We start from the raw sequence: 54,493 nt of genomic DNA on the forward strand, positions 1-54,493 counted from the left end.
ACTCGCTACACGGAGAAGAGCGTCGACGTGCTGGCCGCGCGTGCCCGTCGCGCGTTCAGCGAGTACTTCCCGCTCTCCACGCTGCGGCCGGGCGACAAGGACGGCCGCGTGTACCGGGTCGTGCGTCACGGCCCGCTCCTGGACGTCTTCGTGCTCGACATGAGGACCTACCGCAACGCCAACTCGCCCGACACCCAGACCACCGACCCGCAGGGCATCCTCGGCGCCGAGCAGCTGGAATGGCTCAAGCGCGAGCTGTCGCGGTCGCGCGCGGTGTGGAAGGTGATCGCCTCCGACATGCCGCTCGGCCTGGTCGTGCCGGACACGACCGAGGGGAAGCCGAACATCGAGGCCGTGGCCCAGGGCGACCCCGGCGCGCCTCTCGGACGCGAGTTGCAGATCGCGGAGCTGCTGCGGTTCGTCAAGCACCGGCGGATCACCGGTACCGTCTGGCTGACCGCCGATGTGCACCACACCTCGGCGCAGCACTACCAGCCGTCGCGGGCCGCCTTCACCGACTTCGAGCCGTTCTGGGAGTTCGTGTCCGGGCCTCTCAACGCCGGAGCCTTCCCGGCGAGCGCGCTGGACGGCACCTTCGGACCGGAGAGGGTTTTCGTGAAGGCACCGACCGCGTCGAACGTCTCGCCCGCGGGCGGCTACCAGTTCTTCGGCGAGGTCGACATCGACGGAGACAACGGCGAGCTCACGGTGCGGCTGCGGGAGCAGGACGGGACCGTGCTGTTCACGAAGGTGCTCCAGCCCGGGCGCGTGGGCCAGTAGGGTCTCGCGGCTCCCGTACCCTCGAACGGGCGGTCCGCGCGCCGGAGTCATCCCCCGGTGCGCGGCCCGCCCGCCCGCCGTGCGGACCGGACCGCCACGGCGTGGCTCAGGTCGATGAGGCGCGGCGTGGTTCGGCTCACCTCGGCCGGCGCGGCCTCGCTCAGCGCGACCCACCTCGGCCCGGCGTGGCGTGGCCCGCCCTGCCTCGTCCGACGCGGCGTGGCCCCGCGCGGCCCGGCGCGGCGGTGATCGCTCAGCGCTGACCGGTTCGGACCGTCCGCAAGTACGCGCAGGTCAGAGCCGATTGTCAGTGGTCACCTCTACGGTTTTTCCATGACGCGATCTTTCCAGGCCGTGGCCTACACGCGACCCTCCGCGCTGGAGTCCGCACCGGGCGGAGGGCGGCTGGGACTTGAGACCTCGCAGGGGGCGACGCCTACGGGGATCCAGGCACACCCGCGCTTCTTCGCGGGCTTCCTGACCTCCCCTCAAGTCGCCGCGGCCGGGCTGCTGGCGGTGGCGGACGTCGCCGCGGCCCGCTACTACCAGCGGCAGCTGAGCGCGTCCCTGGACCCGGTGGTCACGGGCAACGGCGACCGGCTCCGCTTCGAGTCCTTCTCCGGCTGCGGCGGTGTGTACGCGCGCCTGGACGTCCTGACGCCGGGTCTCGACGGCGGCGAGATCGGCCACGGCACGACCAATGTCGACGTCAACAACCGGTTGCGCGAGGCACTTTCCCGCATCGGCACGGACGATCCGCTGCACCTGCGGGTCGGCCCCGACGACATGACGGTGACCACGCTGGACGGCCCTGTCGTCGAGAAGAAGGTGCCGTTGCCGGACCGCTGGTTGCGGGGGTTCGCCGAGGCCCAGGTGACGGCGGCCGGTTTCGACCTGCGGGCCGAGCTGCCGGCGGCCGAGGCAGTGCGTTTCCTGCGCTCGCTGCCGCGCGGCACCGCGCGTGGCGCTTCGCGTGGAGCCCAGTGGGTGGTGCCGGCGGGACGCGGCCTGCGGCCCACGACCCGCCCGGTGCCCGGGGCGGTGTGCCTGCCCGGCCCGGAGCGCCTGATCGCCCTCCAGCGGGTCCTGCGCCACGCGTCGGCGCTGCGGGTGTACGGCCCGCCGGTGACCGGTGACACCAGCGCCGCGGCCTGGGAGGTCGTCCTGCCCGGGATGCGGCTCACGCTGACGCTGTCGCCCGACTCCGCTCGTGGGTTCTCCGGGGAGGGCGGGGTGCTGGACGCCCTCGCGACCGACGAGGCCGCTGAGGACGCGGAGTTGATCGCCGTGCTGCTGGCCTGGGAGCCGCGCGTCGACGTGGGAGATCTGGCCGCCGCCTCCGGCCTGCCTGCCGAGCGGGTGCGCGCCGCGCTGATCCGCCTCGGCACCTCGGGCCGCGTGGGGTACGACACGGCGGAGGCGGCGTACTTCCACCGCGAACTGCCTTACGCCGCCGAGCGGGTGGAGCGTCACAATCCGAGGCTGCGGTCGGCGCGGGCCCTGGTCGCCGCGGGCGCGGTCGCCCTGGACGGCTCGCTCGGCACGGTGACCGCCGAGGACGGCCACGTCCACCGGGTGCGCGACGACGCGGGGAGGCTGAGCTGCTCCTGCCTGTGGTGGGCCAGGTACCGAGGAGGACGCGGACCGTGCAAGCACGCGCTGGCGGTGCGCGTGGTGCGGCGGAAAAGCGCGACGGAGCAGCGGGAGACGCGGATCGAGGGGGGTGTGCGATGAGTCGCGAGGCACTGGTCACAGCGGTACGGGCGGGGCAGACGATCGAGGTCACCGGCCTCTTGGACGGGATGACGGATGCCGAACGGCGAGCGTGCCTGCCCGCGTTGAAGGAGCTGCGCACGGAGTTGCGGGGCGTTCCGTGGAGCGCCCCGTCCCGCAAGGCCTATCCCGCGCTGCACGCGGCCGGCGCGGCGTGTCACACGGGGGCCGCGGGGGCGGCCACCTGGATCGCGGCGGCCGACATGCGCTGGTCCCAGGCCTCCCCCGGCGTGCTCCTGCACGTCCTGGGCGACCGTGAACCCGAATGGCTCGGCGACGTGGCTCACCGGCTCGCGCAGCGGCCGGTCGCCTCCCGGGTGCCGTACGCGTTGACGGCGGGCCTGGTGCGGCTCTCGGGCTGCGAGATCCCGACGACCGACGCCCATGTGACGGGCTGGTTCGAGCACATCGGGAGCGCGTGGCACCACGGGGACACCGTGGTCGAGCGCCTCCGCCGGGAGCCGCACCTGCCGGTCATGGTCGCCGCGCTCTTCGAGTCCCTGGAGGTGACCGGCCGGGTCGGCTGGCTGTTCGGTGACGGTCCGGACAGTTGGTACAGCGCACTCGCCCGGCTCACCCGGGAAGGCGCCCTCGACCGCAAGTTCATGGTGGACGCCTGCGTGGCCAGGCTGCTGCGCGGTGGCACGGCCGCCGACCAGCGTTTGTTCCTGCGGCTGTTGACCTGCCTCGACCTGACGCGGGACGAGGAGCGGGAGCGGTCGGCGGACTGGACGGCACTGGCCCGTGACGCGGCGTCGCCGGTGGCTTGGCACGCCCAGTCCGTACTGGCTTCCCTCGTCCTGGACGGCGAGCCGGCGCTCCGGCAGCTCGCCGAAATGACCTCCGGGGTGCTGTTCCGGCCGGAGAAGAAGCTCGTCCGGGCCCAGCTCATCCTGTTGGGCAAGGTGCTCAAGCGCGATCCGTCGAGCGCGCCCGATCTCCTGCCGGCGGTGGCGCAGGCGTTCGGCCACCAGGACACGGAGGTGCAGGAGCGCGCGCTCAAGCTGGTGGAGCGGCATTTCGCCCGGCTCGACGGTTCGGACGGGGCCCGGGAGCGGATCGCCGAGCTGGCGGCGGAGTTGAGTCCCGGGCCCCGCGCCCGGGCGGAGCGGCTGCTGGGCCCCGGTGTGGTGGATTCCTCGCCGGTGGTCCGCGCGGAGGTGCTGCCGCCGGTGCCGGAGCGCTCACGGCTCGCGCCGGCGCCGGGATCGGCGGTGGAGGTGGCCGAGGAGGTCGGAGCCCTGCTGGCGTCGGATGGCGACGTCGCCACGTTCGAGCGCGCGTTGGACGGTCTGGTCCGGCATGCCCACGACGACCGGGAGGCACTGCTGGAGGCCCTGCACCCAGCTGTCGCACGGCGCTGGTGGCTGGACGCCGACGTCTCCGACACACATGTGGACCGGCACTTCCGGGAATCGCCCTACGGCTTGGAGGTCGTCCTCGCGACGTTGCTCGGACGGGTGCGGACGGCCACGCTCCACGCGACGGTGCAGCAGAGGCCGGGCGGGGGCGACTGCCCGCACCGCGCCCTGTCCCGCGCCTTCGACGCGCGTCTGTGGGAGGTGGCCCATCGGATCCGTACCGATCCGCTGCCGTTCCTGCTGGCCACCCCGAGCTGGTCGACGGGGCTGCTGGAGCCGGACGAACTGGTTGCACGTCTGGCCGAGTACCGGCGGCTCGACGCCCGGCCGGGGGCGGCGGACTTCGCCCAGGCGCTGCTGCGTGTCCGGCGGGGCGGCGACGGGGCGCCGGCGACCGCGGCGGCACGGGCACGGGCGCTCGGCACACCCGAGGGGTACCGGCTGGCCCAGTGGCTCACCGCGCAGGGCCCGCGTCTCCCGCTGAGCCGTCGTCGGACCGTGGGCGCCCGCATCCTGCTGGAGATGGGCGAACTCGACGAGATACAGGGGCAGTTCCCGCCGGAGTTCCGGCGGCTCGGACATCCGCAGTCCGTCTTCAAGAACCGCACGTACTGCCCGCACTGGGACCGGGCGGAGCGGCAGCACTGGTCGGCGGTGCTGCCCGGCCGAAGGGAGATGGTGGCGGCCCGCGTGCTCGGCGACCTCGCCTCGGCCGCCGTGGACGACAGCCGGAAGGAGGCGGCGATCCTGCCCCTGCTCGCCGAGGCCGACGGCGAGGCGGGTGAGGCCCTGCATCTGTGCGTGGCATACGGGCTGGCGGCGCGGGACCCGGAGGACCGGCTGTGCGCCGTGGACGCCCTGCTGGTCCTGGCGGCGCGCGGTCAGCTCGACGCGGCGCGGCTCGGCGCCGATCTCGGCCAGTTGGTGCGCCGCGGTTGTGCCAAGCCGCTGCGGCTCGCCGAGTCGATACGCACCGCGGCGGCGACCGGCGCGTACGCCACCGTGTGGTCGGTGCTCCGTGACGCGCTGCCGATCCTGCTGGCCGACCTCGCGACGGACGGTACGGGCGGCAGTGCCACCCGCGGGCTCGGGGACCTGCTGGCGGTCGCCGCGGACTGCGCCGAGCGGTCGGGGGCGCGCGGCGATCTGGCACATCTCGCCCGGACCGCCGGGCGGCGCGGCTCGTCGCGGCTGGTCACCGAGGCCCGCCGCCTACGGATCGCGCTGACCCAGGAGGCAGCCGCCTGACGTAGCAGCGCCCCGTCGGCGGCATGACCCGGGTGGGACGCACCGTCTCCGACGCGTCTCGTGACCAGCGCGGAACACGAGCGGTCCGGGCCGGGCAAAGGACCCTTAAAAAGAACTGCAAAAGGGACAGAAGGACACTTAACCGATCAGTCACAAAGCGTTCGTGATCACGCAACACCGTTCCTTCACAGTGACTGTATGACTCCTGACATGTCTGATGTGACCCGTGCGAAGCACGGGCGCCCCATACACCACTGGCGGCGGGACGTCGTCGAACTCGCCGCGCTGTTCACGGCCGTGGCCGTCGCCGACGCCGTCGCCAACCTGATCGGGCACGGGCCCGACGGCCCCGCCCTGCTCGTGATCTCGGCGATGATCCTGGCCGCCACGGCCGGCTTCCACATCTGGTGGGCACGGCGCCACGGCCACGCCCCGCCGGCGGACGATACCGGCGCCCGGCCCGGCGCCCACGGGCGACGGGCCGGGCGCTCCGATGAGCCCACCGCGGCCCCGCAGGCCGCCGCCGGGGAGACCGTGCTGTGGCGGATGCGCACGACGGTGCAGGACGCGCCGGGTTCGCTGGCGGCGCTGTGCACGGCGCTGGCCGGGCAGCGGGTCGACATCCTGAGCCTGCAGACGCATCCGCTGGCGAAGGGCACGGTGGACGAGTTCCTGCTGCGGGCCCCTGCGGACCTGGACGCCGCCGAGATCACCCGGGCCGTGTCCCGGGCGGGCGGTGCCGGGACGTGGATCGAGCGCGCCGACGCCCACGACCTGGTGGACGCTCCGACCCGGGTGCTCGGCCTGGCCACTCGCACAGCGCTCGACGCCGCCGAACTCCCCCTCGCTCTACGGCAGTTGCTCGGCCGCTGCACCATCCGGTCGCTGCCCGGCAAGTCGCCGGTCTCCGGACGGGTGGAGGAGGGCGCGCCCGTGGAGGGCGCGCTGGAGGACACCGTCATGCGACTGCGGGCCCCGGAGGGCGGTGTGATCACGGTGGAGCGGCCGTACCTGCCGTTCACGCCGACCGAGTTCGCGCGGGCTAGGGCGTTGGTGGAGCTGGACGCGCGGCTCGGTCCGCGCATTCCGCGCAGCCAGGATGTGCTGACACTGCCCGAGGGCAACGCCATCACCGTGCGGCGGGCCGACGGGTCCGACGTCGAGGCGGCCAAGGCGATGCACGAGCGCTGCTCCGCGCGGACGCTGAGCATGCGCTACCACGGCCCGGTGGGCGACGCGGACCGCTACCTCAGCCACCTGCTCAGTCCGCGCTTCGGTCGCACCCTGGCAGTACAGACGGCGTCGGGCCGCATCGTCGGGCTCGGACACCTTCTCTGGGACGGTGACGAGACGGAGATCGCGCTGCTCGTCGAGGACGAGTGGCAGCGGCGCGGCATCGGCAGCGAGTTGCTCGGCCGGCTGGTGGCCCTGGCCGTCGAGGCCGGCTGCGAGAGCGTGTACGTCGTGACGCAGGCATCCAACACCGGCATGGTCGCCGCCATGCGCGGCCTCGGTCTCCCCCTCGACTACCAGATCGAGGAGGGCACCCTGGTCATCACGGCCCGCCTGGAGCCGGCCGGCCCGGCGCGGCTGCCGCAGGGCGAAGAGCGGCGCGGGGAACGCGTCGCACGCGACTGACGGCGTCCCGGACGGACACCTCGCCGTCCGGCCCCCCGTGGGTCCGGACGGCGAGGTCGAGCCGGGCGTCCGCCGTCACTCGGACCGGCCCGGCTCCTCCCCCGCTCCCCCCGGCGTCCCGCTGCCCTACGCCACGGGCACCGCGTTCCCCAAGGCCGCGTCCAGGTCGGCCCAGAGGTCGTCGACGTCCTCCAGACCGACCGACATCCGCAGCAGCCGGTCGCTGACGCCGGCGTCGTGGCGGTCCTGCTCGGGCACGATGCGGTGGCTGATCGAGGCCGGGTGCTGGATCAGGCTGTCCACGCTGCCGAGGCTCACGGCCGGGGTGACCAGACGGACCCCGGCGATCACGTCGTGCGGGTCCCCGTGGACCTCGAACGCGATCATGGCGCCGCCGATGCGCGGGTAGTGGACACGGGCGACGCGCGGATCGGCGGCGAGACGCCGGGCGAGTTCGGCGGCGTTCGAGGACGCGGCCCGCACCCGCACGGGAAGCGTGGACAGGCCGCGCAGCAGCAGATATCCGGCCAGCGGATGCAGGACGCCACCGGTCGCGAACCTCACCTGGCGCAGCCGTCGGGCGAACTCCTCGTCGCAGGCCACCACGCCGGCCATCACGTCGCCGTGTCCGCCGAGGTACTTGGTCGCGCTGTGCAGGATCAGGCGCGCGCCCTGTTCGGCGGGGCGCTGCAGCACGGGCGTGGCGAACGTGTTGTCCGCGAGCAACGGCACGGACCCGCAGGCGTGGGCGACGGCCCTGAGGTCCACCTCGGCGAGCGTCGGGTTGGCCGGCGACTCGACCATCACCAGACCGGTGTCCGGGCGCAGAGCGTCGGCGATGCCCGCCGGATCGACCCAAGTGACCTCGCTGCCCAGCAGGCCCGCCGTCAGCAGGTGGTCGCTGCATCCGTACAGCGGGCGTACGGCGACGACGTGCCGCAGACCCATCGCGTTCCTGACCAGCAGGACGGCGCTCAGCGCGGCCATGCCACTGGCGAAGGCGACCGCGCTCTCGGTGCCTTCGAGCCGGGCGAGCGCGGTCTCGAATCGGGCGACGGTCGGATTGCCGAGCCGTGCGTAGACGGGCGGGCCGTCCGGTTCGGCGCCGTCCGCGGCGAACGCGTCGATGCGGGCGGCCTCGCCCCGGCTGTCGTACGAGGGGTAGGTCGTCGACAGATCGATCGGCGCGGCGTGAAGTCCCAGGGCGGCGAGATCGTCCCGCCCGGCGTGCACGGCCTCGGTGGCGAGTGCCCGGACCAGGGGTGCGGCGGACACCTGACGCGTTCCGTTCAGGTCGTCCTGGGCATCGCGAGCGCCAAATGCGTCATATGCGTCGTACACAACGGAGTCCATGCGGCGAAGCCTGAACACCGAACGGTCCGTGAGCGCCAGAACCCGTGTTACGTTCGCGCCATGGCCGATTCCGTCGTACTCGATCCGGTGGATCTTCATCTGCTGCGGCTGTTGCAGAACGACGCCCGGACGACGTACCGCGACCTCGCCGCACAGGTCGGCGTCGCGCCCTCGACGTGCCTGGACCGGGTGACCCGGCTGCGCCGTGCGGGGGTGATTCTCGGCCATCAGCTGCGGCTGGACCCGGCGAAGCTGGGCAGGGGCCTCGAAGCCTTGTTGTCCGTGCAGGTCAGGCCGCATCGACGGGAGCTGGTGGGGCCCTTCGTGGACCGGATAAGGGTGCTTCCGGAGTCCCGCACGGTCTTCCATCTCACCGGGCCCGACGACTATCTCGTCCATGTCGCGGTGGCGGACATGGCGGATCTGCAGCGCCTGGTGCTGGACGAGTTCACCTCGCAGCGCGAAGTGGCGCGGGTCGAGACCCGGTTGATCTTCCAGCAGTGGGACTGCGGTCCGCTGCTGCCTCCCCGTCGGGACGCGCACACGGGCCAGCCGTCCGCGGAACCGTCCCTGCGGTCCGGCAGGGCTCCGGTGCCCGAGCAGCCCACCAGACCGGCGGCGGGGGCGGGCTGATCCGGCACAAGAGCCGGATACCGGGCTGACGCGACGCCCGTCCTCATATGAGGATGTCCGCATGTCACAGACGAAGAGCCCGCTGCCCCGCGAGGTCGCCGACACCTATGTCGACGAACTCATCGCCCTCGACCCGGTCCTCGGAACGTACCTCGGTGTGAAGGAGAGTCACAGCAAGCTCCCCGACACTTCGCCCGCCGGCCAGGAGGCGGTCGCGGAGCTCGCACGGACGACACTCGCACGGCTCGACGACGCCGAGCGGCTGCCCGGGGCGGACAGTGACATGGAGCGCCGGTGTGCCCGGCTGCTGCGCGAGCGGCTCACCGCCCAACTCGCCGTCCACGACGCCGGCGAGGGCCTGCGCGCGGTCGGCAACCTGCACACGGCGCCGCACGGCGTGCGCGAGGTCTTCACCCTGACCCCGGCCGACACGGAGGAGGACTGGGCGATCATCGCCGAGCGGCTGCGTGCCGTGCCGGCCGCCCTGGCGGGATACCGCGAGTCCCTCGCCCTCGGCCTGGACCGCAAGCTGTACGCGGGCCCGCGCCCGACAGCGACCTTCATCGGGCAGCTGACCGAGTGGTCGGACACCGACGGGCAGGGCCTCGGCTGGTTCGAGGACTTCGCGTCGGCGGGCCCGGACGCGCTGCGGCAGGAGCTCGACACGGCCGCGCGCGCCGCCACCGAGGCGATCGTCGCGCTGCGGGACTGGATGCGCGACGTGTACGCGCCCACGATCGAGGGCGCGCCCGACACCGTGGGCCGTGAGCGGTACGCGCGGCTGGCCCGCTACTTCAACGGCATGGATCTCGACCTGGACGAGGCGTACGCCTACGGCTGGTCCGAGTACGACCGGCTGCTCGGCGAGATGAGGTCCGAGGCCGAGAAGATCCTGCCCGGCGCGGCGACCCCCTGGGTGGCGCTCGCGCACCTCGACGAGCACGGTAGGCACATCGAAGGCGTCGACGAGGTGCGGACCTGGCTCCAGGGCCTCATGGACGAGGCGATCGAGGCCCTGGACGGCACGCACTTCGAACTCGCCGAGCCGGTACGGAAGGTGGAGTCCCGCATCGCACCGCCCGGTGGCGCGGCGGCACCGTACTACACCGCGCCGTCGCAGGACTTCTCGCGCCCCGGACGGACGTGGCTGCCGACCATGGGGCAGACCCGCTTCCCCGTCTACGACCTGGTCTCGACCTGGTACCACGAGGGGGTGCCCGGCCATCACCTCCAGCTCGCCCAGTGGGTGTACGTGGTCGACGACCTCTCCCGCTATCAGGCCACCGTCGGCCAGGTCAGCGCCAACTGCGAGGGCTGGGCGCTCTACGCGGAGCGGCTGATGGACGAGCTGGGCTTCCTCACGGATGCCGAGCAGCGGCTCGGGTACCTCGACGCGCAGATGATGCGCGCCGCCCGGGTCATCGTCGACATCGGCATGCACCTGGAGCTGGAGATCCCGGCCGACTCGCCCTTCCACCCCGGCGAGCGGTGGACCCCCGACCTGGCACAGGAGTTCTTCGACGCGCACAGCAGCCGCCCGGCCGACTTCGTGGAGAGCGAGCTGACCCGCTACCTCACCATCCCCGGCCAGGCCATCGGCTACAAGCTCGGCGAGCGTGCGTGGCTGCTGGGCCGGGAGAACGCGAAGAGGCGCCACGGCGACGCGTTCGACGCGAAGGCCTGGCACATGGCGGCCCTGTCCCAGGGGTCGCTGGGCCTGGACGACCTGGTGGACGAGCTGTCCCGGCTCTGAGCTGCGCGGACGGAGCGGCCGGGACCGGTACCCGCCCGGCCGCTCAGTTCGTCAGCCGGCGCAGTTGCACCAGGCCGAGCCATGTCTCGGGGCCCGGCTCCGCGTAGGCGGCGCGCACCGCGTACCGGCCGGGTTCGAGAGCGACCCGCAGATGGTCGGTGCGTTCCGAGGCGGTGCCGGGCCACGCCGCATCGAAGAGGACCACCGGCCCCGGCACCTTCCACTGCACCTCCGGCTCCCAGGCGGCCCCGGCCAGCGCGGCGGGTACGCCGGAGAGCAGTTCCTGCTCGGACTCGGCGGCGCACCACCGTACGAAGGTGCCGTACTCGGGGAGGTATGCCGTGGAGGCGGGCTGGTCGCCGAGGACGAGGGCCCTGGTGTCCCCGACCGGCACGAGGCCGATGAACCCTTCCACGTCACATGCCCGGTCGTAGTCGGAGGACATGTCGTCGCCGTCCGCCCCCGACCAGAACGGCAGCACGACCTCCGGGATCGCTATGAGGGGTCCGCCGCCCGACTCCACCCAGTCGACCGCACCTGGGTCCGCGTATCTGGCCATGCGCAGAAGCTACACGCCCGGGACCGCAGGGGTGTTCGGTGTCCCCCACCCTGTCCGATACGAGCGGATCAGCAGCCGCAGTCGTCCGTGCCGACCGGTGCGGTCAGCGGGTCCGCGGCGCGCCGCTCCCGGCCCTCCCAGGTCTCGAACTCGAAGCCCTCACGGGCCCAGTACTCGAAGCCGCCGAGCATCTCCTTGACCTGGAAGCCGAGTTGGGCGAGGGCGAGAGCCGCGCGGGTGGCGCCGTTGCAGCCGGGGCCCCAGCAGTAGGTCACGACCGGAACCGACTTGTCGAGGATCTGCTCGGCCTGTCCGGGGATGAGCGCGGTGGGCAGGTGGACGGCGCCGGGGATGTGGCCCTGGTCCCACGACTCGGTGGAACGGGAGTCGAGGACGACGAAGCCGGGGTCGCCGCCGTCGGCGAGGGCGGCGGCGACGTCGGACACGTCGGCGTGGAAGGCGAGGCTCGCGCCGAAGTAGGCGGCGGCAGCGGCCGGGGACGCGGGCGCGACCCGCAGGACGGGGTTCGGGCCCGCCGACCCCGTCGTGGTCCCCGCGGTCGTGGTGCCGACGGTCGTGGTGCCGACGGTCGTGGTGCCGGCATCGGGCTGCGTCGTCGCCACGGTGCCGGTCGTGCCGGCGGCGGTGACGGTGGTGCTGGTGGCGGCGGTCGCGGTCATGGTCTGGCCTTCCCTCCCGGGTCCCGCCGGCCGGCGCCGGTGCGCGCACCCTCCGCGCATCCGGCGGCCCCGGTGCTTCCTGCGCACCCGGCCGGGCGGAACGTTCTGACGAGAAATCTACGGTCGGTGATCCACTTCCTGAAGTGACGATCCACGGCCTCTGCCTTGATCAGCCGGGGATTCGCCTGCTATCCATCGCACATGACCGCGTATTCCCCGGACGCCACCGACTGGCGCATCCTCGATGTCCTCCAGCGGGAGGGCCGGGCCAGTTTCGCCGAGCTCGCCCGCGCCGTCTCGATGTCCGCGAGCGCCGTCACCGAGCGGGTGCGCCGCCTGGAGGAAGCGGGTGTCATCCGGGGCTATGCGGCCGTCGTCGATCCGGAGAGCCTCGGCCTGCCCATCCTCGCGTTCGTCCGGCTCAGGTACCCCCATGGCAACTACAAGCCGTTCCACGACCTCGTCGCGGCGACCCCCGAGATCCTTGAGGCGCATCACGTCACCGGCGACGACTGCTTCGTCATCAAGGTCGCCGCACGCTCGATGAGCCATCTGGAGGAGGTGTCGGGCAGGATCGGCGCCCTGGGCTCGGTGACGACCAGCGTCGTCTACTCCTCCCCGCTCCCCCGGCGGCCCCTCGGCCACTGAGTCCGCCGCCCCGTGCGGCCGGGTCGCACGACGTCCGGCGGCCGGCGCGCCTGATACCCGGCGGCCGGGGCACGGAGGCCTGCGAGGGGCGGGTCGAGCGGCACGCGGCCCCCGTCGGTGGCGGCGGACCGCCGAGCGCCGTGTCGGCGGTGCGCCGTCTCAGTCGACGGCGCCCCTCTGCCGTACGACCGAGCCCGTCCTCCCCTTCACCACTTCCAGCTGGGCGTGGACGCGCCGCCGCAGATCGGCGACATGGCTGACGATGCCGACGCTGCGATCGCGCTCCCGCAACGAATCGAGGACGTCGAGGACCTCGTCGAGGGTCTGGTCGTCGAGACTGCCGAAGCCCTCGTCGATGAACAGGGTGTCGAGCCGCACGCCCCCCGCCTCGTCGGTGACGACGTCCGCGAGGCCGAGGGCCAGCGCCAGCGAGGCGAAGAACGTCTCGCCGCCGGACAGCGTCGCCGTGTCCCGCTCACGTCCGGTCCAGGCGTCGACGACGTGCAGGCCGAGTCCGCTGCGGCCACGGCCGGCACGGTCGGCGGAGTGCACGAGCGTGTAGCGCCCGGAGGACATGCGGTGCAGGCGCGCCGTCGCCGCGGCGGCCACCTGTTCCAGGCGCGCGGCGAGGACGTACGACTCCAGGCGCATCTTGCGTTCGTTGTCCGCCGACGTGCCCGCCGCGAGTCCGGCCATGCGGGCGACGCGGTCGTACTCCTCGCGCAGCGGGGCCAGCCGGCGTACGCCTCTGTCGGCGCGCACGGACAGTGCGTCGAGCCCGGCGCAGCGCCGGGCGGCGGCGTCCCGCGCGGAGGCCGCGTCCCGCAGGCGACCGGCGGCGGACTCGGCGGCCCGCTCCGCGGCGGCAAGGTCGGCGGGCGGCCGCTGGGCGGCGTGCGCCGTGTCGGCCTCGGCGAGCACCGCGCGCACGGCCGCCTCCTCCGACTGCCAGGCGTCGAGCCTTCGTTGCAGTTCCCGGTGGGCGGCGTCGTCGAGCAGCGCGGCCGCGGCCGCCCGCGGGGTGTCGAACCCGGCGCGGAACGCCGCGTCGGCGAGCCGGGCGTCGGCCTCCTTGAGGCGCTGGGCGGTGTCCTCGGCGGCGCGGACGGCGTCCGCGGCCTCCGTCAGCAGCGTGACCTGCCGCTCCAGCTGCGCGGCGCGCGCGGACACGCTGCCCGCGTCGCCGCGTGCCTGCGTCAACTCCTCGTCGAGACCGGCCTTCTCGCGGTCCAGCGCCTCGCGGAGGGAGGCACGCGAGGCGACGCGGCGGGCGGCTTCCTGCTGGGCGTCCGTCCGCCGCCGGTACTCGCGCTCCGCCTGCTCCCGCGCCTCACGCGCCGCGTGCAGTCCGGAGGCGGCGGAGCGGGCCTCGGTGTGCCGGTGCTCCAGCTCCTCGGTCTCCTGGACGAGACGCGCGGTGGGAGTGTCGCCCGCCTCGGCGGTCGCGGCGGCCAGCGCCTCGCGCACGACGCCGAGCCGTCGCTCCGCTTCGGCGCGCTCCTCGTCGGCGCTCTGGAATCCGGCGAGGGCCCGTTCCTCGGTCTCGCGGTCGACGTGTCCGTCGATCTTCTGTGCCGGTGCCGGGTGTTCGGTGCCGCCGCAGACGGCGCAGGGCTCACCGTCGACGAGGCCCGCGGCGAGTTCCGCGGCGATGCCCCTGAGCCGCTGTTCCTTGAGGTCGAGCCAGTGGGCGCGCGCTTCGGTGGCCCGCTCGCGCGCGGCGAGGGCCCGCTCGTGCGCAGCGTCCGTGTCGCGTGCGAACTGGTCCCTCTGACGGGCCGCGTCGAGCCGTCTGAGGGCGGGTTCGCGCTGGACGGCGAGCTGCTCGGCGCGTGTCGCCGCCTCCTGCGCGGTCTCGATGTCCGACTCGATGCCGGCGCGGGTGTCCTCCCATGCGGCGAGCCAGGCCTCGGCCTCCTGGAGGACGTCCTCGTCGGCGCGCTCCTGGCGGTCCAAGGAGGTGCGCTCCGTGGTCAGTTCGGCCAGGCGCCGTTCGGCCCGGCGGGCGGATTCCAGGCCGCCGAGCTCCTCGGCCGCCTTGCGGGCGGCGGTGGCGAGTCCGGGCGCCCCGGCGTCGGCGAACGTCTGCGGCAGACCGGCACGCGCGCGTGCCTCCTCGGCCGCCGCGCGCCGGTGCTCGGTCCCGGCGAGGTCGTGCAGGTCGAGCGCCGGAGCCACCGCCTCGGCCTTGCGGGCGCGCTGCATGCGCGCCTGGGCCTCCTGGTGGGCGTCGGCGCGCTCCTCCAGGCGCGTGGCACGCTCCCGAGCCGCCGTGAACCGGCGCTGGAGCCGGTCCACTTCACGTACGTCGTCGAGTGCGCGGTCCGCGGCGGCATGCGCGGATTCGGCGGCGGTGCGTGCGCAGTGAGCGATCGTGAGGCGCTCGCGGGCGGTGCTGCGGGCGACGGCGGCCCAGGCGAGGACGGACTCCGCGAGGCCCGGTTCGCCGGGCTTCAGCTCGGGCAGGGCGATCTCGACGCCGCTCCCGGCCTCCTGCTGCATGCGGTGCGCGTCGGCCAGCAATTCCGCGTCCCCGGCCCGCACTTCGGTCTCGGTGGTGCGGCGTCGCTCGGCGAGGCGCTTTTCGACCTCGGCGAAGCGGTGGGTGTCGAAGAGACGCCCGAGCAGCTTTCCGCGGGCCTCGGCGTCGGCCCGCAGGAAGCGCGCGAAGTCGCCCTGGGGCAGCAGCACGACCTGGCAGAACTGCTCGCGGCTCATGCCGAGCAGCTGGGTGATCTCCTCACCGATCTCCTGGTGGGAGCGGCTGAGGTCCTTCCAGGAGCCCGCCGATGCGTCGTACTCGCGCAGCCGGCTCTGGGCCTTCTCGGTGGTCGTGCCCGTGCCGCGCTTCTTGGGCCGCTCCCAGGGCGGCTGCCGGGTGATCTCCAGCCGGCGTCCGGCGACGGTGAGGTCGAGGCGGATCTCGGTGCGGCTGCCGGGTGCCGCGTGGTCGCTGCGCAGACCGAGGCCCTGCCCCGTCTGACGGGCGCCCGGCACCGCGCCGTACAGCGCGTAGCAGACGGAGTCCAGGACGGAGGTCTTGCCCGCGCCGGTCGGTCCGTGGAGCAGGAAGAGTCCGGCGGCGGACAGCTCGTCGAAGTCGACCGTCTGGGGTGCGCCGAAGGGTCCGAACGCGGTGATGTCGAGGCGGTGCAGTCTCACCGGGCGACCTCCCGCACGGCCTCGTCGGCGCGGACGGCGTCGAAGGCGTCGCGCAGCACGGTCTGCTCGTGCGGGTCGGGGCCCGCACCGCGTACATGGGCCACGAAGTCCTCCGCGATCTGCTCCTCGCTGCGGCCCGCCAGCCGTCGGGCGTAGGAGGTGTCGGGTTCCTCGGGGGCGCGCTCCGGGTCGAAGGCGAGGCTGAGGGTGTGCGGGAAGCGCTCGGACAGCCGGGCCATGGGATCGGCCGGGCGGACCGGGTCGGTCAGCGTCGCCTCGACCCACGCCTCCTCGTGGCGCGCCAGCTCCGGATCGGCGAGGAGGTCGTCCAGGAGGCCCCGGACGCGGGCGAGGGTGCGGGGCACGGGGCAGTCGATCCGCTCCGCTTCGAGGGAGCCGTCGGCACCGAGGTCGACCAGCCACATGGTCTTGCGGTGGTCGGCCTCCGAGAAGGAGTACGGAAGCGGGGAGCCCGAGTAGCGCACGCGATCGGTGATGGTCTGGCTGCCGTGCAGGTGCCCGAGCGCGGTGTAGTCGACGCCGTCGAAGACTCCGGCGGGCACGGAGGCGACGCCGCCGACGGTGATGTCCCGCTCGCTGTCGCTGGGCTCGCCGCCGGTGACGAAGGCGTGGGCGAGGACCACGGAGCGGGTGCCGGGCGGGCGGGCGGCGAGGTCGGCGCGGACCCGCTCCATCGCGGCGGCCAGCACCGTCTCGTGTCCCGGCTTGTCCACTCCGAACTCGTCCTTCACCAGGGCCGGTTCGAGGTACGGCAGGCCGTAGAAGGCCACGTCACCGTGCTGGTCGGCGAGGACGACGGGGGTGCCGCACGCCGAGGGCTCGGTCCGCAGGTGGATGCCGGCCCGGCCGATGAGTCCGGCGCCGACTCCGAGCCGGCGGGCCGAGTCGTGGTTCCCGGAGATCATCACCGTGGGCACGCCGAGGTCGGCCAGCCGGTGCAGGGCGTCGTCGAAGAGCTCGACGGCGGCGAGGGGCGGCACCGCCCGGTCGTACACGTCCCCCGACACGACCACCGCGTCGACGCCGCGCTCGCGCGCGGTCGTGACCAGGTGGGCGATGAACTCGGCCTGGGCGCCGAGCATGTTCACCCGGTGGAACGCCCGGCCGAGATGCCAGTCGGAAGTGTGCAGGAGCCTCATGATCCCCGAGACTAACGGGCGGGTCGGACATCACGGGCGGCTACTCCCGTATCCCCCGTCCGCCGCATCGGCGGCGGGGTGTCCGCTCGGCCCGTCACGCGTCCCCGTACGCCTCTCCCCCGAGTTCGAGTTCCGCCGCCCCGGACGTCGCGTCCGCCAGCCAGGCGCGGAAGGTCTCCACGTCGGCGTCCGGCAGCCCGATCTCGATCGTGACCACCTCGCCGTACCGCACGTCACGCACCTCGCGCCCGGCCGAGCGCAGGTCGTTCTGCACCTTGCCGGCCCGCTGGTGGTCCACGGTCACGGTGGCGAGCCGGAACCTGCGGCGGGTGACGGTCCCGAGCGCGTCCAGGGCCTCCCCCACCGAGCCGCCGTAGGCCCTGATGAGTCCGCCCGCGCCCAGCTTGACCCCGCCGTAGTAGCGGGTGACGACGGCCACGACGTACCGCATGTCGCGGCGCAGCAGCATCTGGAGCATGGGGACGCCGGCGGTGCCTCCCGGTTCGCCGTCGTCGCTCGCCTTCTGCACGGCCGCGTCGGCACCGATCACGTAGGCGTAGCAGTTGTGCGTGGCGTCGGCGTGCTCCTTGCGGACCGCGGCGACGAAGTCCTGTGCCTCCCGCTCGGTGGCGGCCGGGGCGAGGGCGCACAGGAAGCGGGAGCGATTGATCTCGGTCTCGTGCACGCCCGCGCGGGCCACTGTGCGGTACTCGTCCTGCATCGGGCCAGCGTATGCGCTGCACGCGCGCGTGCCGTACGCCGCCTCCCGTCCCGCACGCCCTCTCCCGCCTCCGGGCCCGGCGGCCCTTGGTGACCGCTGCGCCGGGTGTCGGCAGTGTCACGTCCGCGGGGCTCGCACCCCCGCCCCCCGCGGGCTCACGACCGCGACTTCCTCCGTGGCACCGTCACGACTTCTTCCCCCTCGGCACCGTCACGTCGGTGAGCAGCGCCACGGAGGGCGCGAGCTCCTGCCAGCTCCCGCCGTGCCAGGCGAGGACGGCGACGGCCGAGGTCGGGAACTTCGTGTGCACCTGGTCCAGCGCGTCGTCCAGGCCGTCCCCGGCGAGGTCGAGGACCAGGTCCTCCAGCCCGGGGTTGTGCCCGATCAGCAGCAACGTCCTGACGCGCTCGGGGACTTCCCGGACGGCCGCCAGCAGCTCGGATGCGTCCGCGCCGTACAGTCGCCGGTCGAACCGTACGGGAGGCGGGGTGCCCCACTGTTCGGCGGCCAGTTCCCAGGTCTGGCGGGCGCGGACGGCGGTGGAGCACAGCGCGAGGTCGGGCAGCCAGTCGGCGCCCGCGAGCGCCCGTCCGGCGGCCGGGGCGTCACGACGGCCGCGCGGCGCGAGCGGCCGCTCGTGGTCGGGCACGCCCGCGGGCCAGGCGGACTTGGCGTGCCGCAGGACCACGAGCCGCCGCAACGGCCCGGCAGCCGCACGCGGTGTCACGACGCCGCTCCGATGTCCCTGGTGAGTTCGAGTCCGAGGAGCCGGTCCGCGTAGGCGTACGTCTCGAAGCGGGCCCCCTCCGGTACGTCGGACTCCTCCACCCACCGCAGGACGTCGAGGACGCCGGGAACGTCCAGATCGTCCTCCCACGCGGTGCGCAGTCGCTGCCGTACCTCCTCGGGCACGGGCCGGGAGGGCCTGGTCGCCCAGGCGGCGACCGCGGCCCGCCAGCGCGCGAGCGTGTCCTCGGCATCGGCCAGGGCGGCCGCGTCGAGGCGCAGGGGGTCGTCCCTGCGGTGCTGGAGCAGGGCGAGGCGCAGGACGGTCGGGTCGGGGGCACCGGTGTCGGCGCCGGGGCCCGCCCCCGCACCGAGGCCGGGTCCACCGCCCGGTTCCACCGGAGCGACGCCCACGCGCACGTCACCGGCGGCCGCATCGTCCGCGGTCCCGCCGGGCGACGCCGCGGCGTCCGTCGCCGCGCTCCCGGGCGTGAGGACCTGCAGGGTGTGGGTCGCGCCGAGGCCGCCCGCGGCCTCGCGGTGGTCCTCGAACGGCCGGATACCGAGCGCCGCCGCACTCGCCCGCAGCGCGTCCGGGTCCGCCACGGAGCCGGACGTCGCCCAGACGGGGGTCCCGCCGAGTTCCAGAGCACGGACGAGGACGTCGGCGACGAGGAGCACCCGCAGACCGGTGGTGTCGAACCCCGGCGGGCGCGCGTGGACGCGGACCAGGCTGCGGCGGGCCGGGACGGCGTCGGTGGGCTCGCCCGAGCGGGCGTCGATGATACGGAGCACGAGGTGAGCGTAGGCGCGCCGGCAGCCGGACGCAGGGAGATGGAGCCCATTCCGGACAGGCGTTCGCGCTTCACGATGCATGTCCGGTGCGCCGGACCCGTGTCCGGGCCATGCCGGAGTCCACGCACCGGGCCGGCCGCCGCGCGCGTCAGGCGTCGGGCGGCGCGCGGTTCGGCGATCACCAGGTTCGGCGATCGCCCGGCCCGACGGTCGTCGCCCGCTTCGGCGATCGCCGGCTTCGGGCACCGGGCAACCGGCGCGGCGGACGCACCGCCTCGCGTTCGGGCTGCCGTCGACTTCGGCGGCGCATCACACGGCGTTCATGGGGAGGCCACGCATGTGCCCCGGAAACCTGAATGAGTGGTTCCGCTCAAGGATGCCGCGCGGCGAGGCCGCACGCACCGACACCGCCGACACCGGGCACCGCCGACACCGCCGATCGTGAGAACCACCGGAGACCGAAGGGCCGACCCCATGACGGGCACCGAACCCGCCGCCACGCTGAACCGCCGCCGCCTGCTGCTCGCCTCCGGCGCCGCCGTCGCCGCCGGAGCCGCCGGGACGACCGGGGCGTTCCTGCCAGGCCGACGCCGCCGCCCCGCGACGGCGGACGCCCCCGCCCATCCGGTAACGCGGGTTCCGGCTCCGCGGGACCCGGCCGGGCGGCAGTCCCGAGCGGTCCGGCGTCCCGCGCCCTACGGCACGACGACGCTGGAGACGACGGCACGGCTCGGCGGAGCTCCGGGCTCCGGCTCGTACCGGCGGCTCGTACCGGGTCCGGGCTGGCCCCTCACCGTGCGGGCGGAGCTCGCCGCGGCCGGCAACGGGCGCCAGGACCGGCGTACGCCACTGGCCTGCTTCGTCCAGTTCACCGACCTGCACCTCACCGATGTGCAGAACCCGCTGCGCACGGAGTTCCTGCGGTCGCGCGGGGCCTCCGCGTGGCGGGCGCAGGAGGCGCTCACGGTGGCGGGCGCGGTGGCGTTGGTGGAGCAGGTGAACGCCCTCGGGGCGGGCCCGCACACGGGGCTGCCGCCCGCGTTCGTCATGACGACGGGCGACAACGTCGACAACAACTCGGTGATCGAGCTGGAGTGGTTCCTCACGCTGATGAGCGGCGGCCGGATCACCCCGAACAGCGGTGATCCGGCGGCCTACGAAGGCGTCCAGAACTCCGGGCTGCCGCTCTACTGGCACCCGGACGACGCCGCTCTGCGCGACCTGGACAAACGGCGGGGGCTCCCTCTCGTCCCCGGGTTCCTGGAGGCCGCCACCCGGACGGTGTCCAGTCCCGGCCTGCGCGTCCCCTGGTACTCCACGGTCGGCAACCACGACGACCTGCCCGGCGGTTGCCTCTCGCCGGGGCTCCACGACATCGCCGTCGGCTCCCGCAAGCTGCTGTCGGTCCCGGACTCGGACGCCGCCGCCTACGCGCGGGCGCTGCGCACCGGTGACGACCCGCGGAGCGCGGTGCTCACGTCGGTCCTGCGCAGGCACGCGGCCTCGGCACGTACCGTGACGCCCGACGAGCGGCGCCGGCCGTTCACCCCGCACGACTATCTGGCGGCACATCTCGACCCCGCGCACGCCGGTGCCGGTCCCCGCGGCCACGGATACACCGAGGACCATCTCGACGGCGAGCGGATGTACTACAGCTTCCGGATCGCCGCGAACGTGGTCGGCGTGAGCATCGACACGACGTACCGCGGCGGCCACTACGAGGGCTCCCTCGGCAGCGAGCAACTGCGCTGGCTCGAACGCACCCTGGCGGCGCACAGTTCCCGGTCGTACGACGCCGACGGACGGCTCGTCCGCCGTCCCGGGGCCGACGACGCGCACGTCCTGGTCTTCAGCCACCACCACAGCGCCGGCATGACCCGCCGCCCGGACGCCGCCCCGACCGACGAGCCGCGCCACGACGGTGCGGAAGTGGTCGCCCTGCTGAGCCGGTTCCCGAACGTGGTGGCCTGGATCAACGGCCACAGCCACGTCAACCGGATCACCCCGCACGGGCACGCGACGCCGGCGCGTTCCTTCTGGGAGGTCAACACCGCCTCCCACGTGGACTATCCGCACCACGCGCGCCTCGTCGAACTGGCCGACAACGGCGACGGAACGGTCTCCCTGTTCACCACACTCGTCGAATCCGCCGCCCCGCACCGCACCGCCCCCGCCTTCGACGACCTGTCGGCGGTGGGCCTCGCCTCCCTCTACCGGGAACTGGCGTACAACGCGCCAGGCCTCGCCGCGGGCATGTCGGGCGGCGTGCAGGAGGGCTGGGCGGGCGGAGCCGGTGACCGCAACACGGAGCTGCTGCTGGGAATCAGCCGGTGACGTCCGCTGTTTCCCCGCTGAGCGCCTCGACAGGGGCGTTCAGCGTGACGAGCTCCGACGACAGAGACCCCTAGGAGGCCGAGCATGTACGGCGACCCGGCAACGATCCGGAAGATCCTCACCGAGCTGGGCGACACCTGGGCGATCGTCGGCCTCTCGTCGAACGAGCGGCGCGCCGCGCACGGCGTCGCCGACGTCCTCCAGCGCTACGGCAAGCGCATCGTCCCCGTGCATCCGAAGGCCGAGACCGTCCACGGGCAGAAGGGCTACGCCTCCCTCGACGACATCCCGTTCGAGGTCGATGTCGTCGACGTCTTCGTCAACAGCGACCTCGCGGGTCCCGTCGCCGACGAGGCGGCGGCCATCGGCGCCAAGGCCGTCTGGTTCCAGCTCGGTGTCGTCGACGAGTCCGCGTACGACCGGACCCGCGCCGCCGGCCTCGACATGGTCATGGACCGCTGCCCGGCCATCGAGATCCCGCGCCTCGGCTGACCCCGCCCCGGCTCGGGACGAACACGGTGCCGGGCGCCCGGAGTGCGCCGGGAATTGTGGTTGACGGCGCGACCGCGGCACCGGTTTCCTGCTGCGGTGTCCACTCTTCGTATCAAGCAGCCGGACGACGACGCCCGTCTCGAGGACTGGCGGTACGTCCACAACGTGATCGTGCCGGCCGCCACCATGTCCCTGGACGACGCGCGGGAGCGTGCCCGGCGCTACCGCCTCGAAGTCGCCTACCTCGGTGACGTCCTGGTGGGGTGCACGACCGTGCGCCCGCCCACCGACGACTCCGCCACGGCCACGGTCATCGCCCGTGTGCTCGCCGAGCACCGCGGTCGTGGCTACGGCGAGGAGCTCTACTCACGCGGCCTCCGGGAGGCACGCGGGCTGGGCGCACAGGTGATCGAGACGGTCGTGCTCGCGGCCAACGACGACGGCCTCCGCTTCGCCCTCAAGCACGGTTTCGTCGAGGTGGAGCGCTATGTGCTGCCCGGCGAGAGTGCCGAGTGGATCGATCTGCGACTGGCCTGACAGGTCCCGGCGGGCAGCCCGGCGGACGCCGGGCGCGTCACCGGCCCCGGGCGAGGAACGCCGCGACGGTTTCGCTGAAGCCGCGCGGGTCGTCGAGCCACGGATAATGGCCCGCGCCCGGGCGCACGCTCAACTCTGCCCGCGGGAAAAGGTCCGCGACGGTCGCGGCGACGCGCGGGAGGGGACCGCTGTCGAGTTCGCCCGCCACGAGCAGTACCCGCGCGTCCCAGGCGGCGACGGCGGCCCTGGTCTCGGCGGGACGGAAGGCGCCGGGTGCCGCGAACAGCTCCGCGGCCTCCTCGTTGGTCTGCTCGACCTCGGTCGCCGCATGCGTCCGGGCGGTCGCGTCCCAGCTCCCGTAGAAGAAGGGCGTGGCGGCGTCCCAGTCGGCGTCGCTCGCGGTGCCGGCCCAGATCCGTTCGTAGGCGGGGTGCCCGGCCTCGAACCAGGGTTCGGCCTTGCGCAGCGCGGCCGCCTCCAGACGGTGTTCCACGGTGAAGTCGACGCCGAGGGCGCGCGCCCGCCCGGCGACCAGCGTCAGGGTGCGGACCCGTGCGGGACGTCCGGCGGCGTACTGGAGGGCCAGGTCGCCGCCCGCGGAGTGCGCGAGCAGATCCACCCCGTCCAGGCGGAGATGAGCGCGGAGCGCCTCGACGTCGTCGGCCTGCCGGTCGCAGCGGTAGGTCGCCGGATCGGCGGGGGTGCCGGAGTCGCCCGTTCCGCGAAGGTCGAGCAGGATCAGCCGGCGGTGCCGCGACAGTCCTCCGAGGTCGCCCAGGTAGGAGGAGGCCCGCATCGGGCCGCCGGGCAGGCAGAGCAGCGGTTCGCCCTCGCCCAGGACGCGGTAGGCGAGGCGGGTTCCGTCGGGAGCGGTGAAGGCCGGCATGCCGCCATCCTTGTGAGCGAGCGCCGTCCGTGGCAATCCGTTTCCCGTGCATTGCCGTGCATCGCCGCGGACCGCCGGGTACGGCGGCCCATTGCTGCGGACCACCGCGCACGCCCCTCGCCTCTGGTTCCCCCCGCCGTACGTCTGCGGTCGCTTCCATCGGAGGGACGAAGGTGAAGGCGGGATGACGGAACTGCTGACAGGCATGCCGGCACCGGGGCGGGCTGGGCCGGGCGGCGGGAAGCCGTGCCGCGAGAGGTGGTCAGTCGTGCGGCGGACGGTCGCTGATGCGGTGGTCGGCCAGGTTCAGGGCCTCGTCGACCACCCGGCGCAGATGACCGTCGCCGAGCGAGTAGATCACCCGGCGCCCCTCCTTCCGGGTGTTCACGAGTCCGGCGAGCCGGAGGCGGGCCAGATGCTGGCTCACGGCCGGACGCGCGGCCCCGCACGTCTCCGTGAGCGTGGTGACGTCGGCCTCGCCGCCGGTCAGTGCGTGCAGCAGCGCGAGGCGCGTGCGGTCGCCCAGGAGGGCCAGCAGCTCGGCGGCGAGAGCGAACTGTTCCTCGCCGGGAGTACGCGGGTGCGCATCATGCGCAGGTGATAGGTGCATGCGTGCGCTCATACGCACATAATGGCGTCATGGACACCGACACGTCCACTCCCGCGCAACGGAAGGGGACTCCCGTGAGCGACCACCGCTACTCGGACGAGGACCACGGACACGAACACGAGCACGGTCACCCTCACGACCGCGCACACAGCCACGCCCCCTCCCACGGCGCCGGGCCCGGGCAGGGCCACGACGGGCACCGTCACGCGCACACCCTGGGCAGCCGTCTGCGGCACCTGATCACGCCGCACTCGCACGCGACCGCCGACAAGGTCGACTCCGCGCTGGAGGCGTCGGCGCGCGGCATGCGCGCGCTCTGGGTGTCGCTCGTGGTCCTGGGCGTGACGGCCCTGGCCCAGGCGGTCGTCGTCGTGATGTCGGGGTCGGTGGCGCTGCTCGGCGACACGGCGCACAACGCGGCGGACGCGCTGACGGCCGTGCCGCTGGGGATCGCCTTCGTCCTGGGCCGCCGTGCCGCGACGCGGCGCTTCACGTACGGCTACGGGCGGGCGGAGGACCTCGCGGGCATCGTGATCGTGCTGACGATCACGGCGTCCGCGGCCTTCGCGGCCTGGACGGCGATCGACCGGCTGCTGGACCCGCAGCCCGTGCGGCACGTCCCGGTCGTCGCGGCGGCAGCCGTGATCGGCTTCCTCGGCAACGAGTGGGTCGCTCGCCACCGTATCCGCGTGGGCCGTGAGATCGGCTCCGCCGCCCTGGTCGCGGACGGGCTGCACGCGCGGACGGACGGCTTCACCTCGCTCGCCGTGCTGGTGGGTGCGGGGGGTGCGGCACTCGGCCTGCAACTGGCCGATCCGCTGGTCGGGTTGGCGATCACAGCGGCGATCCTGCTGGTGTTGCGCGATGCCGCCCGGGAGGTGTTCAGGCGGCTGATGGACGCCGTGGACCCGGAGTTGGTGGACCGCGCCGAGCGGGCGCTGTGCGAGGTGCCGGGCGTGCACGGGGTGGGCGAGCTGCGGCTGCGCTGGATCGGGCACCGGCTGCGCGCCGAGGTCGCGGTGGTCGTCGACGGCGAGGCGAGCGTCCGCGAGGCGCACCGTATCGCGGTCGAGGCCGAACACGCCCTGCTGCACGCGGTGCCGAGGCTGACCGCCGCGCTGGTGCACGCCGACCCGGCGACCGCCCCCGGGGAGACGGACCCGCACCTGGCGCTGGCGCACCACGCGGCGGCCTGACCGCCGCGCACTCGACGGCCGGGCGCCCCCGCGGGCACGGGCCCGGCCGCCTCGCCGAACCGCGGGTCAGGCGACTCCGAGCCCCTCCAGCACCGCCGCGTTCGGCAGCTCGGCGAACATCTTGCCCGGCACCAGCAGCTTGCCCCGCCGCCGCCCGCTGCCGACCAGTACATAGGGCAGTTCGACGACGGCCGCGTCCACGAGCAGCGGCCAGCCGGCGGGGAGCCCCAGCGGTGTGATGCCGCCGTACTCCATGCCGGTCTCCCCGGTCGCCGTGTCCATCGGCGCGAACGAGGCCTTGCGGGACCCGAGTTGACGCCGCACGACTCCGTTCACGTCCACGCGGGTGGCGGAGAGGACGACGCACGCGGCGAGCGTGGTCTCGCCGCCCCGCTTGCCCGCGACGACCACGCAGTTGGCGGACTGGTCGAGCAGCTCGGCTCCGTAGTGCTCGACGAACGTGGCGGTGTCGGCCCAGTCGGGCTCGGTGTCGACGTAGACGATCTGGTCGACGGGGGTGCCGCCCCGCCACTCGCGTACGGCGTCGGCGACCGGGCGGATCAGTTCGTCGAGGCAGTCGGGGGCGGGCGTGGCGGCGTCGAAGCGTCCGATGGGTGCGCGCATGACGGCACGCTAACAGCCCTGCCGACGGGGCCGTCCGGACGCCTCGGCACGCGAACGGCACGGCCCGCGGGACGGCTGGGTGCACGAGGAGCAGGCCCCTCGGGACGCCTCGACGCACGAGAGGGACAGGGCCTGCGCGACGCCTCAGTGCACGAGGGGGACGGACACCGCCATGACCATCTCGACCGGCACGTCACCGTCGTTGCCGTACCGGTGCGGGGTGTTGGCCTCGAAGGACGCGCTGGCGCCGGCGGGGACGAGATGCTCGACCCCGTCGACGGTGAGGGTCAGTTCGCCCTCGGTGACGTGGACGAGTTCGACCGTGCCCGTCGGGTGCGGGTCCGAGGGGCTGCCCTCGCCCGGCATCAGCCGCCAGTCCCACATCTCCAGCGGACCGGGGGCCTCGGTGCCCGCGAGGAGCCGGTTGTAGCTGCCCGCTTCGGTGTGCCACAGCCGTACGGCCTGCTCGGCGGGGACGATACGGACCTTCGGCCCCTGCTCGTAGTCGAGCAGGGTGGTGATGCTGACACCGAGGGCGTCGCCGATCTTGACGACGGTGCCCAGGCTGGGGTTGGTCCTGGCCTGCTCGATCTGGATGAGCATGCCGCGGCTGACCCCGGCGCGCGCGGCGAGCGCGTCCAGGGTGAAGCCGCGCTCGGTGCGCCAGCGCTTCACGTTGCGCCCCAGGGACTGGGTCAGCAGGTCGAGGTCCGACACATTCCGTCCAATATTCTGGATGACAGAGTTCAATCAGGTGAACTATCGTGTGGTGCACCCGATCGTTCACCGAACTGTACTGCGAGGGGCCCGATGACGGCACTGCCAGCACTCTTCGCCCTGGCGACCAGCCTCCTGTGGGGCCTGGCCGACTTCGGCGGTGGGCTGCTCACCCGCCGCATGCCGGCCCTCACGGTGGTCGTCGTCTCCCAGTCGATCGCCGCCGTGGTCCTGGGCGCGACCGTCGTGGCCACCGGCGGCTGGAGCGCGGCGGGACCGCAGCTGTGGTTCGCGTTCGCCGCGGGTCTGGTCGGCCCGGTCGCGCTGCTCTCCTTCTACAAGGCCCTCGCCCTGGGTCCGATGGGTGTGGTCTCCCCGCTCGGCTCCCTCGCCGTGGCCGTCCCGATCACCGTGGGACTCGTCCTCGGGGAGCGTCCCGGGCCGACCCAGTTCGTGGGGATCGCGATCGCCGTCGCGGGCGTGATCCTCGCGGGCGGCCCCCAGTTGCGGGGCGCTCCCGTGCAGCGGCAGGCGATCCTGCTCTCGCTGCTCGCGGCGCTCGGCTTCGGCACGGTCTTCGCCCTGATCGCGGAGGCGTCGTCGTCGGTCACCGGACTCTTCCTCGCCCTCTTCGTGCAGCGCGTGACCAACGTGGCCGCGGGCGGCGTGGCGCTGCTCGTCACCGTCGGGCGCGGCGCCCGGGCGCTCCCCGAGGGCGGCCTCCCCTGGCGTACCCTGCCCGCGCTCGCCTTCGTCGGACTCGCCGACGTCGCGGCCAACGGCACGTACTCCGTCGCCGCCCAGCACGGCCCGGTCACGGTGGTCGCCGTCCTGGCCTCGCTGTATCCGGTGGTCACGGCACTGGCGGCACGCGGCTTCCTCAGCGAACGGCTCCGCGGAGTGCAGGCCGCGGGCGCCGGCCTCGCCCTCGTCGGCACCGTACTGCTGGCGACGGGCTGACGCCGCGTCCGACAGGAAGCTCGGAAGGCCCAGGCCGCACGGCCGGCACCGCTTCAGGACTCCGCGCGCACGTCCCCGGTGGCGCCCTCGGCGTCGAGGTCGAGTTCCGCGAGCCGGGCCGCGGACTCTTCGTCGAGCCCGGAGAGGGCCAGCAGCTGCTCCGGCGTCACGCCGTCGGGAATCGGTACGGGCGCCGGGGTCCGCAACGGCGGCTGCCAGCCGGCCACCGGGTCCCAGCGCCGCACGACGCGCGCCGGAGCGCCCGCCACCACGGCGTGGTCCGGCACCTGACCGCGCACCACCGCACCGGCCGCCACCACGACGTTCCGCCCGATGCGGGCGCCCGGCAGGATCACCGCGCCGGTCCCGATCCAGCAACCGGGCCCGATCTCCACGGGTTCCATCCGCGGCCACTGCTTGCCGATCGGCTCGTGCGGATCGTCGTACGAGTGGTTGGTGGAGGTGACGTACACGTACGGCCCGAAGTAGCAGTCGCTGCCGATCGTCACGGTCGTGTCGGCGATGACGTGGCTGCCGCGGCCCAGGACGACACCGTCGCCGATGCGCAGGATGGGGTCGGGTCCGAGGTCCAGGTCGGGCATCAACCCGGCTGTCAGCGTGACCTGTTCGGCGACGATGCAGTGCGAGCCGAGGTGGATCCAGGGTTCGCCGAAGACCGTGCCGAGCGGGAACGCGAGTCTGGTACCTGTTCCCATCGACCCGAAGCGGAAGCTCCCGGGGTGCTCGGCCGAGACGGCTCCCGTGCGCTGCACCCAAGCCCAGCCCGCGTGGACGGCGCGCTGAGCGAGGCGCCGCCGCCATGATGAGAACGTGTTCTTGCTCTTGGGCACCCGCTCACCGTACTCAGGGCGGGCCGCGCCGATGAGCTCGTGCGGCTGTGATCTTCACCCCACCGGAGCAGCAGGCGATGACATACGGTGCCGGTGTACCGACGCGACGAGAAGACGGTGGGGCGGCGATGGCGCAGCAGGCGTTGATCATGGGGATCGGCGGCAAGGACCCGAAGGTGGACCAGGATGCCTTCGCGGCGCCCACCTCAGTGATCATCGGGGACGTCACCCTGCACGCGGGTGCGAGCGCCTGGTACGGCGCGGTGCTGCGCGCCGACTGCGGTCCCATCGTCATCGGTGCCGACAGCAACGTGCAGGACAACTGCAGTCTTCACGTGGACCCGGGCTTCCCCGTCACGATCGGCGAGCGGGTCTCCGTCGGGCACAACGCGGTGGTGCACGGCGCCACCGTCGAGGACGACTGCCTGATCGGCATGGGCGCCACGGTGCTGAACGGCGCGGTGATCGGCGCCGGTTCGCTGGTGGCCGCGCAGGCGTTGGTCCCGCAGGGCATGCAGGTACCCCCGGGCTCTCTCGTCGCGGGCGTGCCCGCCAAGGTGAAGCGGCAGCTGACCGCCGAGGAGCGCGAGGGCATCTCGCTGAACGGCACGCTGTACGTCGAGCTGGCCAAGGCCCACCGGGCCGCGCACGAGGAGAACTGAGCCCCGCCCCTCAGGCTCCGCCCGGCCTCCCGGTCGCTGCCGCCGTCGACGACGGTGCGGCCGGAACCGAGCAGCACGGCACAGGACGGCCGGGCGCACGGCCTGCCCGGCCGCGCCCGAAGGCGACGGCTCGGACGCGTGCCGTCCGGTTCAGTCGCCGGCGGGCGCCGCGACCGGCTCCGCGCCGGTCTCGGCCCGCTCGACGGAGGCCCGCTTCGCCTTGCGCTTGACGATCAGCATCGAGGCGAGGCCGACGAGCACCGCCGCGACGAGGCCCAGCCACGAGAAGCGCTTCAGCCAGGACTCGGCGACGACACCGACGTAGTAGATGACCGCGGTGGTGCCGCCGGCCCAGACGATGCCGCCGAGCACGTTGGCGATCAGGAACTTCCAGTACGGCATCCGCAGCACGCCCGCGAGGGGGCCGGCGAAGATCCTCAGCAGGGCGATGAACCGGCCGAAGAAGACGGCCCACATGCCCCACTTCTGGAAGGAGCGCTCGGCCGTGGCGACGTGGCCCTCACTGAAGTGCCGCGGGAACTTGGCCCCTAGCCAGGCCAGGAGCGGACGCCCGCCCTTGCGGCCGATGGCGTATCCGATGGAGTCGCCGACGATGGCGCCCAGGCTGGCGCAGGCGCCCAGGACGACCGGGTTGATGCCCTCGTGCTGGGAGGAGAGCAACGCCGCCGAGACCAGGATGATCTCGCCGGGCAACGGGATGCCCAGACTCTCCAAGCCGATGACCAGGCCCACGAGCGCATAGATGCTGACTGCGGGCACCGTCTCGAGCCAGTCCTGGACGTGCAACGCCGGTACCTCCCGTTTGACTGTGCCTGGTCCGGGCACATGCGCCGCACGTGATCACCCGGGGTGCACTTCCCCCGGAGTACACGCCGGGAAGCCTACCTGGTCGGTCTCGCCCGACGGAGGCCCCGAGGGTGCCGCGGAGCTCACACCGCACCCTCGCTGAGCAACCAAAGGTTGCACGTCGCGAAGGAGCGCTCTAGAGTGACACGCAACTAAAGGTTGCGCATGGAGGTCGGCGGGATGGAGTACGGCAGCATCGAGCGGGAGATCTACGTCGAGGCCACCCCCGAGGTGGTCTACGAGGTGGTCAGCAGGCCCGAGCATCTGCGGGAGTGGTGGCCGGACGAGGCGGAGCTCGAACCGGTTCCCGGCGGCACCGGAGTCATCACGTTCGGCGACGCGGCCACCCCCGAGGCGAAGGCCGTGCCGCTCACGGTGGTGGAGGCCGACCCGCCGCGACGGTTCTCCTTCCGGTGGGTGTACGACGAGGGCGTGACCGCGTCGGCGTCCAACTCCCTCCTGGTCACCTTCGACCTGGTCCCGTCCGGCGCGGGCACGCTGCTGCGCTTCACCGAGTCCGGGTTCCGCGAGAAGGGCTGGGAGGCGGCCGTCCTGGAGGAGCAGTACCGCGACCACGTGTCCGGATGGGACCACTTCCTGCCGCGCCTCGTCTCCTACGTCGCCCGGCTGGTGTCGGCGTCATGAGCGTCACCGTCGACGACGACCTCTGGTCGGCGGTCGGGGACCCCATACGGCGCCGGATGCTCGACCTGCTGCTGAGCGGCGGCGGCGGTACCGCCACCACGTTGAGCGAGCGGCTGCCGGTCACACGGCAGGCGGTGGCCAAACACCTCGGCGTGCTGGACCGGGTCGGTCTGGTCCACGTCACGCCGTCCGGACGCGAGCGCCTGTATCAGGTCGATGAGGCGCAGCTCGCCCGCGCCGTGGCGCAGTTGTCGTCGGTCGGAGCCGCGTGGGACGCCCGGCTCCAGCGCATCAAGCGGATCGCCGAAGCGATCCAGCGCGACAAGGACAGCTGACCGCCCGCGCCCGCGCACGGGCGCCCTCACAGGAAAGAGGTTTCGAGATGGTGGACATCCTGCACAGGATCGGCGTCACGGCGGCGCCCGACGACGTCTACGCGGCACTGACCACGATCGACGGGCTGTCGAAGTGGTGGACCGAGGACACGGAGGGCGACAGCGAGGTCGGGGGCGTCATCCGGTTCCGCTTCGTGCCCGGCGGGTTCGACATGAAGGTCCTGGAGGCCCGGCCCGCCGAGCGCGTGCTCTGGGAGGTCGTCGACGGCCCCGAGGAGTGGATCGGCACGCAGGTCACGTTCGAGCTCAAGCAGGAGGACGGCTTCACGATCGTGCTGTTCCGGCACGAGGGCTGGAAGGAGCCGGTGGAGTTCATGTACCACTGCAGCACCAAGTGGGCGATCTTCCTGATGAGCCTGAAGAAGCTGGTCGAGACCGGCAAGGGTGATCCCGCGCCGCACGACGTCACGATCAGCAACTGGCACTAGCACCCGTCGGCCGACCGTGGACCCAGGAGCCTTCGGCGGCACGGCAGGGCCCCGGCCGGGGCGTACGTCCCGGCCGGGGCCCTGCCGACAGGCGGCTCAGCCGTTCGGACGCAGCGTCCAGACGACGGTCATCTCGCCCGTGACGGCGCCGTCAGCGCGCTGGATGGCGATGGCGACCGGGAACTCGGGACGCCGGCCGGCGTCGAGTTCGGCGACGACGTCGGCGGCGGGCCGGCCGAGGGTCGCGGTGGCCGTGACGGGCCCCATCGCGAGCTTCTTGTAGGCGATCTCGGCGCTCACCGCGAGCGGCACGGCGCGCGAGAGCTGGTCCCCGAACGCGGCGAGGACGATCGCTCCGCTCGCCGACTCCCCCAGCGTGAACATCGCTCCGGCGTGCGGCCCGCCCACGTGGTTGTGGTAGTCGCTCTGGTCCGGCAGCGCCACCACGGCCTTGTCCGGACCGGTCTCCACGAACTCGAGGTTCAGGGTCCGGGCCATCGGCACGGTGGCGGCGAGCATCTCGCCGATCGTCATCTGGTCTGCGCTCATACCGGCACGTTACCCGTGAGTAGCAATCCTTGGCCAGCGCGCGCCGATCATCGCCGTATCGTTACGCCCCATGTGGCCAGGAGAGCAGCCGCCCGCGAGCGGACAGAATCCCCAACAGCCCACCGGGGGCGGACAGTCGAACCCTCAGCCGTACACCGGAGCGGGAGGACCGGGCCCCCGGCCGGACACCGGAGCCGGGCAGCCGAACCCGTACCGGCAGCCGGGGTACCAGCAGCCCCATCCCTATCACCAGGCACCGGCCCCTTGGAACGCCCCGACGGTCACCGCGGACTCCGCGTCGCCGCCCGCGGGCCGCGGCGACGGCAGGCGGACGAAGGTCGTCGCCATGGTCTCGGCCGCGGCGGTCGTCGTCGCCGCCGGAGTGACCGCCTTCGTCCTGCTCGGACCGGGCAAGGAGGACGGGGCAGGACCCGAGCCGACCGGGTCGCCGTCCGCGCCGTCGAGCCCGGCGAGCGATCCGCGGGGCACCCGCGGCGCCGAGAAGCCGACCGTCGCCGGATGGAAGACCGTGGTGAACCCCAAGCGCGGCATCGCCTTCGATGTCCCGCCGCAGTGGGGGCTGAAGTCGACGGACTGGGTCACCTACGTCTCCGAGGACGACGACCCCCGGGACGAGCCGCTCGCCGCCGTCGCGGCCCCCGCGCTCCTGAAGGAGAAGTGGTGCGGCTCCGACGACGACAAGGACGGCACCGAGGACTACACGATGCTCGCGGGCGCCGGAACCAAGCGGAACAACGGGGCGAAGAGCCCCGAGGAGGCGGCCCGCGACGACGCCGCGGCATGGGTCTACGGCGCCTACACCCAGCCCGACAGGAAACTGGTGACGTCCGGCACCGTGGAGCCGTACACGACGAAGTCCGGCATCGCGGGCAGTCTGGCCTCTGCGTCGTCATCGGGTGTGGAGAAATCGAAAAAGTGCGCCGGCGACGGGAAGGCGACCGTCTTCTCCTTCAAGGACCCCTCGAACGACATCGTCTCGTGGGAGTTCTTCGGGGCGAAGGGGGTGTCCGAGGAGGTCTCGGACACGACGGTGCGGAAAATCGTCTCCACCGTTCGGCTCTACGACGTCCCCCCGGCGTCCTGACGCGTTGCCCGAGTCACTGATCCGGTACACGTCTGACGAAACGCGGTGACCCAAACATGTCACGGGCGGCACTAGGGTTACTGCCCATGTGGCCAGGACAGCAGCCGCCCGGGGGCGAGCAGAACCCGCAGGACCAGAACCCGTACCAGCAGCCGGGGTACCAGCAGCCGAATCCGTACCAGCAGCCCGGCTACCAGCAGACCGGGTACCAGCAGCCCAACCAGTACGGGCAGCCGCAGTGGGGTTCCCCGTCGGAGCCTCCCGGCGCGCCTCAGCCGGCGGGGGGCAGTGGCGGTGGCGGCGGCAACAAGACGAAGATCACCGCGATCGTCGCGGCCTCGGCCGTGGTGATCGCGGCCGGAGTCACCGGCTTCCTGGTCCTGGGCGGCGGCAACGACGACGACAAGGCGGACGGCAAGCCGTCCACGTCGCCCAAGAAGTCCGCCTCGACGTCGGCGAGCCCGAGCGGCGACGACAACCCGCGCGGCGGCGACGAGGAGAAGGCGACCATCGCGGGCTGGAAGGTCGTCGTGAACCCCAAGTGGGGCACCGCCTTCGACGTCCCGGCGGACTGGGAGGTCAAGACTCCCGGCACCTTCATCGGCTTCGAGGACGACAAGAAGGGTGACGGCTCCGCGCTGATCGGCATGTCCGCACCCGCGTTCCTCAAGGAGAAGTGGTGCACGTCCGACGACGACAAGGACGGGTACGAGAGCGACACCGCCCTGGCCGCGGCGGGCACCAAGGGCCAGAGCGGCGCCAAGAACACCGACGACGTCGCGCGCAACGACTCGGCGTGGTGGGTCTTCGGCGGCTACACCGACCAGAAGGACGCCTCGAAGAAGCTGCTGAAGATCGGCAAGCCGAAGGCGTACACGACGAAGTCCGGTGTCGAGGGCAGCGTCGCGACCACGTACTCGTCCGGTGTGCCCAAGAAGGGCAAGTGCGACTCCAACGGCAAGGCGACCACCTTCGCCTTCAAGAACTCGGCGGGCGACTTCGTCTCCTGGACCTTCTACGGTGCCAAGGGTGTCGGCGAAGAGGTGTCGGACGCGACCGTGCAGAAGATCCTCAGCACGGTACGACTGCACGGTGACCCCACGGGCTCCTGAACCCCGAGGGACGGTCCGGGCCCGCCGGACCGCGGCGACCGTCCTTGAGCGACCGTCCTGACGCGGCGGCCGCGACAGCCGTCCGGCCACGGGGCCGCCGCCCCGCCCGAGCCCGCATTTCCGCTTCCTTCCCGGCCGCCGCGCACCCGCGCGGCGGCCGGGCGGCGACTCGGCGATGTCCGGCAGCGGCCCAATCGGTTTGGCAAGCAGTGGCTTCTGCGGCGATAGTCAGCCGGTGAACACTGCCGCCGACTCCCCGCGCCACCTGCGCCGTCCCTCCTGGGCGGGCCGGAACTACGCCCTCCTGACCGCCGCCGCGGTCGTCACCAACCTGGGCAGCCAGGGCGCGCTGATCGCCTCCGCCTTCGCGGTTCTCGAAGCGGGCGGCGACGGCGGCGACGTGGGCCTGGTGGCGGCGGCCCGGACCCTGCCGCTGGTGCTCTTCCTGCTGATCGGCGGTGCGGTCGCGGACCGGCTGCCGCGGCATCGGGTGATGGTCGCGGCCAACGCCCTCAACTGCGCGTCCCAGGCCGTGTTCGCCGCCCTGGTGATCAGCGGTGACGCGCGGCTGTGGCACATGATGCTGCTGTCCGCGCTCGGCGGCACCGGGCAGGCGTTCTTCAACCCCGCGGCGGAGGGCATGCTGATGTCCTCGGTCGCCGGGGAGCAGGCGAGCCGCGCCTTCGCGATGTTCCGGATGGCGATGCAGGGCGCGGGGCTGGGCGGCGCGGCCCTCGGCGGCGCGCTGGTGGCCGTGCTCGGGCCGGGCTGGGTGCTCGCCGTGGACGCGCTGGCGTTCGCGCTCGCCGGAGCGCTGCGCTCGTTCCTCGACGTCAGTCACATTCCGCCGCGCGAGCCCGGCGGCGGGCTGATCGCCGACCTCCGCGACGGCTGGCGCGAGTTCGTCGGCCGGCCCTGGCTGTGGACGATCGTCGCTCAGTTCTCCGTCGTCGTCGCGGTCGTCGGCGCCGCGGACGCCGTGTACGGACCGCTGGTCGCCCAGGACAGCCTCGGCGGCCCGGGGCCGTGGGGCCTGGCCCTCGGCGCGTTCGGCGCCGGGACCGTCGGCGGTGCGCTGCTCATGACCCGCTGGAAACCTCGTCGGCTGCTGCTCGCGGGCACCCTCTGCGTCTTCCCGCTGGCCCTTCCCGCCGCCGCGCTCGCGGTCCCCGTGCCGGTGGGCCCGCTGTGCGCGGTGATGTTCGCCAGCGGTCTGGCGATCGAGGTGTTCGGCGTGTCCTGGATGACCGCGCTGCACCAGGAGATCCCCGAGGACAAGCTCTCGCGCGTCTCCGCGTACGACTGGTTCGGGTCGATCGCCATGGTCCCGCTGGCCACTGCGCTGGCGGGCCCCGTGGAACAGGCCGTCGGGCGCACGACCGCCCTGTGGGGCTGCTCCGCGCTGGTCGTGCTGGTCACGGCGGCGGTGCTGTGCGTGTCCGACGTGCGGAACCTGACGCGGCGGACGAGGGAGCTTGCGCACGGTGTGCCGGGGCGCGGGGCCGGGACGACACCCGGTGAGACGGCCGTGGCGGACGGCCTGACCAAGGCCGCGGCCCTGGCCGGCGGTTCCCCCACGGCGACGGCCGGCGGGGCCGGGTCAGCCGATGCCGAAGGCTCCGGCGGGCGGCTCGGGTGAGGGGACCGCGTCCTCGTCCCGGACGGGTTCGGCGGCGCCGGTGAACTCCCGCAGTGCGGGGCCGTGTTCCACGCGCGCGGGGAAGGCGTCGGCGGCCGTCCGCCGGGCGAGGGCGGCCGTGTCGAGGGGGCGGTGGGAGGCCACGAGCACGGCGTTGCCGAAGCGGCGGCCGCGCAGCACACCGGGTTCGGCGATGAGAGCCAGCTCCTCGAACACCGCGGAGAACGTGGCGAGCTGGGAGCGCAGGAAGCCGAAGGGCGCGGCGTCGGCGAGGTTGGCCAGATAGACACCGTCGGCGCGCAGCACCCGCTCGGCGGCGCGCGCGTACGCCAGCGTGGTCAGGTGCGCCGGTACGCGTGAGCCGCCGAAGACGTCCGCGATCAGGATGTCCGCGGAGTCGGGCACCGCCGCTTCGAGCCAGGCCCGGGCGTCGGCGCCGTGCAGGGCGACATCGGCGCCCTCGGGCACCGGCAGGTACTCGCCGACCATGGAGAGCAGTGCGCGGTCGGCGTCCACCACGTCCTGCCGGGAACCGGGCCGTGTCGCGGCGACGTAGCGGGGCAGGGTGAGCGCCCCGCCGCCGAGGTGCAGGACGTCCAGCGCACGGCCGGGCGCCGCCACCGTGTCCAGCACGTGCCCGAGTCGGCGCGTGTACTCGAACTCCAGGTGTGTCGGCTCGTCGAGATCGACGTAGGACTGCGGTGCGCCGTCCACCGTCAGCAGCCACGCCCGTTCCCGGTCGATGTCGGGCATCAGCTTCGCGGTGCCGTGATCCACGGCACGCGTCACGGGTATGGGCTCGTCCACGCGTCCATTGTGCCGTGGCGACCGGCGACGGAGGCACGCGCCCGTGGGAGGGCGCGGTATTCGGCCCGGCGGGTCGTGTGCCGGGACGTCCGGGAGCCGTTCGGCTCAGGCCCGCCAGACCTCGGCGATCCGTGCTGCGCCGGGGCCTGCGCTCGTCCGGCCTCGGCCGCCGCGGCTCTGGCTGCGGGGTCCACAGGGTTGCGTCCGAAGGACCGCCGCGCGGCGCTCGGGGAGACGACGGCGACCTGTGCGCCGTCCTCGGTCAGCCTGCGGCCCTGTTCGGCGGCGGACACCAGGGGGCCGCCGCCCCTCGCGATCGGGGCGAGCACGACGACGCGGCCGTACCCGGCGGCGAGGTGGGCGTTGGCGGCCGGTGAGTGGGTGCCGCCGTCCATCCAGCGCCGTCCGTCGACGGTGACCGGCGGCCACGCCCCGGGCACCGCACAGCTCACGGCCATGGCTTCCGCGAGCGGCACTCCGCTGTCCTTGTCGAAGACGCGCAGCTCGCCGGTCGCCGTGTCGACGGCGGGCATCCGCAGCGCCCGCTCGGGCCGGTCGTGCGAGACGAGCCGGCTCTCGATCGCGGAGCGCCGGGCCGCCTCGTCGGCGGTGCCCGCCGCGAGCGCCATCCTGCCGATCTTCCGGCCGCACTCCTCGGGGGTGCGGGAGGTGAGCGTCGCCCAGGCGTACCGCAGGTAGGCACTCGCGGGCAGGCGTGCCGCGACCTCGCCGCTCCGGGGGCCGAGTCGGCGCCGGTTCAGCTCCAGCGGGGTGAGTGCTCCGGAGGCCGGCTGGGCGCCGACGGACGCGCCCGCCGGCGTACCGATCACCACGTCGGCGTCGCTCAGGTCGACGCCTTCCTCCGCGAGGCCGTGAAGCATTCCGGCGAGCCGGCCGATCCCCCCGCTGCCCCCGCCGCCGAGCACAAGTGCCTTGTCCGCTACGGCGCTTCTCCCCCTCGACGACACTGCCACGACAGCGTCCGCGATCAGTCTCGCGCACGGCACCCACGGCGCGACGAGCGGGTGTCCGCCCTTCTCAGGGGCGGACACCCGCCGTCCCGGCGGCGGTCAGCCGACCGAGGTCACCGTGCCCGCGCCGACCGTCCGGCCGCCCTCACGGATCGCGAAGCCGAGGCCGGGCTCCAGCGGCACGTCGCGGCCGAGGTCCACCGTCATGGTGACGGTGTCGCCGGGCCGGGCCACCGCCGTCGCGCCGAGGTCGACGTCGCCGACCACGTCCGCCGTGCGGATGTAGAACTGCGGCCGGTACCCGGTGGAGACGGGGGTCGTGCGCCCGCCCTCGCGTGCCGACAGCACGTACACCTGCGCCGTGAAGCGCCGGCTGGGCACGACGCTCCCGGGCGCGGCGACGATGTGCCCGCGCCGGACCGCGTCGCGGGGCACCCCGCGCAGCAGCAGCGCGACGTTGTCGCCGGCCTGGGCCTCCTCCATGGGCTTGCCGAAGGTCTCCAGGCCGGTGACCACCGTGTCGACCGCCGCGCCGAGCACGTCGACACGGTCTCCGACACGGATCGTTCCGCGCTCCACGGCACCGGTGACGACCGTGCCGCGGCCGGTGATGGTGAGCACGTTCTCGACCGGCAGCAGGAACGGCGCGTCGAGGTACCGCTCGGGCATCGGCACATAGGTGTCCACCGCGTCGAGCAGGGCGTCGATCGCCGCCGTCCATCGCGGGTCCCCCTCCAGGGCCTTGAGGCCGGAGACCCGTACCACGGGTACGGAGTCGCCCCCGTAGCCGTGCGCGGAGAGCAGTTCGCGGACCTCCAGCTCCACCAGGTCGGTGAGCTCCTCGTCGCCCGCGTCGGCCTTGTTGAGGGCGACGACGATGTGGTCGACGCCCACCTGACGGGCGAGCAGCACGTGCTCGGCGGTCTGCGGCATGATCCCGTCCAGCGCGGAGACGACGAGGATCGCCCCGTCGAGCTGGGCCGCGCCCGTGACCATGTTCTTGACGTAGTCGGCGTGGCCCGGCATGTCCACGTGGGCGTAGTGCCGGGTGTCGGTCTCGTACTCGACGTGCGCGATGTTGATGGTGATGCCGCGCGCGGCCTCCTCCGGCGCCCGGTCGATCCGGTCGAACGGTACGAAGGTGCCGGAGCCGCGCTCGGCGAGCACCTTGGTGATGGCGGCGGTCAGGGTGGTCTTGCCGTGGTCGACGTGCCCCATGGTGCCGATGTTCAGGTGCGGTTTGGTGCGCACGTAAGCCGTCTTGGGCATGGCTGTACCTCGAAGCCTCTTCAGTGTCAGCGGAACTGAGTGATGGCCCCGGCGCGAACGGCCGGGACGGGGACCCCAAGGACTCGCCGACCCTCCCCCTGCGGGGTCCGCCGGACGATCCGGGAAGGGTCAGCTTCGGGCGCCGTCTACGGCTGCCACGACGATCGGGACGGCAGCCTTCGGCGCATCCGCGACTGCGGATGCTGCCAGGAGGAAGGCGTACCGGAACATGGGGAGATCATCTCCGACGCGTCCGTCCGCGTCGAATGGTTTTCGGTGCCGGGGTGACGGGCGGTACGGCTGGTGCCCCGGCGGGTGTCAGGGGCCGATGTTCTTGAGCGCCTCGCGCACGGACAGCGGAGCGAGACTGCCTCGCTCGCGGGCGACGAAGTCCCGTACCGCCCCGGGGTCCGTCTTCGCGTACTCGCGCAGACTCCAGCCGATCGCCTTGCGGATGAAGAAGTCGGGGTGCCCGGCCCGGCGGGCGCAGTACGCGAAGAGTCGCGCGGTGTCGGTGGCCTCCTTGTAGCGCAACTGGTGGAGCAGCGCCGTACGCGCGACCCACAGGTCGTCGTCCTCGATCCAGGCGTCCATGTCGGCCTTCAACTCCGGGTCGGCGGCGACCAGTCCGCCCACCACGTGCGCGGCGAGCGCGTCGACGGTGTCCCACCACGGGACGGTGCTGACGAGCTGCCGGGCCACCGGCAGGAATCCCGACGACAGCCGCTTGACGTGACGGCGCAGGAAGTCGACGGCGAAGTAGTGGTATTCGCGTTCCGGCAGCTCCCAGCAGCGCAGGGCGAGCGCGGTGCAGTCCGATTCGTCGGGGCGTGCCGTGCCCGCCAGCACGGTCCGCGACAGGACGCGGCGGCCTGGCGTCGTCAGACCGAGGAAGGGGGCGACGTCCTTCATGTACACGCGCATCGACGCGGCCCGGTCGGGGTCGGCCGCCGCGGAGTAGGTGGCGGTGAGGCGCGGCAGCACGGCGTCCGCGAAAGCGCTGCTCGGCGGCGCGAACCGTGCACCTGACGTTCCGGAAGCTGTGACGCCCATGAGACGAACCATACGGCGATCACACACATTCGTCGGTTAGTGTCACCGGATGCTCGATGCCACCACCCGCTCTGGGGGCACCGCCACGGCCACTCCCCGGCCCGCCGCCACGGAGCTCGCCCTCACCACTGAATCCACCGCAGCCACGCCCGCGGCACTGATCGCCGGGCGTACCCGGCCGGCCGGCCGGTGCGGCAGAGTGCTGCTGTCGCCCTGGTCGCGCTTCTCGCTCCTCGTGGCGCTGCTCGCGGCGGCCGCGTCGACCGTTCTGCTGTTCGAACCACAGCGTCTGCTGGCCGACGGCTGGCCACCTCACCTCGGCGGCGCGGCGGCTGCCGCCGCGTTCGCCGTGGCGTACGGGCTGTGCACGGTCGCCTTCGTGCCCCGTCCGCTGCTCAATCTCGCGGCGGGCGCCCTCTTCGGCTCCCAACTGGGCCTGGGCACGGCGCTCGCAGGCACGGTCCTGGGTGCCGGGGTCGCCTTCGGGCTGGGCCGGGTGCTCGGGCAGGACGCGCTGCGTCCGCTGCTGCGCGGGCGCTGGCTGAAGGCCGCGGACGGTCAGCTGAGCAGACACGGGTTCCGCTCGATGATGGTGGCCCGGCTGTTCCCCGGGGTGCCGTTCTGGGCCGCCAACTACTGCGCGGCCGTCTCCCGCATGGGCTGGCTGCCTTTCCTGCTCGCCACCGCCCTCGGTTCGATCCCGAACACGGCCGCCTACGCCGTCGCCGGCGCGCGGGCCTCGACGCCGACATCGCCCGCGTTCCTGATCGCCATGGGCTGCATCGCGGTGCCGGGTCTCGTGGGCGCGGTGGTGGCGTGGCGCAAGCGGCACCATCTGCGCGCCACCTGACCGCACGACCGTACGCGGGCGTTCGCGTCCGCCCGCGCGGCAGCCGGGCCACGGCGGTGCCTGCCGCGTACGGGCAGTTCGCACCGGCCGGGCGGGAGCAGCTCAGGCGGCCTGCCGAGGCCCGCAGCGCACTACAGCGCTTCGATCACCATCGCGTTCGCGAGACCGCCCGCCTCGCACATCGTCTGGAGCCCGTAGCGGGCACCGCGGGTCCTCATCGCGTGGACGAGCGTGGTCGTCAGACGCGTACCGCTCGCGCCGAGCGGGTGGCCGAGTGCGATGGCGCCGCCGTGCACGTTGACCTTGGACAGGTCGGCGCCCGTCTCCTGCTGCCAGGCGAGGACGACGGCCGCGAAGGCCTCGTTCACCTCGAAGAGGTCGATGTCGCCGAGGGACAGTCCGGCCGAGCGCAGCACCTTCTCGGTGGCCGGGATGACGCCGGTGAGCATCAGCAGGGGGTCCGAGCCGGTGACGGCGAAGCTGTGCAGCCGGGCGAGGGGGCGCAGGCCGAGGCGGGCCGCGGTCTCGCTCGACATGATGAGCACGGCCGACGCGCCGTCGTTGACGGGGCTCGCGTTGCCCGCGGTGACGGCCCAGTCGATCTGCGGGAAGCGCTCGCCGAAAGCGGGGTCGTAGTACGCGGGCTTCAGCCCGGCGAGTATCTCGGTGGTGCTGCCCGGCCGGACGGACTCGTCGCGTGTCACGCCCTCCAGGGGGGCGACCTCCGCGTCGAACAGTCCGCCGTCCCAGGCCGCGCCCGCCTTCTGGTGCGAGCCCACCGCGAAGGCGTCCATCTGCTCGCGCGAAATGCCCCACTTGGCGGCGATGAGTTCGGCGCTGATGCCCTGGGGGACCAGGCCCTCCGGGAAGCGTGCGGCGACTCCGGGCCCGAAGGGGTCCTTGCCCGCCGGCACGTTGGACCACATCGGGACACGGCTCATCGACTCCACACCGCAGGCCACGGCGATGTCGTACGCGCCCGACATGACGCCCTGCGCGGCGAAGTGCACGGCCTGCTGCGACGAGCCGCACTGGCGGTCCACGGTGGTCGCGGGCACGGTCTCGGGGAATCCGGCGGAGAGCACGGCGTACCGGGTGGTGTTCATGGCCTGCTCGCCGACCTGGTCGACGGTGCCTCCGATGACGTCGTCGATGAGCGCCGGGTCGACTCCCGAGCGTTCGACGAGGGTCCGCAGTGTGTGGGCGAGGAGCTCCACCGGGTGGATGTGGGCGAGGGAGCCGTTGGGCTTGCCCTTGCCGACGGGAGTGCGTACGGCTTCGACGATGACGGCGTCACGCATGTTCGATCTCCAGACTCACTGAGTTCGTTTTCCAAACCCGCTAAGTGACTCAAGAGTAGCTTAGTGGGTTGGACAATCCAACCCACCCGGTAGACTGATGCCATGAAGGACGCGCGCCCCTGCTCGATCGCCGACACCCTGGCCCTGGTCGGCGAGAAGTACTCCCTGCTCGTACTGCGCGAGGTGTCATTGGGCGCCCGGCGGTTCGACCAGCTGGTCCGCAACATCGGCGCCCCGCGCGACGTGCTGACGGCACGCCTCAAGCGCCTCGTCGACGCCGGCGTCCTGGAGAAGGTCGAGTACAGCGACCGCCCCAAGCGGTACGAGTACCGGCCCACGCCGTCCGGCCTGGAGCTGGTGCCGGTCCTGATGACGCTGATGGCCTGGGGCGACCGCCATCTGCACGCGGACGGTGACCGCCCCATGGTGATCGAGCACGTCTGCGGCCACGAACTGGTCCCCCAGGTCGTGTGCGCCGAGTGCCGCGAGGATGTGCACCAGCACGACCTGACGGCCCACCCGCAGGCGCCGGGCTGGACGGTGACGGGGCCCGCGGTGGCTTAGGTCCCACCACTGCTCCGCGGAGCCGGCAGGGGCCGGGGGAGTCAGCGCTCGCCTGACCGCTTCGGCCCGTCCGGGCGGCCCGCCACCTGCCGGCCTAGTGGGTCCCCTTGTAGACGTCGAGCCACCCGCACATGCCGAACCGGCCTTGCGCTGAAGGCTGTTCGGCCCGGACGGCGGCGTCGGCGAGGTGCGACGCGTCGCCGCGCTCCAGCCGGTCGAGCTGGTCCCCCGTCGCCGCGGCCGCCGCCTCGGCACCCCGCCGCCACCGCTCGCGCCACTCCGCGAGGCGGGGTCGCACCAGCCGCGCCGCGGCCCGGTGGAAGGCGGCGAGCGGCTCGGGCCCGTCCGCGTCGCGCAGCGCCCGGTAGCCGTCGAGGGCCAGGTCCCGCCGGGCACGGGCGAAGCGGGCCTGCTCCTCCTCCGACGCGTCCACCGGGATCACCGTGGCCGCCGCGTACGTCTCGGGATCGGTCAGGTGCTCCGGGGGCAGTGTGAGGACCGCGTCGCCCGCCTCCGGCAGGCCGCTGTTCTGCATGAGGACCGTGATGCGCAGGTCGCCCTCGTCGACCAGCCGGTGGATCGTGCCGGGAGTGAACCACGCGACGGTGCCGGGCGCGAGCGGCGTGACCTCGTAGCCGGAGGTGGTGAGCGTCTGCACCGCCCCACGCCCTCCGGTGACGACGTACGCCTCCGAACACGTCAGGTGCACATGGGGAGTTCCCCCGCGAACGCCGTCGGCGGCGGGCCAGTCGTACACGCGGAGGTGCGAGACGGCGACGGCTCCGGGCAGCCCCGTGAAGCCGGCGGTCGCGGCGCTCACCAGGGGTGCTCTTCCAGGTACTTGGCCGCCTCGGCGGGCCCCCAGACACCGTCCGCCACCACCACCCGGTAGCGCCGGGTGAGGGTGTCCCCGGGCGCGAGCTCCAGTTCGTCGAAGAAGGCGAGCGAGGGGGCGACGGCCGCGAAGGGCTCGTTGCGGACGAACCAGTGGGCCGGATGCCCGCCGCGGGCCCCGGCGTGATCGTTCTCCGGGGCGTGCGCGAAGACGAGCGTGGCGTGCCCGTCGGCACCGTCGTGCTCCCCCGAGTACGCGATCCAGGGTGCCTGCCGCCCCATCAGCGCGGGCCCTTCGGCGTCAGGACCGACGATCCGCCCGCCGCGGAAGGCGCGCGGCCCGCGCCAGAACAGGCCGGTGTAGCCCGCCATCTCCCGCCCGGCGGTGGTCGGACTGCCGAAGCGCAGCGGCTCGGTGCGGCGATTGGTGACCGCGGTGGTCCAGGTCAGGGCCCAGGAGCCCGTCTCCGGGTCGATGTCGTGCACCTCTATGCGCCGCTCCTCGTCGGCCCACAGCTCGCCGTCGTACGGATGCCATGTGAGGCGCTCCGCGATCACCGCGCGGCCCCCGCCCGAAGCCACCTCGTCGAACGCAACGTGCGCCATCGACCCGACGCGCTCCGGGAGTTCGCGATAGCCCTGCCCGTGGACGTAGGTGTTGCCGCCCCACAGGTTCTGGCCGGAGAGGTGCGAGGCCGTCATCTGCAGGCCCTTGTGCCAACGGTGGTCGTTGGGCCGGTAGTCCGTGACGACGTCACCGGCCAGCGTCCGCAGCGGATGCAGGTACGGCTTCGGGGCCTCCCAGGCGGCCTCGGGCCGGTAGACGTAACTCAGCAGCTCGACCCCCGTGGTGGCGTCACTGATCGTGATGCGGTCGCCGTGCGCATGGACGACGCGCGGGCCGTCGGCCGGTGCTCCGGTCATGCCGATACCTCCTGCCCGACGCCGGGCGTGGTCTCCCCTGTCGTCCCGCCTGTTCCGGACGGATCCGGCGCCTCGCGCGGGCCCGGGGCCGCGTGCGCGCCGGGCGCGGCCGGTGCCCAGCCCGGGGCGCCGCCGTGCAGGGCCGTGTAGTAGGGGTCGCCCGGGCCGATCTCCCCGGCCCGGACGGTCGTGTCCGTGAACGCGGACTTGTACAGCGCGCTGATCAGTTCCAGGCTGGTCCGCCCGTCGGCACCGCTGCTGCGCGGCCGTTCACCGGCGCGCATGCTCGCGACCAGGAGCCGCAACTGCGCGAGGTGCGAGCTGGGCACGTCCTCACCGAAGTCCCGCCAGCGCGCCGCCTCCGTCTCCGGTACGTCCGGCGCCGGCGTGATGCGCCAGTTGTCGTTCCGGTGTCCGTACAGGTGGGTGAGCTCCACGGTGGCCCGTTCGCAGTCGACACGGATGCGGCTCACCTCGTCCGGACTCAGCACGCTGTTCACGACGGTGGCCAGCGCCCCGCTCTCGAACCGCACGAGGGCGGTCGAGACGTCCTCGGTCTCGATGTCGTGCACCAGGCGTCCGGCCATGGCACGCACCTCGGTCCACGGCCCCAGCAGATCGAGCAGCAGATCCATCTGGTGGATGCCGTGCCCCATCGCGGGACCGCCGCCCTCCGTGGCCCAGCGTCCGCGCCAGGGCACGGCGTAGTAGTCGGCGTTGCGGTACCAGGTGGTCTGGCAGTGCGCGACGAGGGGCCGCCCGAGGGCGCCCTCGGAGATCAGCCGCCTGACGTGCCGGGCGCCGGATCCGAACCGGTGCTGGAAGACGATCGAGGCGTACGGACCGTGGCCCTCGCTCTCCGCCGCCTCGACGGCGTCGAAGTCGGCGAGTGTCGGGACGGGCGGCTTCTCGCACCACACCCAGGCACCGGCGCGCAGCGCCGCGACGGTCTGCTCACGGTGCAGGGTCGGCGGGGTGCACACGGCGACCAGGTCGGGTCGCTGTTCCTCCAGCATCCGGTCCAGATCGGTGTAGGCGTGCGGGATCCCCGCCGCGGCGCAGAAGTCCCGCACGGCCTCCTCGGCGATGTCGACCGCGGCGACGACTTCCGTCTCGCCCTCCTCGGCGAGCCGGGCGAGCGCGGGGTGGTGGCTCCCGCGCGCTATGGCGCCCGCGCCGACGACGGCCGCCCTGATGCGGCGGCCCGCGAAGGGGTCGACCGCCGGGCGGCCCGGGAAGGTCTCGGTTGCGATGCGGGGTGTGGGCATGGACCTGATCAGCACTCCATCGGACGCGACGCCGGACGTTGGCCAACGCTTGTCGGCAGCGGGTGGAGCCAGGCCGGAGCAAGCGCTTTCCCTCGTGCCGCAACGTATGCGGCACCGCGGCGGCCGGTCAACACCTCGACCGAGCACCGGACAAGACCCGCACAGCCGCGGCCGAAGCCCGCCGACGGCCCCTCGCGCCCGCCGCTGCGAAGCCCCTGTGGCCGGTCTGTCACCCGCGGGCGCTACGCTGCCCTCATCGCCCGTGATCACCACACAAGCGTCACGGCGCGCCCATCGCCCCTTCCACGATCAGCACTTGGACCACGTAACTTCATGTCTTGGTTTGAATCCCTCATCCTCGGACTCGTCCAGGGGCTGACCGAATTCCTTCCCGTCTCCTCCAGCGCGCATCTGCGGCTGACGGCGGCCTTCGCCGGCTGGAAGGACCCGGGCGCGGCGTTCACCGCGATCACCCAGCTCGGCACGGAAGCGGCGGTGCTGATCTACTTCCGCAAGGACGTCGGCCGCATCCTCTCGGCCTGGTCCCGCTCGCTCACGAACAAGGCGATGCGCCGGGACCACGACGCACAGATGGGCTGGCTGGTGATCGTCGGCTCGATCCCGATCGGCGTGCTCGGCGTGACGTTGAAGGACCAGATCGAGGGACCGTTCCGCGATCTCCGCGTCACCGCCACGATGTTGATCGTGGTGGGTGTGGTCATAGGCGTCGCCGACCGGCTCGCCGCACGCGACGAAACGGGCGGCAGGCACCGGGCGGCCAAGCAGCGCAAGACACTTCAGGACCTGAACGCCAAGGACGGTCTGCTGTACGGCGTCTGCCAGGCGATGGCCCTGGTCCCCGGCGTCTCCCGGTCCGGCGCGACCATCAGCGGCGGCCTGTTCATGGGCTACACCCGGGAGGCGGCGGCCCGTTACTCCTTCCTCCTCGCGATGCCGGCCGTGCTCGCCTCCGGCACCTTCGAGCTCAAGGACGCCACCGAGGGCGGCCATGTCTCCTGGGGCCCGACGATCTTCGCGACGGTCATCGCCTTCACCGTCGGCTACGCCGTCATCGCCTGGTTCATGAAGTTCATCTCGCACAAGAGCTTCATGCCGTTCGTCTGGTACCGGATCGCGCTCGGCATCGTCATCATCGCGCTGGTGACGACGGGCGCGCTGAGCCCGCACGCGGCCGAGTCCGCGGGCTGAGCCGACGGCCCGCCGCGCAGCCGGGACGCCGTCCCGTGGGTGATGACGTACGGTTCACCGCCCCGCAGCACGGCTCCCGACCGTCGGCCGTGACGAAGCGCATACGGGATGAGTAGCGGTCCGGTAGCGCAGTGTCAGTCCTTGCCCCTAGGCTTGTGCGCATGTCCCCCGATTCCACACCCTCTGGTTCCGTGCGGTCTGCGGCCGCGTTAAACGAGCAGATCCGCGCCCTGTGGACCCGCGCAGGCGGTTCCCTGTCCGCCCAGGAGCGCGCGGAGTACGAGCTGCTCGTCGTGCGGTGGGCGGAGGCGATCCGGGGCGAGGTCGTCGAAGCCGCCTGACCGGCCCGGGCACAGCCGGCCGCACACCGCCCGCGGAGCCCTGGACGCGACCGGGGCACTCTGCCGGAGCCCACGCCCCATGAGCCCCTCCGAGGGCCGCCCGCGTGGAGGCGTCCTCCGAAGACGGTCCGCCCCTCCCGACACCGCTCGTGGAATCCGGGCCGGCCGCTGCCGACCGTCCCTCGTCCGGGGCCCTGGTGGCCCGGAACACGACGGCCCAGCACCCTCTGACCGGCAGCTCGACGCCGGGCCGGACCGCATCCGCGGTTCGGCGGCCCCGCGCCCGTCGTCCGCGCCCGTCACCTTCCTCCGGACACCCGGAGCACCGCGCCTGTCGTGTACGACGCCTCGGGGGACATCAACCACGCGATGGCGGCGGCGATTTCGTCGGCCTCGCCCACGCGGCGCAGCGGGATCGACGCGGCGGCCCGGTCGGCGCGGCCGGGGTCCCCCATCGTCGCGTGCATCTCCGTGTCGATCATCCCGGGCGCGACCGCGTTGACGCGGATGCCGTCGGGACCCAGCTCCTTGGCCAGCCCCGTCGTCAGCGCGTCGACGGCCGCCTTGGTGGCCGCGTAGTGCACGAACTCTCCGGGGCTGCCCAACGTGGCGGCGGCCGAGGACACGTTGACGATGACACCGCTCCCCCAGGCGGCCATCGTGCGGGCGGCGCGGCGCGAACAGAGCAGCGTGCCCAGCAGGTTGACCTCCACCACCCTGCGCAGATCGGCGGCGTCGGCGTCCGCGAGTCTGCCCAGCGGACCGGTCACCCCGGCGTTGTTCACCAGGCCCGTGACCGGCCCGAGCCGCTCCGCCGCCGTCTCGAAGAGCCGGTCCACGTCGTCCTCGTCGGACGTGTCCACGCGGGCGGTCACACAACGCGCTCCGGCCGCGCGAACGGCGGTCGCGGTCCACTCGGCGGCCTCGCCGTCACTGACGTATCCCACCACCACGTCGTGCCCGTCCGCCGCGAGGCGCCTGCACGTGGCGGCTCCGATCCCCCGACTGCCACCCGTGACGATCGTGACCGGACGTGTCATAAGAGCCTCCTGGCGCCAGGAATCGGTCACCTTCGACCGCATGCGGATCACCTACGATCCCAGACGGGCGGACGCCCCTGCCGGGACGGGAGCGTCCCGGCGCCGGGGCGAGCGGCCCCCTCCGGCGGGCCCCGGCGGCACCGGCCGCGGCCAGGGGTCACCGCGCGACCTCGAAGCGGCCACCGAATGTCGCCGCACGCCCCTTGGCGTGGCACGCCCCGTGGCCAACACTGAGCCGATGACGCAGCGTGTGGAGCTCGCCGCCGTGATGGACAGGCTCGCCGTGGACGGACTCGTCACCGAGTACGCCGTGGCCGTGGACGACGGCGACTGGGAGGCGTACCGAGGGTTGTTCACGGCGGACGGACGCGCGGACTACCGCTCGGCGGGCGGCATCGAGGGAGACGCGGCGCACATCGCGGAGTGGCTCGCCCGGAGCATGCAGTTGTTCCCCATGCGCCAGCACCTGATCGTGAACCGCCGGGTTCGGTTCGGGATCCTCGATCAGGACACCGGCGACACGGCCCGGGTGCAGGCGGACTACATCAATCCCATGCGGTTCGCGACACCGGACGGCACCTCGTCGGGACAGGACGGAGGTTCCACCGCGCCCGACTTCGTGTGCGGCGGCCGGTACGCCTTCGGTCTGGTGCGTACGGACGACGGCTGGCGGCTGCGGGAGGTGGTCGTCCAGGAGAAGTGGCGGCGCACCCCGGCGCCGGCGTCCTCGTGAACCCCTGAGGTCCCCCCGTGGCCTCCCGGGCCCCGGCCCCCACCGGCCGCTGAACTCCTGACGGCACCGACGGCCTGCAGAGTCCCCGACGTCCGTCGCGGCTTCCCGAACACCTGAGGTCACCGCGGGAACACGGCCCGTTCGAGGCCCTCTGTCGGAGATCGCCGAGGGCGCGCACACTGGAAGGACCACCTGGGGAGGGAGGCGCCGTATGCAGAGGCCGGACGGTGGGCCCGGTCGGTTCGGGCTGTGGCTCGGCTCTCCATGGCGGCGCGGGGTCCTCGCCGCACTGGCGGGCGCCCTGCCCGTGTTCGCCTTCCCCGCCCCGTCCTGGTGGTGGTTCGCATACGTCGCCCTGGTGCCGTGGATCCTGCTGGTCCGCTCGGCACCGACCGGGAAGCGGGCCGCCTACGACGGCTGGCTCGGCGGGCTCGGCTTCATGCTGGCCGTGCACCACTGGCTGCTGCCCAGCCTGCACGTGTTCACGGTGCTGATAGCGGCGCTGCTCGGGCTGCTGTGGGCCCCCTGGGCCCGGCTCGTGCGGCGGTTCCTGGCGGGGACACCCTCCGCGGGCCATGTCGCCGCCGCGCTGATCGTGCTGCCCTCGGGCTGGCTGATGGTCGAACTCGCCCGCTCCTGGCAGGGATTGGGCGGCCCGTGGGGTCTGCTCGGGTCGAGCCAGTGGGAAGTGGCGCCCGCGCTGCGGCTCGCCTCGGTCGGCGGTGTGTGGCTGCTCAGCTTCCTGGTGGTGGCGGTCAACGTCGCCGTCGCCGTCCTGATCGCGGTGCGCCGGTCCCGTGTGCCCGCCGTGGCCGGGCTGGTGGCGACCGCGGCCGTGACGTCGGCGGCGTGGGTGTGGTCACCGCGCCCGGACGTCGACGGCGGGGTCAGGATCGCGGTCGTGCAGCCGGGCGTCGTGGACGGCATCGGGAGCGGATCCGAGCGGTTCGCACGTGAGGAGGCCCTCACCCGCACGCTCGCCGGGAAGGACGTCGACCTCGTCGTGTGGGGCGAGAGCAGTGTGGGCTTCGACCTGGCGGACCGTCCCGACCTCGCGGACCGGATCGCCGCGCTGTCCCGGCTGACGGGCGCCGACATCCTGGTCAACGTCGACGCCCGCCGCTCCGATCGGCCGGGCATCTACAAGAGCTCGGTCCTGGTGGGCCCGCAGGGTCCGACCGGTGACCGCTACGACAAGATGCGGCTCGTCCCGTTCGGCGAGTACGTGCCCGCGCGTTCCCTGCTCGGCTGGGCGACCTCGGTGGGCAAGGCCGCGGGCGAGGACCGCCGGCGCGGCAGCGAGCAGGTGGTGATGAACGTGGGGCACGGGCTGCGCGTCGGCCCGATGGTCTGCTTCGAGTCCGCGTTCCCCGACATGAGCCGGCACCTCGCCCAGGACGGCGCCGGGGTGCTCCTCGCGCAGTCGTCGACGTCGACGTTCCAGCACAGCTGGGCGCCCGAGCAGCATGCCTCGCTGGCCGCGCTGCGGGCCGCCGAGACGGGACGCCCGATGGTGCACGCGACCCTGACAGGCGTCTCCGCGGTCTACGGCCCGAGCGGCGAGCGCATCGGCTCCTGGCTCGGCACGGGCTCGCACGCGGCGACGGTGTACGAGGTCCCGCTGGCCCGCGGGGTCACGCCGTACGTCCGGTTCGGCGACTGGCCGGTGTACGGGGCCCTGCTGGTGCTGGCGGCGCTGTGCGCGACGGAGGGCGTCCGCGCGGTCAGGCTGCGGCGATCCGTTCCTCGACCTCACGTACCACTCGCTCGCACAGTTCGTGGGTGGCCAGCGCGTCACGGGCGCTGAGCACCTTGCCGGCGTGTACGGCGTCGAGGAAGGCGAGGACCACCTGCTCGATGCCGCGTTGCCGGGCCACGGGGACCCAGTCCCCGCGCCGCCGCACGGTGGGCTGGCCCTTGTGGTCGATCACCTCGGCGAGGTTGACCACCTGGCGCTTGGTGTCCTGGCCCGAGACCTCGAGGATCTCCTCGTTCGATCCGCTGAGGCGGTTCATCACGCCCAGGGCGGTGAATCCGTCGCCGGCGAGTTGCAGCACGACGTGGTGCAGCAGCCCGTCCGCGACCCGGGCCCGCACGGTGACGTCGTCGACCGGCCCCGGCGCCAGGAACCGCAGCGTGTCCACGACGTGGATGAAGTCGTCGAGGACCATCGTGCGCGGCTCCTCGGGCAGTCCTATGCGGTTCTTCTGCATCAGGATCAGCTCCCGCGGGTGGTCGGCGCACTGCGCGTACCCGGGTGCGTAGCGCCGGTTGAAGCCGACGGCGAGGCTGACGTTGCGCTCCTCCGCCAGCCGGACCAGCCGCTCCGAGTCGGCGAGCCGGTACGCGAGGGGCTTGTCGACGTACGTCGGTACGCCGGCCTCCAGCAGTCGCGTGACGATCTCCGGGTGCGCGACGGTGGCGGCGTGCACGAACGCCGCGTCGAGGCCCTGTGCCAGCAGGTCCGCCAGGTCGGTGTGGCGCTGCTCCTGCGGCAGGTGCAGGCCGTCGGCCACCCGGTGGAGCGTCTCGGGCGTGCGCGTGTGCAGGTGCAGTTCGACCCCCGGCTGCGCTCCGAGCACCGGCAGGTAGGCCTTCTGCGCGATGTCGCCGAGTCCTATGCAGCCGACCTTCACTGAGCTCTCCTCGCGTTCAGGTGCCGGCTCCGGTGACCGGCTCGGGCCCGGCCGGACGGGTGGCCGGCGCGGCCTCGACGGAAGCATACGGCGGCTGCGGCGGTCGCCAGTCGGCGATGCCGTCGAAGCCCCGCAGCAGGAGCGCGGGCCCGGCCTTGGACAGCGCCGCGAGAGCCGCGTTGCGTACGGCGATGCCGGCGCGGCTGGTCATCATGTCGACCCGTGCCACCTGGACGGCCTTGCGGGCGACGGCGGCGGTGCGCGGCGCCCGTACCGCGGAGTACGCGGCGAGGTCGACGGCGTCCGGGCCGGCGTGATGGGCGAGGACGATCGCGTCCTCGATGGCCTGGTTGCCGCCCTGCCCGAGGGTCGGCGGCATCGCGTGCGCTGCGTCGCCGAGGAGGACCGTCCGGCCGCGGTGGAAGGCCGGCAGCGGTTCGGCGATGTGGTGGACGTCGTGACGCAGCACGTGCGCGGGATCGGCGGCGGCGATCAGGTCGGGGATCGGGTGGTGCCAGTCGCCGAACCGGCGCAGGAGTTCCTGCCTCTCGTCGGCGGCGCGCTGCCCGGCGGGGGCGAGAGCGGCGCCGTACGCGTAGATCCTGCCGTCCTTGAGTGGTTGGGTGCCCCAGATGCGGCCCCTCCCCCAGGTCTCGTGGGCGTCGAAGGCCTGGCGCGGTGCCGGGCTCACGATCCGCCAGGTGGTGAAGCCGGAGTAGACGGGCCCGGGATGCGCGGGGAAGAGCACCCGCCGCACACCGGAGTGGATGCCGTCGGCGCCGACGACCAGTTCGGCCTCCAGGCCGCCGTCCGCGGTGGCGACCAGGGCGGGGCGTGCGGTGTCGCCCGGGTCGGCGAGCATCGCCTCGGCGGCCGTCCGGACGGTGTCCGCGGGGAGCCGGGCGACGAGCCGTGCGACGAGCTCGGCGCGGTGCACGACCACGAGCGGGCCGCCGAAGCGCTCGGCGAGGGCGGAGGCGCTCGTGCGGGACACCCAGCGCCCTTGCGGGGTGCGCATTCCGCCGTCACCCTGCCAGGCGGCGAGTCCCCTGATCTCGTCCCCCATGCCGATCACGTCGAGCGCGCGGAGGGCGTTGGGTGCCAGGGAGATGCCCGCGCCGACCGGCGTGAGCGAGCGGGAGCGCTCCAGGACGGTGACCTGCCAGCCGCGCAGGCGCAGGGCCACGGCCGCGGTGAGGCCGCCGATGCCGCCTCCGACGACGACGACGCGGGGCCGGCCGGGCGGTTCCGTCGTGGCGTCCTTGGTGGCGGCCCGGGCGTCGGTGGGCTGCGCCACGGTTCGTGCCGCCACGGTTCCTGCCGCCACCGGCCGTGCCGGAACCTCGGGCATCTCGGTCATGGCTCCTCCTGACCCTCAGGGGTCACCACCCGACTGCGGTGACCGCGCACACCAGGCCACTACACCTGTAGTTAGCCGACCTCTCGACCGTACTACAGATGTAGTGATCCCGATAGATTGGCCCCATGCCCGTACGCAACACCGGCGCCGATCGCGCCGAACTGATCGCCGACACCGCGCTGGACCTGCTCGCCGAGCGCGGGATGCGCGGTCTGACCCACCGCGCGGTCGACGAGGCCGCCGGGCTCCCTCAGGGCTCGACCTCGAACCAGGCACGCACCCGGCTGGCCCTGCTGGAGGCCGCCGTACGGCGGCTCGCCGAGCGTGAGGCGCAGGTGCTCACGCCCGACGAGATGCCGGACCCGCGTGGCGGGCCCGATGCCCTGGCCGACGGACTCGCTCTCGCCCTGCACCGCTACCTGACCCGTCATCGTCAACTGCTCGTCGCCCGCTACGAGCTGGCGCTGGAGGCGACCCGACGCCCCGAGCTGCGGGAGTTCTTCGACGTGACCGGCCGGCGCTTCCGGGACCCGCTGATCGCGCTGGTCACGGCCGCCGGGTCGAGCGCCCCGGACCGGCACGTGCTGTCCCTGGTCGCCTGGTGCGACGGGATGATGTTCTCGTGCGTGGCCGGCTCGTTCCACGACGCGGTGCCGGGGATCGAGGAGCTGCGCGCGAGCTTCCGCGAACTGTTGCGGGGAATGCTGGCACCCTGATCCCGGGCCGCCCGGCGAGCCGTGCGCAGACGGTCGGTTTTCCGGCGGCCACGGCCATCGGAGGAACGGAAGGATCACCCATGTGGGGCAACCTGCGCTTGTCCGCTCCCCAAATCGGCCGGGACACAGCAGAGTTGCGCGAGTGCATCGAACGACGACCACCGCAACGCTCCTGGTCGCCGCGGCCGTCACCGCCCTCTCGGGCTGTGTGACGGTCCAGCGGCCGCCCTCCCCCGGCCCGCCGCCCGCGCCGCCCCGGCCCGCCGCGCCGCGTCCGGACGGAAAGGGCGAACCGCAGATCGTACAAGCACCCGCGAAGGAGGCGCTGGAGCTCATCGGGCCGTCCCGGAAGCCTTCGAAGCGTGCCCCGGCACCTCACCGGGCCAGTCCCCCGCCGGCCGCCACGGCACCGGCGGCTCCGCCGCACCGTGACCGGCCGGCCCCTCAGCCCGCGCCGCACCGGCCCGACACGCACCCCGTCGAGCCGCCCGTCCCGACCGGCCTGCCACGAGGCTCGGACGTGTGCGCCCTGGGCAGGAAGTACGGCGGCTGGAGGGCGGACAGCCCGGAGGCGATCATCTGCAAGAAGGCGTACGGCCCCTGAGGGATCGCGGTCGGTGCCGTGCCCGTCCCGAGGCGGGCACGGTGTCATCGGTCGCTGTGGACAGGCCGGCCGAACCGGAGGCCGTGCGCGTCCCAGGGGCCTCCGGAGCGGGGTCGGACCCTTGCTAGGGACGCTTTCTCGGCGGTCCCAGCGTCTCGCCTCCCGGACCGCCGAGACGGTCCGGGAGGCTGTCTCCGTCCGGGATGCCGCCGTGGGCGAGTCTCGTCTCCAGGCGGGCGATCGCCGCGCGGATCCCGTCGCCGTAGCTGTCGTCACCGAGGGCGCCGACCGCGCCGCGTGCTCTGCGCAGGTGGCTGCGGGCGACCTCGCCGTGGCCGAGCTTCACATAGTCGGCGGCGAGATTCAGGTGGAGGGACGGGTAGAAGGCGCGAACCGCGAGCGACTGGTGATGCT

Annotated in this window: 54 protein-coding genes (2 of these 54 running past the window's edge); 27 read left to right on the forward strand and 27 right to left on the reverse strand. The window is 73.2% G+C overall.

Translation table 11 applies throughout. The annotated features are described in order from the left end of the window. From ACZ4IF_RS23745 to ACZ4IF_RS23760, 4 genes are all read left to right on the forward strand, one after another. Positions 1–780, forward strand: partial view of an alkaline phosphatase D family protein gene (locus ACZ4IF_RS23745; RefSeq protein WP_467565800.1) — the 3' portion only. Its footprint begins 816 nt before the window's first position; 780 of the gene's 1,596 nt are visible here — the last part of the coding sequence; its start codon lies off the left edge, out of view; the stop codon is at positions 778–780. A gap of 333 nt (positions 781–1,113) precedes the next feature. Next, positions 1,114–2,514 (forward strand): SWIM zinc finger family protein, encoded by a 1,401-nt coding sequence (locus ACZ4IF_RS23750; protein ID WP_467565802.1) that lies wholly within the window; start codon positions 1,114–1,116, stop codon positions 2,512–2,514. After that, positions 2,511–5,162 carry a DUF7824 domain-containing protein gene (locus ACZ4IF_RS23755; protein WP_467565804.1) on the forward strand — a complete coding sequence of 884 codons (2,652 nt, stop codon included), beginning with the start codon at positions 2,511–2,513 and terminating at the stop codon, positions 5,160–5,162. Before ACZ4IF_RS23750 ends, ACZ4IF_RS23755 begins: the two co-directional genes overlap by 4 nt. A gap of 198 nt (positions 5,163–5,360) precedes the next feature. Continuing rightward, positions 5,361–6,800, forward strand: a complete 1,440-nt coding sequence (locus ACZ4IF_RS23760) for a GNAT family N-acetyltransferase (RefSeq protein WP_467565807.1) — start codon at positions 5,361–5,363, stop codon at positions 6,798–6,800. Between the two features lie 126 nt (positions 6,801–6,926). On the opposite strand, the gene ACZ4IF_RS23765 is transcribed toward ACZ4IF_RS23760, so the two are convergent. Further along, the gene (locus tag ACZ4IF_RS23765; protein WP_467565809.1) at positions 6,927–8,153 is read right to left on the reverse strand and encodes a trans-sulfuration enzyme family protein; all 1,227 of its coding nucleotides are present in this window, start codon (positions 8,151–8,153) and stop codon (positions 6,927–6,929) included. Between the two features lie 60 nt (positions 8,154–8,213). Here ACZ4IF_RS23765 and ACZ4IF_RS23770 point away from each other — a divergent pair, with 60 nt between their 5' ends. Together ACZ4IF_RS23770 and ACZ4IF_RS23775 are read left to right on the forward strand one after the other, a co-directional pair. Continuing rightward, complete coding sequence (locus ACZ4IF_RS23770; protein WP_467565812.1) at positions 8,214–8,786, forward strand: Lrp/AsnC family transcriptional regulator; 573 nt, start codon at positions 8,214–8,216, stop codon at positions 8,784–8,786. Positions 8,787–8,847: 61 nt separating this feature from the next. Further along, positions 8,848–10,539 carry a DUF885 domain-containing protein gene (locus tag ACZ4IF_RS23775; protein WP_467565815.1) on the forward strand — a complete coding sequence of 564 codons (1,692 nt, stop codon included), beginning with the start codon at positions 8,848–8,850 and terminating at the stop codon, positions 10,537–10,539. A 43-nt stretch (positions 10,540–10,582) separates the two neighbouring features. On the opposite strand, the gene ACZ4IF_RS23780 is transcribed toward ACZ4IF_RS23775, so the two are convergent. Continuing rightward, a complete protein-coding gene (locus tag ACZ4IF_RS23780) occupies positions 10,583–11,098 on the reverse strand; it encodes an immunity 21 family protein (protein WP_359504354.1) in 516 nt (171 codons plus the stop codon). Positions 11,099–11,166: 68 nt separating this feature from the next. Continuing rightward, a complete protein-coding gene (locus tag ACZ4IF_RS23785; protein ID WP_467565819.1) occupies positions 11,167–11,778 on the reverse strand; it encodes a rhodanese-like domain-containing protein in 612 nt (203 codons plus the stop codon). Between the two features lie 201 nt (positions 11,779–11,979). Here ACZ4IF_RS23785 and ACZ4IF_RS23790 point away from each other — a divergent pair, with 201 nt between their 5' ends. Next, complete coding sequence (locus ACZ4IF_RS23790) at positions 11,980–12,426, forward strand: Lrp/AsnC family transcriptional regulator (protein ID WP_028800439.1); 447 nt, start codon at positions 11,980–11,982, stop codon at positions 12,424–12,426. A 159-nt stretch (positions 12,427–12,585) separates the two neighbouring features. Here ACZ4IF_RS23790 and ACZ4IF_RS23795 read toward each other — a convergent pair whose 3' ends face one another. The 5 genes from ACZ4IF_RS23795 to ACZ4IF_RS23815 all read right to left on the reverse strand — a co-directional run bounded on the left by ACZ4IF_RS23795 (position 12,586) and on the right by ACZ4IF_RS23815 (position 18,990). Continuing rightward, the gene (locus ACZ4IF_RS23795; RefSeq protein ID WP_467565823.1) at positions 12,586–15,588 is read right to left on the reverse strand and encodes an AAA family ATPase; all 3,003 of its coding nucleotides are present in this window, start codon (positions 15,586–15,588) and stop codon (positions 12,586–12,588) included. Continuing rightward, positions 15,585–16,748: an exonuclease SbcCD subunit D gene (locus tag ACZ4IF_RS23800; protein WP_467565826.1), complete on the reverse strand. Its 1,164-nt coding sequence runs from the start codon at positions 16,746–16,748 to the stop codon at positions 15,585–15,587. Before ACZ4IF_RS23800 ends, ACZ4IF_RS23795 begins: the two co-directional genes overlap by 4 nt. A gap of 94 nt (positions 16,749–16,842) precedes the next feature. Beyond that, positions 16,843–17,469 carry a YigZ family protein gene (locus tag ACZ4IF_RS23805; protein WP_467565829.1) on the reverse strand — a complete coding sequence of 209 codons (627 nt, stop codon included), beginning with the start codon at positions 17,467–17,469 and terminating at the stop codon, positions 16,843–16,845. Between the two features lie 184 nt (positions 17,470–17,653). Then, positions 17,654–18,196 carry a SixA phosphatase family protein gene (locus ACZ4IF_RS23810; RefSeq protein ID WP_467565832.1) on the reverse strand — a complete coding sequence of 181 codons (543 nt, stop codon included), beginning with the start codon at positions 18,194–18,196 and terminating at the stop codon, positions 17,654–17,656. Next, the gene (locus ACZ4IF_RS23815) at positions 18,193–18,990 is read right to left on the reverse strand and encodes a hypothetical protein (RefSeq protein ID WP_467565834.1); all 798 of its coding nucleotides are present in this window, start codon (positions 18,988–18,990) and stop codon (positions 18,193–18,195) included. Before ACZ4IF_RS23815 ends, ACZ4IF_RS23810 begins: the two co-directional genes overlap by 4 nt. A 474-nt stretch (positions 18,991–19,464) precedes the next feature. Here ACZ4IF_RS23815 and ACZ4IF_RS23820 point away from each other — a divergent pair, with 474 nt between their 5' ends. The 3 genes from ACZ4IF_RS23820 (at position 19,465) to ACZ4IF_RS23830 (ending at position 22,353) form a co-directional block, all read left to right on the forward strand. After that, complete coding sequence (locus ACZ4IF_RS23820; protein WP_467565837.1) at positions 19,465–21,324, forward strand: TIGR03767 family metallophosphoesterase; 1,860 nt, start codon at positions 19,465–19,467, stop codon at positions 21,322–21,324. An 84-nt stretch (positions 21,325–21,408) separates the two neighbouring features. Beyond that, on the forward strand, positions 21,409–21,816 hold the full coding sequence (locus ACZ4IF_RS23825) for a CoA-binding protein (protein ID WP_467565839.1): 408 nt from the start codon (positions 21,409–21,411) through the stop codon (positions 21,814–21,816). Positions 21,817–21,912: 96 nt separating this feature from the next. Then, the gene (locus ACZ4IF_RS23830; protein WP_467565842.1) at positions 21,913–22,353 is read left to right on the forward strand and encodes a GNAT family N-acetyltransferase; all 441 of its coding nucleotides are present in this window, start codon (positions 21,913–21,915) and stop codon (positions 22,351–22,353) included. Between the two features lie 37 nt (positions 22,354–22,390). Here ACZ4IF_RS23830 and ACZ4IF_RS23835 read toward each other — a convergent pair whose 3' ends face one another. Beyond that, the gene (locus tag ACZ4IF_RS23835; RefSeq protein ID WP_467565845.1) at positions 22,391–23,239 is read right to left on the reverse strand and encodes an alpha/beta fold hydrolase; all 849 of its coding nucleotides are present in this window, start codon (positions 23,237–23,239) and stop codon (positions 22,391–22,393) included. Positions 23,240–23,501: 262 nt separating this feature from the next. Continuing rightward, positions 23,502–23,861 (reverse strand): ArsR/SmtB family transcription factor, encoded by a 360-nt coding sequence (locus ACZ4IF_RS23840; RefSeq protein WP_467565848.1) that lies wholly within the window; start codon positions 23,859–23,861, stop codon positions 23,502–23,504. Positions 23,862–23,878: 17 nt separating this feature from the next. Here ACZ4IF_RS23840 and ACZ4IF_RS23845 point away from each other — a divergent pair, with 17 nt between their 5' ends. Then, entirely contained in the window at positions 23,879–25,045 is a 1,167-nt protein-coding gene (locus ACZ4IF_RS23845) for a cation diffusion facilitator family transporter (protein WP_467565851.1), read from the forward strand. A gap of 66 nt (positions 25,046–25,111) precedes the next feature. Here ACZ4IF_RS23845 and ACZ4IF_RS23850 read toward each other — a convergent pair whose 3' ends face one another. Both ACZ4IF_RS23850 and ACZ4IF_RS23855 read right to left on the reverse strand, forming a co-directional pair. Then, positions 25,112–25,669 (reverse strand): YbaK/EbsC family protein, encoded by a 558-nt coding sequence (locus ACZ4IF_RS23850; RefSeq protein WP_467565854.1) that lies wholly within the window; start codon positions 25,667–25,669, stop codon positions 25,112–25,114. A gap of 144 nt (positions 25,670–25,813) precedes the next feature. Continuing rightward, complete coding sequence (locus ACZ4IF_RS23855) at positions 25,814–26,386, reverse strand: helix-turn-helix domain-containing protein (RefSeq protein ID WP_028800452.1); 573 nt, start codon at positions 26,384–26,386, stop codon at positions 25,814–25,816. A 102-nt stretch (positions 26,387–26,488) separates the two neighbouring features. On the opposite strand from ACZ4IF_RS23855, the gene ACZ4IF_RS23860 reads away from it, so the two are divergent. After that, positions 26,489–27,346: an EamA family transporter gene (locus ACZ4IF_RS23860; RefSeq protein ID WP_467566049.1), complete on the forward strand. Its 858-nt coding sequence runs from the start codon at positions 26,489–26,491 to the stop codon at positions 27,344–27,346. A gap of 53 nt (positions 27,347–27,399) precedes the next feature. On the opposite strand, the gene ACZ4IF_RS23865 is transcribed toward ACZ4IF_RS23860, so the two are convergent. Next, on the reverse strand, positions 27,400–28,197 hold the full coding sequence (locus ACZ4IF_RS23865) for an acyltransferase (protein WP_467565858.1): 798 nt from the start codon (positions 28,195–28,197) through the stop codon (positions 27,400–27,402). Positions 28,198–28,325: 128 nt separating this feature from the next. On the opposite strand from ACZ4IF_RS23865, the gene ACZ4IF_RS23870 reads away from it, so the two are divergent. Next, positions 28,326–28,859 (forward strand): gamma carbonic anhydrase family protein, encoded by a 534-nt coding sequence (locus ACZ4IF_RS23870; protein ID WP_467565861.1) that lies wholly within the window; start codon positions 28,326–28,328, stop codon positions 28,857–28,859. Positions 28,860–29,009: 150 nt separating this feature from the next. On the opposite strand, the gene ACZ4IF_RS23875 is transcribed toward ACZ4IF_RS23870, so the two are convergent. Next, complete coding sequence (locus ACZ4IF_RS23875) at positions 29,010–29,666, reverse strand: DedA family protein (RefSeq protein WP_467565864.1); 657 nt, start codon at positions 29,664–29,666, stop codon at positions 29,010–29,012. Between the two features lie 225 nt (positions 29,667–29,891). Between ACZ4IF_RS23875 and ACZ4IF_RS23880 the strand changes: the two genes are divergently transcribed. From ACZ4IF_RS23880 to ACZ4IF_RS23890, 3 genes are read left to right on the forward strand one after another with little or no spacing between them, the layout of a single operon-like run. After that, on the forward strand, positions 29,892–30,371 hold the full coding sequence (locus ACZ4IF_RS23880) for an SRPBCC family protein (RefSeq protein WP_467565867.1): 480 nt from the start codon (positions 29,892–29,894) through the stop codon (positions 30,369–30,371). After that, entirely contained in the window at positions 30,368–30,706 is a 339-nt protein-coding gene (locus tag ACZ4IF_RS23885; protein WP_467565870.1) for an ArsR/SmtB family transcription factor, read from the forward strand. Before ACZ4IF_RS23880 ends, ACZ4IF_RS23885 begins: the two co-directional genes overlap by 4 nt. A 47-nt stretch (positions 30,707–30,753) precedes the next feature. Further along, positions 30,754–31,194: an SRPBCC family protein gene (locus ACZ4IF_RS23890; RefSeq protein ID WP_467565873.1), complete on the forward strand. Its 441-nt coding sequence runs from the start codon at positions 30,754–30,756 to the stop codon at positions 31,192–31,194. 96 nt (positions 31,195–31,290) lie between these two features. Here the strand turns inward: ACZ4IF_RS23890 and ACZ4IF_RS23895 are convergent, their stop codons facing one another. Beyond that, positions 31,291–31,743, reverse strand: coding sequence for a DUF4442 domain-containing protein (locus ACZ4IF_RS23895; protein WP_345658193.1), 453 nt, complete (start codon positions 31,741–31,743; stop codon positions 31,291–31,293). 70 nt (positions 31,744–31,813) lie between these two features. On the opposite strand from ACZ4IF_RS23895, the gene ACZ4IF_RS23900 reads away from it, so the two are divergent. The 3 genes from ACZ4IF_RS23900 (at position 31,814) to ACZ4IF_RS23910 (ending at position 35,599) form a co-directional block, all read left to right on the forward strand. After that, positions 31,814–32,848, forward strand: coding sequence for a DUF8017 domain-containing protein (locus ACZ4IF_RS23900; protein ID WP_467565877.1), 1,035 nt, complete (start codon positions 31,814–31,816; stop codon positions 32,846–32,848). Positions 32,849–32,934: 86 nt separating this feature from the next. Next, positions 32,935–33,960, forward strand: coding sequence for a DUF8017 domain-containing protein (locus ACZ4IF_RS23905; protein WP_467565880.1), 1,026 nt, complete (start codon positions 32,935–32,937; stop codon positions 33,958–33,960). Positions 33,961–34,195: 235 nt separating this feature from the next. Next, a complete protein-coding gene (locus ACZ4IF_RS23910) occupies positions 34,196–35,599 on the forward strand; it encodes an MFS transporter (RefSeq protein WP_467565882.1) in 1,404 nt (467 codons plus the stop codon). Here the strand turns inward: ACZ4IF_RS23910 and ACZ4IF_RS23915 are convergent. The 4 genes from ACZ4IF_RS23915 to ACZ4IF_RS23930 all read right to left on the reverse strand — a co-directional run bounded on the left by ACZ4IF_RS23915 (position 35,561) and on the right by ACZ4IF_RS23930 (position 39,699). Beyond that, positions 35,561–36,406 (reverse strand): spermidine synthase, encoded by an 846-nt coding sequence (locus ACZ4IF_RS23915; protein ID WP_467565885.1) that lies wholly within the window; start codon positions 36,404–36,406, stop codon positions 35,561–35,563. The genes ACZ4IF_RS23910 and ACZ4IF_RS23915 overlap by 39 nt on opposite strands. Continuing rightward, positions 36,385–37,287 carry a patatin-like phospholipase family protein gene (locus ACZ4IF_RS23920; RefSeq protein ID WP_467565888.1) on the reverse strand — a complete coding sequence of 301 codons (903 nt, stop codon included), beginning with the start codon at positions 37,285–37,287 and terminating at the stop codon, positions 36,385–36,387. Before ACZ4IF_RS23920 ends, ACZ4IF_RS23915 begins: the two co-directional genes overlap by 22 nt. Positions 37,288–37,476: 189 nt before the next feature. Next, the gene (tuf, locus tag ACZ4IF_RS23925) at positions 37,477–38,646 is read right to left on the reverse strand and encodes an elongation factor Tu (protein ID WP_467565891.1); all 1,170 of its coding nucleotides are present in this window, start codon (positions 38,644–38,646) and stop codon (positions 37,477–37,479) included. A gap of 318 nt (positions 38,647–38,964) precedes the next feature. Then, a complete protein-coding gene (locus ACZ4IF_RS23930) occupies positions 38,965–39,699 on the reverse strand; it encodes a DNA alkylation repair protein (RefSeq protein ID WP_467565894.1) in 735 nt (244 codons plus the stop codon). A gap of 49 nt (positions 39,700–39,748) precedes the next feature. Between ACZ4IF_RS23930 and ACZ4IF_RS23935 the strand changes: the two genes are divergently transcribed. After that, positions 39,749–40,549, forward strand: coding sequence for a TVP38/TMEM64 family protein (locus ACZ4IF_RS23935; protein WP_467565897.1), 801 nt, complete (start codon positions 39,749–39,751; stop codon positions 40,547–40,549). Between the two features lie 131 nt (positions 40,550–40,680). Here ACZ4IF_RS23935 and ACZ4IF_RS23940 read toward each other — a convergent pair whose 3' ends face one another. Continuing rightward, the gene (locus ACZ4IF_RS23940; protein ID WP_467565900.1) at positions 40,681–41,850 is read right to left on the reverse strand and encodes a thiolase family protein; all 1,170 of its coding nucleotides are present in this window, start codon (positions 41,848–41,850) and stop codon (positions 40,681–40,683) included. 102 nt (positions 41,851–41,952) lie between these two features. Between ACZ4IF_RS23940 and ACZ4IF_RS23945 the strand changes: the two genes are divergently transcribed. Further along, on the forward strand, positions 41,953–42,414 hold the full coding sequence (locus ACZ4IF_RS23945; protein ID WP_467565902.1) for a winged helix-turn-helix transcriptional regulator: 462 nt from the start codon (positions 41,953–41,955) through the stop codon (positions 42,412–42,414). Between the two features lie 94 nt (positions 42,415–42,508). Here ACZ4IF_RS23945 and ACZ4IF_RS23950 read toward each other — a convergent pair whose 3' ends face one another. From ACZ4IF_RS23950 to ACZ4IF_RS23960, 3 genes are read right to left on the reverse strand one after another with little or no spacing between them, the layout of a single operon-like run. Further along, the gene (locus ACZ4IF_RS23950; RefSeq protein ID WP_467565905.1) at positions 42,509–43,234 is read right to left on the reverse strand and encodes a cupin domain-containing protein; all 726 of its coding nucleotides are present in this window, start codon (positions 43,232–43,234) and stop codon (positions 42,509–42,511) included. Next, positions 43,231–44,172 (reverse strand): DUF6807 domain-containing protein, encoded by a 942-nt coding sequence (locus tag ACZ4IF_RS23955; RefSeq protein WP_467565908.1) that lies wholly within the window; start codon positions 44,170–44,172, stop codon positions 43,231–43,233. The genes ACZ4IF_RS23950 and ACZ4IF_RS23955 overlap by 4 nt, the downstream gene beginning before the upstream one ends. After that, positions 44,169–45,440, reverse strand: coding sequence for a Gfo/Idh/MocA family protein (locus ACZ4IF_RS23960; protein WP_467565911.1), 1,272 nt, complete (start codon positions 45,438–45,440; stop codon positions 44,169–44,171). The genes ACZ4IF_RS23955 and ACZ4IF_RS23960 overlap by 4 nt, the downstream gene beginning before the upstream one ends. A 333-nt stretch (positions 45,441–45,773) precedes the next feature. Between ACZ4IF_RS23960 and ACZ4IF_RS23965 the strand changes: the two genes are divergently transcribed. Both ACZ4IF_RS23965 and ACZ4IF_RS23970 read left to right on the forward strand, forming a co-directional pair. Further along, entirely contained in the window at positions 45,774–46,649 is an 876-nt protein-coding gene (locus ACZ4IF_RS23965) for an undecaprenyl-diphosphate phosphatase (protein ID WP_467565914.1), read from the forward strand. 161 nt (positions 46,650–46,810) lie between these two features. Then, positions 46,811–46,990 (forward strand): hypothetical protein, encoded by a 180-nt coding sequence (locus ACZ4IF_RS23970; RefSeq protein WP_028800472.1) that lies wholly within the window; start codon positions 46,811–46,813, stop codon positions 46,988–46,990. Between the two features lie 299 nt (positions 46,991–47,289). Here the strand turns inward: ACZ4IF_RS23970 and ACZ4IF_RS23975 are convergent, their stop codons facing one another. Continuing rightward, entirely contained in the window at positions 47,290–48,030 is a 741-nt protein-coding gene (locus ACZ4IF_RS23975; RefSeq protein ID WP_467565917.1) for an SDR family NAD(P)-dependent oxidoreductase, read from the reverse strand. Positions 48,031–48,268: 238 nt separating this feature from the next. Between ACZ4IF_RS23975 and ACZ4IF_RS23980 the strand changes: the two genes are divergently transcribed. Further along, entirely contained in the window at positions 48,269–48,763 is a 495-nt protein-coding gene (locus ACZ4IF_RS23980; RefSeq protein WP_467565920.1) for a nuclear transport factor 2 family protein, read from the forward strand. 211 nt (positions 48,764–48,974) lie between these two features. Next, a complete protein-coding gene (gene lnt, locus ACZ4IF_RS23985; protein WP_467565923.1) occupies positions 48,975–50,570 on the forward strand; it encodes an apolipoprotein N-acyltransferase in 1,596 nt (531 codons plus the stop codon). On the opposite strand, the gene ACZ4IF_RS23990 is transcribed toward lnt, so the two are convergent. Both ACZ4IF_RS23990 and ACZ4IF_RS23995 read right to left on the reverse strand, forming a co-directional pair. Next, the gene (locus ACZ4IF_RS23990; protein ID WP_467565926.1) at positions 50,488–51,399 is read right to left on the reverse strand and encodes a Gfo/Idh/MocA family protein; all 912 of its coding nucleotides are present in this window, start codon (positions 51,397–51,399) and stop codon (positions 50,488–50,490) included. The genes lnt and ACZ4IF_RS23990 overlap by 83 nt on opposite strands. 16 nt (positions 51,400–51,415) lie before the next feature. Further along, on the reverse strand, positions 51,416–52,759 hold the full coding sequence (locus tag ACZ4IF_RS23995) for an FAD-dependent oxidoreductase (RefSeq protein WP_467565929.1): 1,344 nt from the start codon (positions 52,757–52,759) through the stop codon (positions 51,416–51,418). Between the two features lie 125 nt (positions 52,760–52,884). On the opposite strand from ACZ4IF_RS23995, the gene ACZ4IF_RS24000 reads away from it, so the two are divergent. Together ACZ4IF_RS24000 and ACZ4IF_RS24005 are read left to right on the forward strand one after the other, a co-directional pair. Further along, positions 52,885–53,475 (forward strand): TetR/AcrR family transcriptional regulator, encoded by a 591-nt coding sequence (locus ACZ4IF_RS24000; RefSeq protein WP_467565932.1) that lies wholly within the window; start codon positions 52,885–52,887, stop codon positions 53,473–53,475. Between the two features lie 142 nt (positions 53,476–53,617). Beyond that, entirely contained in the window at positions 53,618–54,079 is a 462-nt protein-coding gene (locus ACZ4IF_RS24005; RefSeq protein ID WP_467565935.1) for a hypothetical protein, read from the forward strand. A 124-nt stretch (positions 54,080–54,203) separates the two neighbouring features. Here the strand turns inward: ACZ4IF_RS24005 and ACZ4IF_RS24010 are convergent, their stop codons facing one another. Then, positions 54,204–54,493 carry the 3' portion of a hypothetical protein gene (locus ACZ4IF_RS24010; protein ID WP_467566052.1) on the reverse strand. The gene runs 268 nt beyond the window's last position, so only the last 290 of its 558 coding nucleotides appear in the window; its start codon lies off the right edge, out of view; the stop codon is at positions 54,204–54,206.

The organism is Streptomyces sp. NPDC025784, from assembly GCF_055558435.1.

Bases quoted from the DNA above. Each gene is read 5' to 3' on its own strand.
- ACZ4IF_RS23750 (WP_467565802.1), top strand. From the start codon at position 1,114: ATGACGCGATCTTTCCAGGCCGTGGCCTACACGCGACCCTCCGCGCTG.
- ACZ4IF_RS23755 (WP_467565804.1), top strand. From the start codon at position 2,511: ATGAGTCGCGAGGCACTGGTCACAGCGGTACGGGCGGGGCAGACGATC.
- ACZ4IF_RS23760 (WP_467565807.1), top strand. From the start codon at position 5,361: ATGACTCCTGACATGTCTGATGTGACCCGTGCGAAGCACGGGCGCCCC.
- ACZ4IF_RS23765 (WP_467565809.1), bottom strand. From the start codon at position 8,153: ATGGACTCCGTTGTGTACGACGCATATGACGCATTTGGCGCTCGCGAT.
- ACZ4IF_RS23770 (WP_467565812.1), top strand. From the start codon at position 8,214: ATGGCCGATTCCGTCGTACTCGATCCGGTGGATCTTCATCTGCTGCGG.
- ACZ4IF_RS23775 (WP_467565815.1), top strand. From the start codon at position 8,848: ATGTCACAGACGAAGAGCCCGCTGCCCCGCGAGGTCGCCGACACCTAT.
- ACZ4IF_RS23780 (WP_359504354.1), bottom strand. From the start codon at position 11,098: ATGGCCAGATACGCGGACCCAGGTGCGGTCGACTGGGTGGAGTCGGGC.
- ACZ4IF_RS23785 (WP_467565819.1), bottom strand. From the start codon at position 11,778: ATGACCGCGACCGCCGCCACCAGCACCACCGTCACCGCCGCCGGCACG.
- ACZ4IF_RS23790 (WP_028800439.1), top strand. From the start codon at position 11,980: ATGACCGCGTATTCCCCGGACGCCACCGACTGGCGCATCCTCGATGTC.
- ACZ4IF_RS23800 (WP_467565826.1), bottom strand. From the start codon at position 16,748: ATGAGGCTCCTGCACACTTCCGACTGGCATCTCGGCCGGGCGTTCCAC.
- ACZ4IF_RS23805 (WP_467565829.1), bottom strand. From the start codon at position 17,469: ATGCAGGACGAGTACCGCACAGTGGCCCGCGCGGGCGTGCACGAGACC.
- ACZ4IF_RS23820 (WP_467565837.1), top strand. From the start codon at position 19,465: ATGACGGGCACCGAACCCGCCGCCACGCTGAACCGCCGCCGCCTGCTG.
- ACZ4IF_RS23825 (WP_467565839.1), top strand. From the start codon at position 21,409: ATGTACGGCGACCCGGCAACGATCCGGAAGATCCTCACCGAGCTGGGC.
- ACZ4IF_RS23835 (WP_467565845.1), bottom strand. From the start codon at position 23,239: ATGCCGGCCTTCACCGCTCCCGACGGAACCCGCCTCGCCTACCGCGTC.
- ACZ4IF_RS23840 (WP_467565848.1), bottom strand. From the start codon at position 23,861: ATGAGCGCACGCATGCACCTATCACCTGCGCATGATGCGCACCCGCGT.
- ACZ4IF_RS23845 (WP_467565851.1), top strand. From the start codon at position 23,879: ATGGACACCGACACGTCCACTCCCGCGCAACGGAAGGGGACTCCCGTG.
- ACZ4IF_RS23850 (WP_467565854.1), bottom strand. From the start codon at position 25,669: ATGCGCGCACCCATCGGACGCTTCGACGCCGCCACGCCCGCCCCCGAC.
- ACZ4IF_RS23870 (WP_467565861.1), top strand. From the start codon at position 28,326: ATGGCGCAGCAGGCGTTGATCATGGGGATCGGCGGCAAGGACCCGAAG.
- ACZ4IF_RS23880 (WP_467565867.1), top strand. From the start codon at position 29,892: ATGGAGGTCGGCGGGATGGAGTACGGCAGCATCGAGCGGGAGATCTAC.
- ACZ4IF_RS23885 (WP_467565870.1), top strand. From the start codon at position 30,368: ATGAGCGTCACCGTCGACGACGACCTCTGGTCGGCGGTCGGGGACCCC.
- ACZ4IF_RS23890 (WP_467565873.1), top strand. From the start codon at position 30,754: ATGGTGGACATCCTGCACAGGATCGGCGTCACGGCGGCGCCCGACGAC.
- ACZ4IF_RS23895 (WP_345658193.1), bottom strand. From the start codon at position 31,743: ATGAGCGCAGACCAGATGACGATCGGCGAGATGCTCGCCGCCACCGTG.
- ACZ4IF_RS23900 (WP_467565877.1), top strand. From the start codon at position 31,814: ATGTGGCCAGGAGAGCAGCCGCCCGCGAGCGGACAGAATCCCCAACAG.
- ACZ4IF_RS23905 (WP_467565880.1), top strand. From the start codon at position 32,935: ATGTGGCCAGGACAGCAGCCGCCCGGGGGCGAGCAGAACCCGCAGGAC.
- ACZ4IF_RS23920 (WP_467565888.1), bottom strand. From the start codon at position 37,287: ATGCTTCACGGCCTCGCGGAGGAAGGCGTCGACCTGAGCGACGCCGAC.
- tuf (WP_467565891.1), bottom strand. From the start codon at position 38,646: ATGCCCAAGACGGCTTACGTGCGCACCAAACCGCACCTGAACATCGGC.
- ACZ4IF_RS23930 (WP_467565894.1), bottom strand. From the start codon at position 39,699: ATGGGCGTCACAGCTTCCGGAACGTCAGGTGCACGGTTCGCGCCGCCG.
- ACZ4IF_RS23935 (WP_467565897.1), top strand. From the start codon at position 39,749: ATGCTCGATGCCACCACCCGCTCTGGGGGCACCGCCACGGCCACTCCC.
- ACZ4IF_RS23940 (WP_467565900.1), bottom strand. From the start codon at position 41,850: ATGCGTGACGCCGTCATCGTCGAAGCCGTACGCACTCCCGTCGGCAAG.
- ACZ4IF_RS23945 (WP_467565902.1), top strand. From the start codon at position 41,953: ATGAAGGACGCGCGCCCCTGCTCGATCGCCGACACCCTGGCCCTGGTC.
- ACZ4IF_RS23955 (WP_467565908.1), bottom strand. From the start codon at position 44,172: ATGACCGGAGCACCGGCCGACGGCCCGCGCGTCGTCCATGCGCACGGC.
- ACZ4IF_RS23960 (WP_467565911.1), bottom strand. From the start codon at position 45,440: ATGCCCACACCCCGCATCGCAACCGAGACCTTCCCGGGCCGCCCGGCG.
- ACZ4IF_RS23965 (WP_467565914.1), top strand. From the start codon at position 45,774: ATGTCTTGGTTTGAATCCCTCATCCTCGGACTCGTCCAGGGGCTGACC.
- ACZ4IF_RS23970 (WP_028800472.1), top strand. From the start codon at position 46,811: ATGTCCCCCGATTCCACACCCTCTGGTTCCGTGCGGTCTGCGGCCGCG.
- ACZ4IF_RS23975 (WP_467565917.1), bottom strand. From the start codon at position 48,030: ATGACACGTCCGGTCACGATCGTCACGGGTGGCAGTCGGGGGATCGGA.
- ACZ4IF_RS23980 (WP_467565920.1), top strand. From the start codon at position 48,269: ATGACGCAGCGTGTGGAGCTCGCCGCCGTGATGGACAGGCTCGCCGTG.
- lnt (WP_467565923.1), top strand. From the start codon at position 48,975: ATGCAGAGGCCGGACGGTGGGCCCGGTCGGTTCGGGCTGTGGCTCGGC.
- ACZ4IF_RS23995 (WP_467565929.1), bottom strand. From the start codon at position 52,759: ATGACCGAGATGCCCGAGGTTCCGGCACGGCCGGTGGCGGCAGGAACC.
- ACZ4IF_RS24000 (WP_467565932.1), top strand. From the start codon at position 52,885: ATGCCCGTACGCAACACCGGCGCCGATCGCGCCGAACTGATCGCCGAC.